Source organism: Citrifermentans bemidjiense Bem (assembly GCF_000020725.1).
In the GTDB taxonomy this organism is placed as follows: domain Bacteria; phylum Desulfobacterota; class Desulfuromonadia; order Geobacterales; family Geobacteraceae; genus Geomonas; species Geomonas bemidjiensis.
This window is the reverse complement of the sequence record NC_011146.1, coordinates 3,535,119-3,592,789: the sequence shown is the minus strand read 5'-3', so window position 1 is coordinate 3,592,789 and position 57,671 is coordinate 3,535,119. Positions and strand designations below refer to the sequence as shown.

Genomic DNA, 57,671 nt, shown 5'->3' with positions numbered 1-57,671 from the left:
CGACAACCCGGCAGGCGCCTCCAGACCCTTCGACAAGGGTAGGGACGGCTTCATCCTCTCCGAAGGGGCCGGCATTGTGGTGCTGGAGGAGTACGAGGCGGCCAAGGCACGCGGCGCCAAGATCTACGGCGAGGTGGTCGGCTACGGCCTTTCCGGCGACGCCTATCACCTGACCTCTCCCGCCCCCGGCGGCGAGGGTGCGGCGCGCTGCATGAAGATGGCGCTCAGGACCGCAGGCATCAACCCGGAGCAGGTCGACTACATCAACGCCCACGGCACTTCTACCCCGTACGGCGACGTCGGCGAGACCACGGCCATAAAGACCGTCTTCGGCGACCACGCCTTCAAGCTAATGGTATCTTCCACGAAGTCGATGACCGGCCACCTTCTCGGTGCCGCCGGCGGCATAGAGGCCTGCTTCTCGCTCATGGCGATGCAGAACTCCGTGGTGCCCCCGACCATCAACTACACGGATCCCGACCCCGAGTGCGACCTGGACTACGTCCCGAATACCGCGCGCGACGCCAAGGTGGAGTACGCCATGAGCAACTCCTTCGGCTTCGGCGGGACCAATGCGTCGCTGCTCTTTAAGAAGGTGTAGGCATGATAGTCCTCGGCAGCGATCACGGCGGCCTCGAGCTGAAGAACGAGATCAAGAACCTCCTAGACCAGAGGGGGATTCCCTGCGAAGACCTCGGCACCCATAACGGCGACTCCGTCGACTACCCCGATTTCGGGGTGGCCGTGTCGCGCCGCGTCTCGGAAGGGAGCGCGGAGAAGGGTATCCTGGTCTGCAGCACCGGAATCGGCATGTCCATCGTGGCCAACAAGTTCCCTGGAGTACGCGCGGCACTTGCCACGGACGTCTTCATGGCGACCATGGCCAAGGAGCACAACAACGCGAACATACTGGTGCTCGGCGGGCGCGTGCTGAAAACAGAACTCGCCCGCGAGATGGTGGCCGCCTGGCTGGACACCGCGTTCGCCGCGGGAAGGCACCAGGGGCGCCTGGACAAGATCGCCGCAGTCGAACGCCAACTGGGAACCAAGCTTTCCTGATTTATCGCCAACCAGCAGCATCCGTTACCAGCAACAACGGGACTCTCCGGAGTCCCGTTTTCTCATTTCAACACGCTTTTTAGGAGAAACAAAATGTCAGTACTGGAAACATTCGATCCGGCAGTCGCGGAGGTCATCAGGCAAGAGACCGAGCGTCAGGAGTACAACCTCGAACTGATCGCCTCGGAGAACTTCGTCTCCCCGGCGGTGCTCGAGGCGCAGGGCTCGGTCCTCACCAACAAGTACGCCGAAGGGTATCCCGGCAAGCGTTACTACGGCGGTTGCCATTGCGTCGACGTGGTGGAGAACCTCGCCATCGACCGCGCCAAGGAACTCTTCGGCGCCGATCACGTCAACGTGCAGCCGCACTCCGGTTCCCAGGCCAACATGGCTGTCTACTTCTCCGTGCTGAAGCCCGGCGACACCGTGCTCGGGATGAACCTGGCCCACGGCGGCCACCTGACCCACGGCAGCCCGGTCAACTTCTCCGGCAAGCTCTTCAACATCGTCCCCTACGGCGTGTCCAAAGAGACCCAGACCATCGACTACGAGGAGACCGAGCGCCTCGCCCTCGAGCACAAGCCGAAGATGATCGTCGTCGGCGCCTCCGCCTACCCGCGCATCATCGACTTCGAGGCCTTCCGCCGCATCGCCGACAAGGTGGGAGCCGTGGTCATGGTGGACATGGCGCACATCGCCGGCCTCGTCGCGGCAGGGCTGCACCCGAGCCCGGTTCCCTACGCCGAGTTCGTCACCACCACCACCCACAAGACCCTGCGCGGACCGCGCGGCGGCATGATCATGTGCCGCGAGGACTGGGCCAAGACCCTCAACTCCAACATCTTCCCGGGCATCCAGGGCGGCCCGCTCATGCACGTGATCGCAGCCAAGGCAGTCGCCTTCAAGGAGGCGCTGACCCCGGAGTTCAAGCAGTACCAGGGGCAGATCGTGAAGAACGCCAAGGCGCTAGCCGAAGGGCTCACCAAGCGCGGCTTCAAGCTCACCTCCGGCGGGACCGACAACCACCTGATGCTGGTGGACCTCTCCCAGACCGAGCTGACCGGCAAGGTAGCCGAAGAGGCGCTCGACCGCGCCGGGATCACCGTCAACAAGAACGGCATCCCCTTCGACACCCGCTCGCCGTTCATCACCTCCGGCATCCGCATCGGCACCCCGGCTGCGACCAGCCACGGGCTGAAAGAGGCCGAGATGGAGCAGGTGGCAGGGTTCATCGCCGAGGTCCTGGGCAACGTCAGCGACGAGGCCAAGCTCGCCGCAGTAAAGACCCAGGTCAACGCGCTGATGAAGCGTTTCCCCATGTACGCCAACCGCCTCGTCTAGAGACCGGCAACCAGAGTAGCAAAGGGAAGGGGGGCGAGCTTGTCGCCCCCCTTTTTCTATCTGCGCTACGGGCGGCTTACCCTGTAGAGGCAGGTGCCCTCGTCTTATTGTCATAGACTAAAGGCAGGCTGCGTCTTCATACTCTGTCATAAGGAGATAAAACCTGATTCTTCCTCCTCGTCTGACATATCCCTATCCCACAACCTTCTTGATACACAGAACTCCCAACCCCCTGTCTTTGTGCCGGTATCTTCCTGACAGTAATAGACATGAAAAATAATTTATGTCTTGCTGTTGCAATGAAAATTAATGGATGGTAATGTTGCTATGAGATCGCTTGAGGAGGTGGGCTATGCGTGCTCTTGTCATGTTCCTATTTATTGCCATTACTGTCCCCTGCCATGCCGAAGATCCATTGGAGTCCTTGAACACAGTAGAGGACACTATGAGAACCATGCAACGGACCCTGAGAGTGCGGGAGGAAAACCGCAGCGTGGAAGCAGCATTGGCTGAGGCCGCGATGCAGAGGCTTCCCGAGGACGACCATCTCTATTTCGTGGCAGACGAGGAGATCGGTTCCAACGGCTGGCTGGGGGTCCGCCCCTGCACGGAGGAGCTTGCCGCGACCGGGGAATCGGAAGCATCCCAAAGCTGTGTCAGGCAGCCAGACGGCACGGTCGTCATGGGATCCCACTACTGGAAAAGCCGCGCTGCATCCGCCGTCGATCTTCGTCCCGGCGCTTTGGTCGTGATCAGGGACGAAAGCGGGGACGGGTGGATTCTCGCCAGGATCACCGACCTGGCAGCGCTCCCCAAGGGGGAGGTCGGCGTCTCGGCACCCTTTACCGCGGCGCTCAAGGGGCTGCGCGTGGTGGAATAGCACTTTTTTCTGGAAACGGCGGGGGGTACTCCGGTATGGTGGGCGGGTCCGCAGCACCGGGACCATCACGGGATGGAGAGAACCTGCCATGTACTTCTTCAACTACGACGAGCCGCTCTTTCGCCCCCCCTCAGAGGCGGGGAGCCTGATCTTCCAGATCACCATCGGCTGCTCCCAGAACAGCTGCAAGTTCTGCGGGATGTACAAGATGAAGCGCTTCCGCATCCGCAGCCTCGACGAGGTGCGCACCGAGATCGGCTCCATCCCCCCGCGCTACCGCGCCCAAGTGAAGCGGGTATTTCTTGCCGACGGGGACGCGCTCATCTACCCGCAAAAGGGGTTGGAGTCGATCCTCGATTTGCTGGCAGAGACCTTTCCCGCGCTGACCCGGATTGGCGCCTATGCCTCACCGAACAGCCTCGGCACCAAAAGCGTCGAGGAGCTGGCCGCACTGCGCGGCAAGAAGTTGCGCATCCTCTACTTCGGGCTGGAAAGCGGGGACGCCGAGACGCTCAAGCTAGTGGACAAGGGGTTTGAGCCGGGGGAGATGCTGGAGCTGTGCCGCAAGGCGAAGAGCGCTGGGATCAAGCTGTCGGTGACGGCCATCCTGGGGCTTGCCGGCAGAAAACGTAGCGCCGAGCATGCCGCCGCCACGGCAAAGTGGGTGAGCGCGCTTTCCCCGGAGTACTTCTCGCTGCTCACCATGTTCCAGCGCCACAACGACGACTTCCTGAAGCTGATCGAGCCTTTGAGCCACGGAGAGATCCTGCTGGAAACATGCGCCCTTCTGGAAGGGCTGCACCCCCAGGGGACCATCCTGCGCTCGAACCACGTCTCCAACTTTTTAAACCTCGCCGGCAGCTACCCCAAGGACCGGGAGCGCCTGATCGAGACCGTGGATGCGGCCTTGCAACACGCAAAAAGGGACCCCCGCTGGTGCGCGGAGATCCCTTCTTATCAGGAAGAATACTATTAGGCGACGGAGGTTCCCGTCAGCGGGGAACGCCGCAGAGTTGCAGTTCCTTTTCGAGCTTCTCGCGGGAGATGCCGAGCACGCGGCAGGCTTTTTCCCGGTCGCTCTGGTAGCGCTCCATCACCATGAGCAGGAGGGCCTTTTTCAACGACGTCGACAGCTTGTCCATCACCCCTTGCCCTTGGGCGGCCGCCAGCGTAGAGATCAGCGGCTCCAGGTTTCTCTCGAACAGCGCCGCGCTTTCATCCACCCGCTGCTCGGCTGCCGGTTCCATGCGCTTGAGCCGCACCACGTTGCGCACGCAGTCGTCCATGTTGTCCTGGACGAAGCGCAGGGTGTCCCAGTGGCTGTCGACGGTCATTAACCGCAGATCGTCTTTCGTGCCGGCCGGAGCGTTCTTGTTCCTGAGCCGTACTTCCATGATGCAGTAGCCGTATGCTCCAGACCTGTCGTCAGTGCTGCGATCTCGGTATCCCATCGTGTCACCCCCGTATATGCCGTTTGTTTCTTCTTTTCAACCGCCATACCAAAACCGCAACAGTCGGTTGTTTTCCTGTAACCTGCTGTAATAGCGTCAGAATGTCGGCGGTGTCGACCGGGATTTTGATGCAGCTTTTGCAAGTGCCGCTGTGCTAAAGATGCACATGCGCGGTTCAGTCGGTGATCAATAGCTGTCAATTCAATGCTTTAGCTCAGTGGCGAACTGTGAACAGGGGCTGTCCAGCCGCAGGTTAGTTTGTGGGAAGGATCAACTGTAGATAAACCCCGGTGGTTGATCCTGCGCCGCAGACCCGCCTGCGGCCGCAATAAGGAAAAGAGGAGGCGCCCTCTGGAGAGACCCCTGCTGGTACCGCTTGCCTCCCTGGTCGCCGGCTTGGTCAGCGCCGATCTTCTCGATGCCCTCCCCCCGTTCTGGACCCTGATAGCGCTCCTCGCCATTACCTTTCCCGCCTGTTTCGTCCGAAGCCTCTTCCCCTTTAGGCTCTCGCTTTCCCTGCTGTTCTTCGTCTGGGGCGCCCTTTCTCTCTCTTTGTTTCTGCGCCCTGCCGACCGCCTTGCCGCGGTGGCCGGCGCTGGGCCGGTGCTGGTCGAGGGGGTCGTGGACCAGCGCCCGGAGGGTACGGTGACTGGAGGCGCGAAGCTGTATCTGCAGGTGGAGCGGCTTCGGACCGGAACCGTCGAGACTGAAGCACGGGGGCGTCTGCTCGTTTACGTCAGGGAGGGGAGGGTGCCCTTTTGCAGCGGCGACCGGATCCTCTTCCGCTCCAGGATTCGCAAGCCGCTCAACCTGGGGTTGCCGGGAGAGGTGGAGCAGGCGCGCCGCCTTGCCTATCAAGGCGTTTTCGCCACCGGCTTCGTACTAAAGGCAGAGGAGATTGTGCTGCTGCGTTCGGGGACGGGACTGGCTCACCGGATGGACCGGCTGGCAGCTTCGCTCGGGCGCTTCGTCATGAGGGAGGTTCCCGGCAGCGATGGGGGCGTGCTGAAGGCGCTGCTTCTCGGGGACAAGGGGGATGTGCCGGAGCAGTTGCAGGATGCCTACGCCAGAAGCGGGGTGAACCACATCCTCTCCATATCCGGCTTTCATATAGGGATCATCTTCCTGGCGTTGTTTCAGCTGCTGTTCTTCGCGGCGCGCCGCTGCGAGCCCTTGGCCCTGCGCCTGAACCTGAGGCAGGTGCTTCCGCTTTTGGTGCTGCCGGTGCTGGTCTTTTACCTGTTCCTGTCCGGGGCGGCACCGGCTACGCTGAGAAGCGTGCTGATGATCTGCGCGATGGTGGCGGCGCTATATCTAAGGCGCGAGATGGATCCGGTCAATACCGTCATGCTGGCCGCCTGCGCCATCTTGTTCCTCGCCCCTCAGGACTTGTTCGACGTGTCGTTCCAACTATCCTTCCTGGCCATCTGGGGACTGGTCGTCCTCGCTCCCCCTCTGGCGGCGCCCGTCACCAAACTCCCTGCGCTGCTGCGCTGGCTGTGGCTTTTGGCGGCAGCCTCGCTGGCTGCGGTCTTGGCGACCCTGGTCCCGGTGGCGTATTACTTTCAGCGGGTGAGCCTGGTCGGGCTGGTCGCGAACCTGCTGGTGGTGCCGCTCATGGGGTACGGCTCGGTCGTCGCCGGCTTCGCCTCGCTTTCCTTGAGCCGTCTCGCCGAACCGGCCGCGCAGGCGCTGCTGCAGCTCGCAGCCCTGCTGGTCCGTATGTCGGACTGGGTGATCGAATACCTCTCCCGGGCCCCGGTTTTGACCGGATACGCACCGGGGAAGCTGGACCTGCTGCTCGCCTGCCTGGCACTTTGCGCGGTCACCTTCCCGGACTCGAAGGTCAAGCGGCTCGCGGCGCTCTCCCCCCTGCTCCTGGCGCTGGTTTGGCGTGCCATCCCGGCAGGCGGCGCCGGCGATGGGCTGTTGCACCTGTACTTTCTGAGCGTGGGGCAGGGGGACGCGACGCTGGCCCATTTGCCGGACGGGAAGTGGATGCTGGTGGACGGCGGGGGGAATGCCAATGATGCGTCGGCCAAGGTCGGGCCGCGCCTGCTGCTGCCGGCGCTGAACGCCTTGGGGGTGCGGCGCATCGACTACCTGGTGCTCACCCACGAGCACCCTGACCACCTGCAGGGGGTCTCCTATCTTGCCGCCAGGTTCGAGGTGGGGGAGTTCTGGGAAAGCGGCGTTCCGTCTGCCTCCTACGAGTACGGACAGCTCAAGTGGATCCTGGCCGCGCGCGGGGTCCCGGTGCGCAGGGTTAACGGCGCGCTGGGGGAGTTCAGCGCCGGCGGCGCGACCGTGCAGCCGTTATGGCCGTCGTCGACGGACCCGCCTGCTTCCGGAGACGCCAACGACTCCTCGCTGGTGTTCAGGTTGAGCCACGGGGCGGCGTCGGTGTTTCTTGCCGCAGACCTGGGGGAAAAAGGGGAACGGGAACTCCTGGCGCGGGGGACGCTCTCGCGCTCTTCCCTCTTAAAGGTGGCGCATCATGGCAGCAGGTACTCGACCTGCGACCCATTTCTAGCCGCGCTGGCTCCGAAAGACGCTGTGATTTCAGCTGGATATGGGAATGTCTTCCGCCTTCCCGCTCCCGCTACCATCGCCCGGCTGCAAAGGCGCGGTGTCCGAGTCTACCGCACCGACCATGAAGGCACAGTAGAGGCGGTACTGGCACAAGAAGGTACCGTTATTGTATCAATGCCTTGGGGGCATTTTAATTGACACTTCTAACATCAATCTGATAGTTTAGGCGAGAATTGTCCAGAATATACCCGGCATTCCTGGAGATCCGTTGTATGGAAAGGATTCTTTTAGTCGAAGACGACAGCTTCTTCAGAGAGATCTTCACAGACCTTCTCAAAGAAGATGGCTACAGCGTCGAGGTGGCCGTCTCCGGTGAAGAGGCATTGGAGATGATCGGAAAGGGCGGGTATCACCTGGTTGTCACCGACCTGGTGATGCGCGACGTCAGCGGACTGGACATCCTATCGACGGTAAAGAGGCTGGACCCTGCCACGGCGGTCATCATGGTGACCGGGCACGCCAATGTGGAAACCGCCATATACGCGCTGAAAAACGGGGCAACCGACTACCTCATCAAGCCCATCAACCACGACGAATTCCGGCATATCGTCGCGCACTGCCTGGAGCAGCGCAGGCTCCTGGACGAGAACCTTGAGCTGAAGGGGCTGGTCAACCTGTTCCAGGTAAGCCAGAACATAGCCAACTGCCTGGAACTGGAGCGCATCTATCCTCTTTTGATGGAGGCGCTGTCCAAGGAGATCGGCGCCAACCGGGGGTTGGGCTACTTCAGCGAGGGTGGGCAGCTGGTGCTGCACGAAATGAAGGGGATCGACGAGCAGAGCGCTCCCCTGCTGGGTCAGGCGGTGATCGCCGAGTGCGACCTGCATGACGACGGCGTCAGCAACCTGGTCATGCTCAGGGATTTTCTTCCGGAAGGGGCGGGATTCGGCGAGATAAGGGAGGCGATCTGCCTCTACATCCGCCAGAAAAGCACGCTGGAAGGGGTCATCATCCTGGTCAACGACCCCGACTCCACGCTCCCCAGGGAGGTGAACCGCAAGCACGTCACCTTCCTCCTCGATCAAGCCTCGCTGGCTCTCGACAACGCCGCACGTTACAACTTCGCCAAGGACCTGCTCTACATCGACGAGTTGACCGGCCTTTACAACTACCGCTACCTCGACGTGGTGCTGGAGCGGGAGCTGAAGCGCTCGGAGCGCTACGGTTCCAACCTCTCCGTGCTCTTTCTGGACATCGACCTCTTCAAGTCGGTGAACGACACCTTCGGGCACCTGATCGGCAGCCGGGTGCTGCGGGAGATCGGCAGCCTGCTCAGAAAGAGCGTCCGCGACGTGGATGCCGTGATCCGCTACGGCGGCGACGAGTACACCATCGTGCTGGTCGAGACCGGCCTGGACGGCGCGGCGATAGTCGCCGAGCGTATCAGGAAGATGGTTGAGGCACATACATTCTCCAAGGCCGACGGGCTCTCCATCAAGCTCACCGTCAGCCTCGGCTACGCCTGCTCCCCGGACGACGCCTCCACGAAGACGGAACTCCTCGAGATGGCGGATCAGGCGATGTACCGCGGCAAGGCCGCCGGCAAGAACAAGGCCTTCCACGCCCAGCGGCTGACCACCCCTCCCTGATCAGAGCAAGCCGTTTCCCCCCAAACGAATCAGGTCTTGGAGCCTCCCGGCTCTTTTGTTTTTTATAATCTGCACAAGGAGAGTTACTGACGTGGCCATAACAGGTATCAAGGGTTTCAACGACATTCTCCCGGGCGAAGTCGAGAAGTGGCAGTACATCGAGGCGACTGCGCGGCGGGTTTTCGAACTTTACGGGCTCTCCGAGATCAGGATTCCCATCCTCGAGAAGACCGAGCTTTTCTGCCGCTCCATTGGCGACGCGACCGACATCGTGGAAAAGGAGATGTACTCCTTCGTGGACAAGGGCGAGAACAAGGTGACCATGCGCCCGGAGGGGACCGCGTCGGTGATGCGGGCTTACGTCGAGCACAAGATGCACGCGCTCGACCCGGTGGCGCGCCTTTACTACATGGGGCCGATGTTCCGTTACGAGCGTCCCCAAAAGGGGCGCTACCGCCAGTTCCACCAGATCGGCGCCGAGATCACCGGGGTGGCGGCCCCGAGCGTCGACGCCCAGGTGCTCACAATGCTGACCCACTTCTTCAACGAACTGGGATTGACCGAGCCTAGCCTGCAGATCAACTCGCTGGGGTGCCCCTGCTGCCGTCCGCTCTACCGCGACGCGCTCAAGAAGTTTCTCCTGGACCGGATCGACAGCCTGTGCGAGGACTGCAAGCGCCGCTACGAGTCGAACCCGCTGCGCGCCTTGGACTGCAAGTCCGCAGGCTGCCAGGAGGCGACCCAGGGCGCTCCCTCCATGCTCGACTACCTTTGCGGCGAGTGCAGCGCCCACTTCGACCAGACCAGGAAATACCTGGAGCTCGCCGACACCCCCTACGCCATCAACAAGAGGATGGTGCGCGGCCTCGACTACTACACCCGGACCACCTTCGAGATGGTGACCACCCTTTTGGGCGCGCAGAGCGCAGTGGCTGCGGGGGGGCGCTACGACGGCCTCATCGCCGAGATCGGCGGGCCGCAGATCCCGGGTATAGGCTTCGCCATGGGGGTCGAGCGGGTTGCGCTCCTTTTGGCCGAGAAGGAGTTCTCTCGCCGTCCCGACCTCTTCATCGCGGCCATGGGGGAGGAGGCGCACGCCGAGGCGTTCCGTCTCATGTCGGCACTGCAGCGCGGCGGCGCGGCCGTGGAGATCGACTATGAAGGGAAGAGCCTGAAGAGCCAGATGAGGCGTGCCGACAAGTTCAACTCGCGCTTCACGCTGATCATAGGCGGCGACGAGCTCTCCCGCGGCACCGCTCCCCTGAAGAACATGGACGGCGGCACCCAGTCCGAAGTGCCGCTCGATGCGGAGAGCATCAGAGCCGGGATGAACGGCAAATAGCTTAAAGGCGATCTACAGGGATGAAGGGGATGGAAGGGATAAAGACAAAAACTTGATTGAAGGTTTTGAATATCCCATTTATCCCCTTCATCCCTGTTAAACGTCTTTCAGCCTTTGAAGCAAAAAAACGCGGCAGGAGCGCCGCCCCGCCCGGTTCAGACCTTGGTGGAGCGGCATCCCTGCCGCGTTCTTTTTTAGCAGCTTTTTCTTATGTTACGGCAGATCGAAAAGCAGCACCTCGCTTTTTTGCCTTGCCGTCAGGCGCACCAGGTCCTCACCGCTTACCGCCGCGCCGTCTCCTGCTTCGAGCAGGTGGCCGTTGACGGTGACGCTGCCGCGTGCCGCTTGAACCCACGCGTGGCGCCCCCGCGCCAGGTGGTGCACCACTTCCTGACCGCCATCGATAACGGTCGCGTACATCTTCGCGTCCTGGTTGATGATGATTGAACCCTCGGCGCCGTCTGCCGAGGCGATGAGCCGCAAGGCTCCTCTTTTTTCCTGCTCCGGAAAGAGCTTCTGCTCGTAACTCGGCGCGATCCCCTCGCTTTGCGGCAGAATCCAGATCTGGAAGAAGTGAAGGCCCTCTTCTTTGGAATGGTTGAACTCGCTGTGGGTGATGCCGGTGCCGGCGCTCATCCTTTGCACTTCCCCCTGCCGTATCACGGAACCGTTTCCCATGCTGTCGCGATGCTCCAGTGCCCCTTCGAGAACGTAGGAGATGATCTCCATGTCCCGGTGCGGGTGGGTGGGGAATCCCTCTCCCGGCTGCACCCGGTCTTCGTTTATGACCCGGAGGTTGCTGAAACCCATGTGCCGCGGGTCGTAGTATCCGGCGAAGGAAAAGCTGTGATAGGTGTTGAGCCAGCCGTGATCGGCATGTCCTCTGTCTTCAGATTTTCTGATCGTGATCATGATGTCTCCTTTCCGACCCTACTCGCGGGCCGGCATTTTCTTCGGAGCTAAACCCAGAACGGCGAAGAGAGCAAAGGGGACGATGAAGAACCCGAAAAAGATCCCCCACAGTAAGCCCGCGCTGGTCAGAACGGACCATTCGATCCAAGCCGCGTATGCCAGGGCTGCCAGCAGCAGTATGCAATGTACTGATTTCAACATTTGTTCAACCTCGCGTTTTCTGCACCGGCAACCCTGGCGCTTCGACGTTCTATCTACCCCTTCTGACAGCTGCCGTCGCAGTAGGGCGCGTTGGCGGTTTTTCCGCAGTTGCACAGGTACACCTGCTGCTTTTCCTTGACCTCGAACGCCAGCGGCGCTTTGTCGCTCCCTGCGTGGGCGCCGTCGCAAAATGGTGTAGCCGACTTGCCGCAGGTACAGCGGTAGTAGGTGCCGGGCTCGAGATCGACAACAATGGGTCCCTGGGTGGTGGTGCTCTGGTTCATGTGTTTGCTCCTCCTGTTCTTGGATTTTCGGTTTAAAATTAACCGGTTTAATGTCAAACTATATTCAGGGAATAAATCCCGAGCTGTTCGGGAAAGGCGGGCTCGGGTTAGCACTGGATCTAGTTTGATTTCTTATAGCTCGATATTAAACTTGTTTGCCGTCCCAAGTCAAGAAATTTCTGAGCCACCCTTCTTTGCCCTGTGATGCCCCCCAAGCCCGACGGCGATCTGCCGGGAAAATTAGGAGAGCCGCCACCTGTGTCTCATTGACATAGCGGCTCCATTCGTGGCATATTTAGCGGCAATTTTTACGCCGTTACAGATACAGGAGCCGCCTAAGGCGATGGCTCCTTTTATTGTTTCGATTCAGTCAGTTCCCGCCGTTTCTTTGCCAGGACGTTCACCTTATGGATTCAACAAATTTCGTTCACCTCCATCTCCACTCCCAGTACTCGCTCCTCGACGGGGCGATCCGCATCGGTGACCTCCTGAAGAAGGTGAAGGAGTGCCACATGCCGGCCGTGGCCATGACCGACCACGGCAACATGTTCGGCACCCTTGAGTTCTATTTGAAGTGCAAGGACAAAGGGGTCAAGCCGATCCTGGGGAGCGAGGTGTACATAGCGCCTCAGGACAGGTTCTTGAAGCAGGCTCCCTCCAGCCCCGGCCAGGCCTCCAGCTACCACCTGATCCTTTTGTGCGAAAACATGACCGGCTTCAAGAACCTCTCCTATCTGGTATCCGCAGGATACAAGGAAGGGTTCTACCGCCGCCCCCGCATCGACAAGGAGCTCCTTCTGAAGCACAAGGAGGGGCTCATCGTCCTCTCCGCCTGCCTGCAGGGGGAGGTGGCGTACCTTGCCGGCAGGAACAAGATGGACGAGGCGCGCGCAGCGGCCTCCTGGTACGCCGAGAATTTCCCCGGTAGCTATTACATCGAGCTGCAGGAGAACAAGCTCCCGGAGCAGGACATCGCCAACCGCAGGCTCATGGAGATCGCGCGTGAGATGGACCTGCCGCTCGTCGCCACCAACGACTGCCATTACCTGAACCGCGAAGACGCGAGGGCCCACGAGATCCTCCTCTGCATCCAGACCGGCAAGACCATGAGCGACCCGACCCACATGGCGTTCTCCGTGGACGAGTTCTATGTGAAGACGCCGCAGGAGATGGCGCAGGCGTTTCATTACGCCCCGGAGGCGATTGAGAACACGGTCAAGATCGCCGAGCGCTGCAACCTCGAATTCGACTTCAAGACCTACTACTTCCCCGCCTACGAGGCCCCTGAAGGGGAGACGCTGGACCAGCAGCTGGAGCGCGAGGCGACCGTCGGCCTCGTCGAGCGGCTGAAAAAGATCCGCATCAAGTACAACTTGACCGAAGAGCAGGAACAGGCCTACCACGCCCGTCTGCGCATCGAGCTGGACTGCATCAAGCAGATGGGGTTCCCGGGCTACTTCCTGATCGTCGCCGACTTCATCAACTGGGCCAAAGACCACGGCATCCCCGTCGGCCCGGGCAGGGGTTCCGCGGCGGGCTCTCTCGTCGCCTTCTGCATCAGGATCACCGACATCGATCCCATGCCGTACAACCTCCTCTTCGAGCGCTTCCTGAACCCGGAACGTATCTCCATGCCTGATATCGACGTCGACTTCTGCCAGGATCGCCGCGAAGAGGTGATCCAGTACATGGTCGAGAAGTACGGCCGGGAGAAGGTCTGCCAGATCATCACCTTCGGTACCATGGCGGCGCGCGGCGTCATCCGCGACGTCGGGCGCGCGCTCGACCTTACCTTCGGCGAGGTGGACCGGATCGCGAAGCTGGTCCCCGAGGTGCTCGGCATCACGCTGGATAAGGCGCTGGAGCAGGAGCCGAAGCTGAAGGAGCTGATGGCGGCCGACCCGAAGGTGAAGGAGGTCATGACCGTCGCGCTCAGGCTGGAGGGGCTTGCCCGCCATGCCTCTACGCATGCGGCCGGCCTCGTGGTGGCACCCAGGCAGATGGAGGAATTCTGCCCGGTCTACAAGGACCAGAAGACCGGCTCCTTGACCACGCAGTACTCGATGAAGTACGTGGAGAAGATCGGCCTGGTGAAGTTCGACTTCCTCGGGCTCAAGAACCTGACCGTTATCGACAACGCCTGCAAGCACATCAGAAACGGCAAGGACCCCAACTTCGACATCACGCTTTTGCGCGACGACGACGAGGAATCCTACAAGCTCCTGCAGGCCGGCAACACGACAGGCGTGTTCCAGCTGGAGTCCAGCGGCATGAAGGAGCTCCTGGTCAAGTTGAAGCCCTCCTGCTTCGAGGACATCATCGCGGTCTGCGCCCTCTACCGTCCGGGCCCCTTGGGCAGCGGCATGGTGGACGACTTCATCGAAAGAAAGCACGGCCGCAAGCAGACCGTCTACGACCTGCCGCAGCTTGAGCCGGTCCTGAAAGACACCTACGGCGTCATCGTCTACCAGGAACAGGTCATGCAGATCTCCCGATCGCTCGCCGGCTACTCGCTTGGGGGCGCGGACCTCCTGCGCCGCGCCATGGGTAAGAAGGACGCCGAGCAGATGGCGAAGGAGCGCGACAAGTTCCTGGAGGGGTCCGAGAAGCTCGGCCTGGACGGGAAGAAGTGCGCCGCCATCTTCGACCTGATGGCGAAGTTCGCCGAGTACGGCTTCAACAAGTCGCACTCGGCCGCCTACGCCCTGGTCGCCTACCAGACCGCGTTCCTCAAGGCCCACTACCCGGTCGAGTTCATGGCTGCCCTCTTGACCGAGGACATGGGGAACACCGACAAGGTCATTAAGAGCATCGGCGACTGCCGCGAGATGGGGATCGAGGTGCTCCCCCCCGACATCAACGAGTCGGACCGTTCCTTCCGCGTGCTGGACAAGGCGATGCGCTTCGGTCTGGGCGCCGTGAAGAACGTGGGCGAAGGCGCCATCGAGGCGATCATCGAGGCGCGCGGCGACGAGCCTTTCAAGGACCTCTTCGATTTCTGCGAGCGCGTCGACCTGCGCCGGGTCAACAAAAGGGTGATAGAGGCGCTCATCAAGTGCGGCGCCTTCGACTGCACCGGGGCCAAACGCTCCCAGCTCATGGCGGGGCTGGAGGATGCCGCGTCCGCCGGGCAGAGGGTGCAGCAGGAGCGAGAGAGCGCTCAGGCGTCGCTTTTCGGCGCGGCCGAGATCGTGCGCGGCGCCAACGGCGGCGGCAACCGGCTTCCCGAGATACCCGAGTGGGACGAGAAGTACCGGCTGGGGTGCGAGAAGGAGGCGATCGGCTTCTTCATCACCGGGCATCCGCTGGACCGCTACGTCGCCGACATGAGGCGCTTCTCCAGCGTGGACTGCTCCACCATCCTGGACGCCAAGGAAAAGAGCGAGGTGAGGATATGCGGCGTGCCGGCCAGCGTCAAGGAGCTGATCACCAAGAAAGGGGACCGGATGGCCTTCCTCGCGCTGGAGGACCTGGTGGGCTCGGTCGAGGTGGTGGTCTTTCCGGAAACCTACGCCAAGTGCTCCGAGGTGCTCAGGGGGGACGATCCCATCCACGTCACCGGCACCGTTGAGCTGAGTGAGAAGGGGGCCAAGGTGATGGCGAGCGACATCGTCCTTCTGCGCGACCTGGTTGAGCGTGAAACGAGGAAGGTCAATTTCACCATAGACGCCAAAGAGGTCGACGAAGGAAAGCTCAAAACGCTCAAAGACATCATCTCCCGCTATCAGGGAATCTGTCGCAGCTTCCTGCACCTTGACATAGAGAACAGCTCCAGAGTCACCATCAAGCTTCCCGATGTATACAAAGTCTCGGCAAGTGAAGAATTAACAGTGGAAGTGAGCAACCTCTTCGGCTATAATGCCGTGTCTTTCGAGTGACCTCTATTCTATTCCCGGCATAGGTCCGTAAAAAATATGAGTTTTGTATGTAGGAGCGGCATTCCAGCCGTGATACTGCCACAGCAGTCGCGTCAGGAATGCCGCTTCTGCGAGTTAATCTGAAATCAAGGAGATGAAAATATATGGCACTGCAACAAAGCTATCTGGACTTTGAGAAGCCGCTGGCCGAACTGGACAAGAAGATACAGGAACTGCATGGGTTTTCGACGCAAGGGGTGGACCTCTCGGCCGAGATCGCCAAGCTGGAGCAAAAATCCGAAAAGATGCGCGAGGAGATGTTCGCCAACCTTTCCCGCTGGCAGACGGCCCAGGTGGCGCGCCACATCAACCGTCCCTTCACCCTCGATTACCTGGAGCTGGTCTTCACCGAGTTCGTGGAACTGCACGGCGACCGCAACTTCGGCGACGACCACGCCATCGTCGGCGGTCTGGCTAGGCTGGACGGCGAGCCGGTGATGGTGATCGGCCATCAGAAGGGGCGCGACACCAAGGAGAAGGTGTTCCGCAACTTCGGCATGCCGAACCCCGAAGGGTACCGCAAGGCGCTGCGTCTCATGGAGATGGCCGAGCGCTTCAAGCTTCCCATCATCACCTTCGTCGACACCCCGGGCGCCTTCCCCGGTATTGGTGCCGAGGAGCGCGGCCAGGCCGAGGCGATCGCCCGCAACCTGCGCGAGATGTCGCGCCTCACCGTGCCCATCATCGTCGTCATCACCGGTGAGGGTGGCTCCGGCGGCGCGCTGGCCATCGCCGTGGGCGACAGGATCCTCATGCTGCAGCATTCCGTCTACGCCGTCATCTCCCCCGAGGGTTGCGCCGCGATCCTGTGGTCCGACGGCACCAAGGGCGCCCAGGCTGCCGAGGCGCTGAAGCTGACCGCCAAGGACATCAAGGCGCTCGAAGTCATCGACGAGATCGTTCCGGAGCCGGCCGGCGGCGCGCACCGCGACCACGAGGCCATGGCCAAGAACCTGCACAAAGCCCTCTCCAAGAACCTGAAGGAACTCAAAGCGATTCCCGCAGAGGATCTGATCGAGCAGCGTTACCAGAAGTTCCGCAAGATGAGTCGCTTCGCCGAGTAACAAAAGAACAGAAAATAGAAAAAGGGGACAGGCTACTTTTTGAAATGAAAAAGTAGCCTGTCCCCCTTTATTTTCAAGGTGCTGAAGGGAATCCCGGTAAATGGGCTAACTGCTCAGCATTATTATATAAACTCTACAAAAAGAGCAGCTTCACCGAGGAAGAAAAAAGAAAAGGGGACAGGCTGGTTTTCGAAACGAAAAAGTAGCCTGTCCCCTTTTTACCTTTTCATCCTATGAGCAGCGACACCGCGTGCAGCAAAAGGCCGATCATGCCGCCGACGAGCGTGCCGTTCATCCTGATGAACTGCAGGTCGCTTCCGATGCTGAGCTCGATCTCCTCGATGAACTCCTCTTCCTTCCACTCTTTCACGGTACCGGCGATGTGACGGGAGAACCCGGCTCTCAGGTTGTCGGCGTACTTTCTTACCACGCGCTCCAGGTGCTCGTTGACGGAATCGGCCAAGTCGGAATTCTCGGACAGGGTGTTGCCAAGGGCAACCGCGGCGTCGGCTATCTTCGCGCGGATGCTGGATAACGGCCGGTCCAGGTCATCTGCCATCCATTGCTTCAGGTCGGCCACGAGGTTCTTGGCGTAATGCGAGAGCTGTTCGTTATCGAGCACCTCCCGCTTCAGCTCGGCCACCTTCTCCCTGGTACCGGAGTCGTGTTTCAGCTTCGCGATGAAGTCGCCCACGGCCCGGTCGAACTCCTGGCGCAGCTCGTGGTCCGGGTCGGCGTTGACCAGGTTCAGGAAGCCGCTCACCTTATCTATGATTTTTTCGCCGGCGTTCCTGGAGAACTGCGGACGGTTCGGGATGAACTTGCTCAGGAGCGGGTATTCGGTGTCGACCCAGTTGTCCAGCGCTATGGCAATCTTCTCCTGCGACTCGGGGGTCCCAAGCCAGGCGCCCAGCCGCCTCAGGATCTCGTCCAGAACGGCCTGATGGCGATCGTCCTTTCTCAGGGATTCGAGGAGGCTCGCCGCGGAACCGGCCAGGTCGAATTTACCGATCCGGTCGTGCATTGCGGCCATGACTATCCTGCTCACCCGCTCGTCCTCCAGGAAACCGATCGATTCGGAGAGGATACGCGCCAACCCCCTTGCCAGCCCTTCCGCGTTTTCCCGCGAGGTGAGATAACGGCAAAGCTGCCGCGCGGGGTCGAATTCCCTCATCTTTTCTACCAGCACCTCGGTGGTCAGGAACTTCTCCTGGATAAAGCGGGCCAGGTTGTCGGCGATGGTTTCCCTCTTGTCGGCGATGATGGCGGTGTGCGGTATGGGAAGTCCCAGCGGGTGCCTGAACAGGGCCACCACGGCGAACCAGTCGGCAAGGGCGCCGACCATGGCGGCCTCGGCGAACGCGGCCACCCATTCCCAGCCGCCGCTTCCCCGCTGCAGGCGGGCCACGACGAATAGGACGGCGGCGCCTGCCATGAGGGCTACGGCGATCATCTTGTTCTTTTTCAGTGCAGTTCTTCTCTCATCCAACATCAGCGTCTACTCCTTACCTTCTAGTTTTCTGCCTGTGCCTTGACTGATCCGGGCGAGCCCTTCTTTTTATCAGTTTGTGACCTACAAGGCAATACGTCAGCGTCAATGACAAAGGGTAACAGGCACCTGTCTCATCGTTTTCGGACTGAGTCCGCTTCGGCCGTTAAAGGTTGCGGCAACTGTGGATGCTATGGTAAGACTGAACGTCTATCAGTAGTCACCGGGGAGAACCCAGGTAAGGAGAAAATAATGCTGGAACGTTTACAGAAGATACTCTCGCAGGCAGGGGTTGCTTCCCGACGCGAGTCGGAAGGGATAATCGCCGCGGGGAGGGTGGCCGTTAACGGCACGGTGGTAACGGAGTTGGGGACGAAGGCGGATCCCGACACCGACACCATAACCCTGGACGGCAAGCCGATCACCATCGAAGAGAAGCGGGTCTACATCCTGCTCTATAAACCGGTCGGCTACATGACCACCATGAAGGACCCGGAAGGGCGCCCGATCGTGAGCGATCTTCTCAATGGGGTGAAGGAGCGGGTGTACCCCATCGGCCGCCTGGACTACAACACAGAGGGGCTGCTCCTTTTGACCAACGACGGGGCGCTCGCCAACTCGCTGATGCACCCAAGCCACGAGGTGGACAAGGGGTACCTGGTAAGGGTGAGCGGGCAGGTATCTCCTCTCCAGATCAAGAAGCTCTCCGAGGGGGTGAAACTGGAGGACGGCATGACCGCTCCCGCCAAGGTGCTCCCGGTGAGCGAGAGCGAGAACAACTCCTGGATCTCGATTACCATCCATGAGGGGCGCTACCGTCAGGTGCGGCGCATGTGCGAGGCTGTGGGGCTGAACGTGGTGCGCCTGAAGCGGGCCCGGTACGACTTTCTTGAGATAGGCGACATGAAGCCCGGGGAGTACAGGCACCTGGCGCCTGAAGAAGTGACCCGGCTCAACAGGAAGATGGCCCCGGTAGGCACAGGGCGCGGTCCACGCAAGACCGGAGTGGTAGCGCGGCGAGGTTCGACAGGCACAGGAAGGCGGACACGCTGACAAAGCGAAGGACCAGACACAGTAAACCGGACACAAGAAAAAGCCACCCTTTGGGGCGGCTTTTTTTATATGAGTGCAATGCCTGCTTTCTCACTCGGGGAGACAGGGCAGGGGCAGTTAGTCAGTGTGGTTGAACTGCGGCTCAGGAAGGCGAGGGGAGGCGGCGCCGATAACTTCAGGCGTCATGCGCTCATCTGCTGCTTCTGCTTCGGTACCCGCGGCGTCTTGGGGGGCTTTTTCTCGGCTGGACCCCCCTTGGCGGCAAGTTTGGCCGCCCGTACTGCACGGGCCTTGGCCAGGTTGTCCGCGAGCCCCTTCTCCTGCGCCATCCTTCTGCGCGCCTCGGAGAAGTTGCGCGCGGTCAGCGCCTGTCCGCTGGGGATGCCGAACAGTTTCCTGTATTCGCCAGGCTTCATGCCGTGGACCTGGGCCAAGTGGCGGGCGAGCGTTTTCATGCCGCTCTTGCCGCAGAGCATGCAGCTTACCTGGTCCGGCTGGAAAGCCTTCTTCAGGGAGATGGCCGGCCCTCTAGCATCGGCCTTCTCCGCTCCTTCACCAGCCTCCACTTCCAGCTTCTGAAGTGCGACATGCACCTTCTGCAGCTCAAGAAGCAGATCTTCACCGGACATCTCTGTAACCGAGGCATGTGAAGAGACAATATTGGCCGTCAATTCGAGCAGTGATGATGCCATCTTTTCGCTCCTCCTTTCATAGTTTTGAGGTGAAAATATTAGCCGAGTATTATTAAACTACATACACATTTAAAATCAAGCCTTAAATGTTAAACGTAAACAAAAAAGTTGACTGCCAAGTTAAATTTCTGCTAGGTTTCCACGGCTGATTGCATGGGCGGAAAGCTGCCGCCGGACTATGAGGGTGACTTAGAATGGGACGAATTGTAATAGACGAATTGAGATGCAAAGGATGCGGTATCTGCACTATTGCTTGCCCAAAAAAGCTGATCAGGCTGTGTGAGAAGGTCAATATCCAGGGATACGCACCTGCAGAGTCTCCCAATCAGGAACTCTGTACCGGGTGTGCTCTCTGCGCCGAAATTTGTCCTGACGTAGCCATAACTGTCTTCAAATAATTTTTTACTTCCACAGTGAGATTCATTGATCCTAACTGAGCAACCGCGAGCGCGGTTTGAGCGTGCGGCGGAGCTGTCCGTGCACCCGGCCCAGCAGGATCCCCTGGAGGGACACTTGTCAAAACGTCTGTTTGTAAAGGGGAATGAGGCCGCCGCCATGGGTGCCGTGGCCGCCGGGTGCCGCTACTACTTCGGGTATCCCATCACCCCGCAAAGCGACATTCCCGAATACCTCTCGCGGGAGCTCCCCAAGCTGAACGGCGAGTTCATCCAGGCGGAGAGCGAGATCGGCGCGATCAACATGCTTCTGGGCGCCTCCGCCACGGGAGTCCGCGCCATGACTTCCTCCTCCAGCCCGGGCATCTCGCTGAAGCAGGAGGGGATCTCCTACATGGCGGGTGCGGAGCTTCCCGGCGTCATCATCAACATCTCCCGTTCCGGCCCGGGCCTGGGCGGCATCGATGCCTCGCAGTCGGACTACTTTCAGGCCGTTAAGGGCGGGGGGCACGGCGGCTACCACATCCCGGTGCTGGCACCTAACTCGGTGCAGGAGATGTACGACCTGACCTTGCACGCCTTCGACCTGGCGGACCTCTACCGCACCCCGGTGATGCTCTTGGGGGATTCGGTGGTCGGCCAGATGAAGGAGGCCCTCGTTCCCAATCCGCGCCCGGTACGCGAGCTGCCCGAGAAGGAATGGGCGGTCCGCGGCAAGGGGAGCGCCGAGCAGAGGGTGGTGAAGTCCCTTTTCCTTGGGGACGGCGAGCTGGAGGCGCATAACTGGCGCCTGCACGCGAAGTACCAGGTGATGAAAGAGAAGGAGTGCATCTCCGAGGAATTCGAGACCGCGGACGCGAAACTGATCGTGACCGGTTTCGGCTCCGTCTCCAGGATCGCCCAGACCGCGGTCGCCATGGCGCGCGAAGAAGGGCTCAAGGTGGGGCTGTTCCGCCCGGTTACGCTCTTCCCCTTCCCGGAGAAGGCGCTGGCCGAGGCTGCCGGCCGCGCCGGCCGCGTGCTGGTGATCGAGCTCAACACCGGACAGATGGTTGAAGACGTCCGCCTGAGCGTAGGGGCGGCGGCAAAGGTTTCCTTCTACGGCAGGCCGCCGGGGGCAGGGTCGCTTCCGTCGCCGGAAGAACTCCTCGACGTCATCAGGAAGAACTACGACCAGGCGCCGCAGTAGGCACAAGAGGTATATCCACATGCAACAGGTTTTTAAGAGACCGCAAAGCTTGAAGGACGTGCAGACCCATTTCTGCCCCGGGTGCCATCACGGCACCATCCACCGCCTGGTGGCGGACGCCATGGACCTCCACGGCGTGCAGGAAAGGACCATCGGGGTGGCGTCGGTCGGCTGTTCCGTCTTTCTCTACGGCTACTTCGACATCGACGTCGTCGAGGCTCCCCACGGGCGCGCTCCCGCGGTAGCGACCGGCGTCAAGCGCGCGAAGCCGGACAACTTCGTCTTCACCTACCAGGGGGACGGCGACCTTGCCGCCATCGGGACCGCGGAGATCATCCATGCCGCCAACCGGGGCGAGGACATCACCGTCATCTTCGTCAACAACACGACCTACGGCATGACCGGCGGCCAGATGGCCCCGACCACCCTGGTCGGTCAGAAGACCTCCACCTCCCCGTACGGCAGGGACAAGTCCAAGGACGGCTCCCCGATCAGGATGGCGGAACTGATGGCGCAGCTGGGCGGGGTGGCCTACTCGGCCCGCGTGGCGGTGGATTCTCCCAAGCACGTCCTGGAGGCGAAGAAGGTGATCCGCGAGGCGTTCGGCTATCAGGTTCAGGGGAGGGGGTTCTCCTTCGTGGAAGTGCTCTCCGCCTGCCCGACCAACTGGGGGATGAACCCGCTCAAGGCGAACGCGCGGGTCGGCGAGGAGATGATCCCTTACTTCCAGTTGGGGGTCTTCAAGAAGGAAGAGGCGTAGGCGGCCGCCGGCTTAAGGGGTGGTTTAACTATGAATGCAGGACACGGACGGCAAGCGTTCGTGTTTGGAGGTTCGATGCGTAAAGATGTGTTGATAGCAGGCTTCGGCGGGCAGGGTGTGCTCTTGGCCGGGAATCTGCTCTCCTATGCCGCGATAGAAGAAGGAAAGAACGTCAGTTATTTTCCCGCCTACGGGGTTGAAAAGCGCGGCGGTTCGGCCACCTGCACCGTGGTCATTGCCGACGGCGCCGTCGGTTCCCCGGTGGTCGGGCAGCCCTCGACGCTAGTGGTGCTGAACCAGGCGTCGTTGGAGCGCTTCGGCGCCCGTGTCCGTCCCGGCGGCATCTGCATCGTCAACACGTCGCTCGTCGACGTCTCCGCCCTGGGGAGGGACGACATAAAGATCATCCCGGTCCCGATGAACGAGATTGCCACGGACCTCGGCGACTTGAGGATGGTCAACATGGTAGCACTGGGCGCCTACGCCGCCGTTTCGGGAGCGGTCCAACTGGCGACCCTGGCGGGCGCGCTCAAAGAGGCGCTGCCGGAGCGAAATCACAAGTACATTCCGGCCAACGTCAAGGCGATTGAAACAGGCGCACAGATCGCACTGGAAAAAACAGCTTGACTTCCGAAAGTGGAATCTGGTATTAAACTGGTCTCCTTCGATGGGGTGTCGCCAAGCGGTAAGGCAACGGACTCTGACTCCGTCATCCGAGGTTCGAATCCTCGCACCCCAGCCAACTCTTTTTACGAGCTAGCGATGCCGCAAGCCGAACATATTTGGTCCCATCGTCTAGTGGTTAGGACACCGGCCTTTCACGTCGGTAACAGGGGTTCAAGTCCCCTTGGGATCACCATTTAAAGACAGCGCCTTGAAGCAGGGCGCTGTCTTTTTTTTATCTGAACTCTTCGTAAGTAACTCTGAATCCATGGTCGGAGCTTTGCTATGACAGTAGGCATCTCTCGTAGGACCTCTTATTGCTCTCCAGCTACTGCATGCGCAGCTGCCTTTGTCGGAGCAATCCCTGCCCGGTTGATCCTTCTTCTCTTCCTGATGCTTTGTTGCAGCACTCTCTTCCCGTCACAGCTTCATGCGGGGGAGAACCTGTTCAACAGCGGGGCAGCCATCAAGGAGGAACTGGGGCGCCTGGGCTCGGAGGGAAAGCTTTTCCTAAAGGCCCCCGTCGACCCTTACCTGGTGCAGACCGGAGCCGCGGCGGGTCTCATTGCCGTCGCCTATATCTTCGATAAACAGCTCAGCTCGAACGGTTCGCGCCACGGCGTCCTCAGGGGGATCACGGACGCCGGCAGCGACGCCAGCAACCCCTTTCTCCACCTGGGCATCGCCGCGACCGTCTACACCGCCGGGGCCGCTTCGGGGAACGCCGGCGTGATGGATCTCGGTGAGGAAATGGGGGAGGCACTAGTCCTGGCGGATAGCGCCACCTTTGTGCTCAAGGGCGCTGTCGGCCGGGGGCGTCCCTACCAGACGGAGAGCAAGTCGAGCTTCCGCCCCTTCCATTTCGAGGGAGGGTACGACTCGCTCCCTTCGATGCACACGGCGAGCTCTTTTGCTTTGGCCCACGTGGCCGCCTCTCACAGTGAAAGCTGGTCTTCGAAGTTCGCCTGTTACGCCGCAGCCGGCCTGGCCGGCTTCTCCAGGGTCTACCAAGGGAAACACTGGGCGAGCGACGTGCTGATCGGGGCCGCTATCGGCGAACTCGCCGGGGATGCGGTGACGAGGTACCGCGCCCTGCAGCCGGGCAAGGTGAGCGTCGCCCCCACGGCGATAGGGGGCACCCCGGCGCTGGCGCTGGTCGGCAAATTCTAGCAAGACGATAAAGGAGCTTTGGATGCTTAACGCAGTCATCTTCGACTTTGACGGCGTCATCGTGGACACCGAACCGCTGCACTACAAGGCCTTCCAGGAACTGCTGGTGCCGCTTGGGCTTGGCTATTCCTGGGAAGAGTACCTGGACCGCTACATCGGTTTCGACGACCGGGATGCCTTCCGCGAGGCCTTCGCTGTAGCCGGGCGTGCCCTCTCCGACGGCGGGTTGAAGGAGCTGATCCACGGCAAGGCGCAGGCGTTTCTGCGCATCGTCTCTGTTGGTGTCGCCCCATATGCCGGGGTGGTGGAGCTGATCCGCTCCATCTCCGGCAACCTGCCGCTTGCCCTATGCAGCGGCGCCCTGCGCAGCGACATAGACCCCATTCTGGCGCAGCTGGGCCTTTCCGACGCCTTTGACGTCATGGTGACCGCCGACGAGGTGGCGGCCAGCAAGCCGGACCCGGAAAGCTATCGGCTAGCGGTCACGAGGCTTCAGGAGGCATTCCCCGGCAAGGTCGACGCTTCTGCCTCGATCGCCATCGAGGACACCCCGGCGGGAATCGCCTCGGCGTCCGGCGCAGGTCTCAAGGTGCTCGCCGTGACCAACAGCTATCCCAGGGAGCGGCTGACCGGCGCCTGCCGGGTGCTCAATTCCCTGTCCGGAGTCGATCTCGAAGGGCTTCGCCTCCTCGTCTGACGCCGCCATGCTTAAACCCGCCACCATCGATGCCGTTCTCCCGCAACTGGCCGAGGCGCTGGAGCTGCGCAACGTAGCCGTGCTCCAGGCCCCCCCGGGCGCCGGGAAGACGACGCGCGTCCCCCTGGCCCTGATGGACGCCCCCTTTCTCCAAGGTGGAAAGATCATCATGCTCGAGCCGCGCCGGCTGGCCGCAGTCAACGCCGCCCGCTACATGGCCCAGTGTCTGGGCGAAGAGGTGGGGAGGCGCGTAGGCTATGGCATCAGGTTCGAGCGCAAGGTATCCTCCGCCACCCGCATCGAGGTGGTCACCGAGGGGATCCTGGCCCGGAGGCTGCAAAGCGACCCGCTGCTGGAAGGGGTGTCGGCGGTGATCTTCGACGAGTTCCACGAGCGGAGCCTTACCTGCGACCTTTCGCTCGCGCTTTGCCGGGACGTGCAGTTGGGGCTGCGCGAGGACCTTCGGCTCCTGGTCATGTCGGCTACGCTCGATGCCGAGCCGGTGGCGCAGCTTCTCGGCGGCGCGCCGCTGATAACCACCGAGGGGCGACAGTACCCGGTGGAAATCAGGTACCTGAAGAGCGAGCCTTCGGGGCGGCTGGCGGAAACCACCTGCGCCTCGGTCCTGCGCGCTCTTTCCGAGACTAAAGGCGACATCCTCGTTTTCCTCCCCGGCGCCGGCGACATCAGGCGCTGCGAAACCTTGCTGCAGCAAAAGCTCGGGTCCGACGTCATGGTTGCGGTCCTCTACGGAGATCTCCCCTTTGCCGCGCAGGAGCGCGCCATCCTGCCGGCGGATCGCCGCAAGGTGGTGCTCGCCACCAACATCGCCGAGACGAGCCTCACCATCGAGGGGGTCCGTGTGGTGGTGGATTCCGGCTTCTCGCGGCAGCTCCGCTTCGATCCCTCGACCGGCCTGAACCGCCTGGACACCATGCGGATATCGGCTGCCTCCGCCCAGCAGCGCGCCGGCCGTGCCGGCAGGGTGGCCCCCGGCGTCTGCTACCGCCTTTGGACCGAGCACGCTCAAACGACCCTCCTCCCGTTCACCCCCCCAGAGATCAAGGTATCCGACCTTGCGCCACTCGCCCTCGACCTGGCGCAGTGGGGTGTGGCCGATCCCGCTTCGCTGAGCTTTCTCGACCTGCCGCCGGCAGCCCATCTCGCCGAGGGGAGGGCGCTATTGCAATCCCTGGGGGCACTGGATCGGCGCGGGAACATCACCCCCCTGGGAAAGAAGATGGCGGCGCTCCCCATGCACCCGCGCCTATCCGCCATGCTGGCCGGTTCGCTGGCGACCGGTCAAGGGGGGCTTGCCTGCACGCTGGCAGCCATCCTCTCCGAACGCGACCTCCTGCCGCGCGGGGGCGGAACGGTTTCCGACAGCGATCTTCTCGACCGGCTGGACGCCTTGGCCGAGCGCCGGGACCCGCAGGCGTCCCGCACCGTGGAAAGGCTTGCGACTTATTTCAGGAACGCCCTTGGGGTGCAGGGGGGGCATGTGCAGGGGGACGCCTCGGTGGTGGGAGAACTCCTCCTGATGGCGTATCCCGACCGGGTGGCGCGGGAGCGAACCCCCGGCTCCGGCCGCTACCTCATGGCCAACGGCAGCGGCGCGCGCCTGTCGCGCAGAAGCAACCTGAGATCGCAGCCGTTCATCGTGGCGGTCGAGGTCGAGGGGGGCGGGGCCGAAGGCGAGATACACATGGCGAGCGCCGTCACACTCGACGCGGTGCGCTCCGGGTGCGCCGGCGCCATTACCCGCGAGCGGCGGGTCTTTTGGGATGAGCGAGAGGGAAGGGTGGTGGCTCGCGAAGAGGAGCGCCTCGGGGCCATCGTTCTTTCTGAGCGTGCCGCGACTCCGGACAAGCGGGAGATCGGCGCAGCCCTTTTGGGGGGAATCTTGTCAGGCCCCGGCCTTTCCGGGCTTAACTGGAGCGATGAGGCGCGGCAGTTTCAAAACCGTGTGAATTTCCTGCGCCGCGTGCTGCCGGAGGAGGAGCTGCCGGACCTCTCGGACCGGGCGCTGACGGAAAACCTGGAGCGCTGGCTCCTTCCCTACCTAGATGGGGTGAGGTCGCTCGCCCACCTGGCGCGGGTGGACCTTCGGGAGCCTTTGAAGGGGATACTTGAGTGGCGGCAGCAAAAGCTCGTCGACGAGGAGGCTCCGACCCATCTCAAGGTCCCCAGCGGCTCCCGCATATCCCTGGAATACTCGGCCGAGGGGGATCCCTTTCTAGCCGTCAAACTGCAGGAGATGTTCGGACTTGCCGAGACGCCGCGGGTAGCAAAGGGGAGGGTACCGGTAGTGATCCACCTGCTGTCGCCTGCCCGGCGTCCCATTCAGGTGACCTCGGACTTGAAGAGCTTCTGGAACGGGGCCTACCGCGAGGTGTGCAAGGAGTTGAAGGGTCGCTACCCGAAGCACCCCTGGCCGGACGACCCGTGGAATGCACCAGCTACCAGACATGTGAAGAAGAGGATGTCGTAGAGGCAATTGACAATTGACAATTGACAATTGACAATGGAACAACCTAATACCCAGCTTTTAAATTGTAGGTATGTAAGACCTGGACTGTTGTTGGAATGTGTGTTGTGAGTTGAAAATGAAGGGAGCAGTTGTTAGTTGCCAACTGTCTAGTTGCCAATTAACAATTGGTTCTGGCTTGTTGATTGTGAGTTGGATGAGTTGGGCGCTGTAAATGAATGGAGTAGTGGTTTAGTTGTCAATCGTCAATCGTCAATTGTCAATTGTCAATTGTCAATTGCTTTTGGTTTTGGTTCACCTCATGTTAGTGAATACCAGCGAGCCATCCTTCGACAGATAGCTCCTGATACTTTCCGCAACCTCCGGAATTCCCATCCCGTTCTCCAGGTAGGCCTGCGTCACATTTACCCCGTCCTTCCAGAGCTCGAAGTGCAGGTGCGGTCCTGTGGATCTCCCGGTGGAGCCGGAGAGCGCGACCGTCTGCCCCGCCTCTACCCTGTCCCCGATCTTGACCTCCAGTTGTGCGTTGTGCCCGTACAGGGAAACCATTCCTCCTTCATGCTCGATGGTTACCAGGTTGCCATATCCGCCGCGCGCAGCACTCTCGACTACCCTGCCGGCCGCGATCGCTCTAACCCTGGTACCGGTCGGGACCGCTATGTCGACTCCGTTATGATGTTTCATGCCGTCGTCGATCGGGTCGTGGCGCAGCCCGACCTTGGAGGTGACGATCCCCTGGACCGGCATCCGGGAGTCTTTCTCGGTAAAACCCGGCTCGCTCTTGAGCGCCTCCGGTTGGATCTTCGCCGTCTTCTTGGGCTTACCCTCGCGCAGAACCCTGACCGCGCCCCCGCTGGTCGGGGTGTTGGTGAAGGTTTCCACCCCGTCCTCCCCTGTGTAGCGGAAAAAGTCGGCCCGCGCCGGCGAGACGGAGAGCGCACAAAGCACTGCTGCAGGCAGGAGTGTACGTGCGAGCTGTGATGCTTCCTTCCACCGTAGTGCGATTTCCAGTTTCTTCACCATCAATCCTTCGCCCAAAGTCCGGGGCTCCCTGATCCCTAAAGCCGCCCGTACTATAGTATGACGGCCGGCGCTTGGCAAGAGGCGACTGGGGGGGCGGCTCGCTGCTCACTTACCTAGCAGGCGCCGCTCTTAAACATAAGGGGGACAGTATTAAGGGGGACAGGCACCTGCGGAGCCAGTCACCGGCTATTCTGCATCAAGGGGGACAGGCACCTGCGGAGCCAGTACCCCAGGCATTGACTGCGCCGGCGGTCGCGCAGAGGGCTGTTCTCAGCGTGGAACAGTGTGGAAAGATTAATCGGCTGGGTGCTGTACTGGGCATTTCTCTTGCTACATATTGGATGCTTAACGCAATGATCCTGTAAATACTTGGAACCCCGTTGCTTCGACAAGCATAGTGCTTATTTTTTAGACACCGCTGCATAAAAAGGAGGCTGTACCGTGGAGATGTTTGGGCAAAACGTATTTAACCAGTCCGTTATGAGAGATAGGTTGCCGAAAAGTGTTTTCAAGAACCTCAAGAAAACCATTGACGAAGGTCTGCCGCTTGATCCCTCTATTGCAGATGTTGTCGCATCGGCAATGAAAGAGTGGGCCGTTGAAAGAGGCGCAACGCACTTCACCCATTGGTTCCAGCCGATGACCGGCATTACCGCGGAGAAACATGACTCTTTTATTTCGCCGACGGATGGCGGGGTACTGCTTGAATTCTCCGGTAAAGAACTGGTCAAGGGTGAGCCGGATGCGTCCTCTTTCCCCAGCGGCGGCCTGAGGGCAACCTTCGAAGCCAGGGGATACACCGCCTGGGACTGCACCTCGCCTGCCTTCCTGAGAGAAGAGGCTGACGTCATCACTCTCTGCATCCCTACCGCCTTCTGCTCCTACACCGGTGAGGCGCTGGACAAGAAGGTTCCTCTGCTTCGTTCCATGGAAGCGCTTTCCACGCAGGCCGTTCGCGTTCTCAAGCTGTTCGGAAACACCAGTGTCACCAGGGTAACCTCGACTGTCGGAGCCGAGCAGGAATACTTCCTGGTGGACAAGTCTTTCTACCTGAAAAGACCCGACCTGATGATGGCAGGCAGAACCCTTTTCGGCGCCATGTCCACAAAAGGGCAGGAAATGGAAGACCACTACTTCGGCAGTATCAAGGAAAGAGTGCTGTCGTACATGAAGGAAGTGAACGAGGAACTGTGGAAACTGGGCGTTACCGCCAAGACCCAGCACAACGAAGTAGCACCCGGACAGTTTGAACTTGCTCCGATCTTCGAAAACACCAACATCGCCACCGACCACAACCAGATGGTCATGGAAGTTCTCAAGCGGGTCGCCCTCAGGCACGACATGGTCTGCCTGCTGCACGAGAAACCCTTTGCCGGCGTCAATGGTTCCGGAAAGCACAACAACTGGTCCATGAGTTCCAACGACGGCCAGAACCTGCTGGAGCCCGGCCACACCCCCCATGAAAATGCCCAGTTCCTGACCTTCCTCATGGCGACCATCAAGGCTGTGGACACCTATGCCGGGCTGCTGCGCTGCTCCTGCGCCAACGCCGGCAATGACCATCGCCTGGGCGCCAATGAAGCACCTCCGGCGATCATTTCGGTTTTCCTCGGCGAGCAGCTTGCCGACATCATCGACCAGATCGTTGCGGGCGTAGCAAAATCGTCCTCCATGAGCGGTCACATGGACATCGGCGTAAATACCCTTCCCTCGCTGCCCAAGGACGCCACCGACAGGAACAGGACCTCCCCGTTCGCCTTTACCGGCAACAAGTTCGAATTCAGGATGCTCGGTTCTTCCTTCTCCATTTCGGGCCCCAACATCATCATCAACACCATCATTGCCGAGGCGCTGAAGGAGTTTGCCGACGTGCTGGAGAAATCCACCAACTTCGACGCCGACCTCGACAAGCTGCTTCAGAAAACCGCGAAAAAACACCAGCGTGTGATCTTTAACGGCAACAACTACTCCGACGAGTGGGTTCAGGAAGCAGCGAAACGTGGCCTGCCGAACATTCCCAACACTCCTGACGCACTCAAGGAGCTGGTCTCCAAGGAAGCGGTCAAGGTGTTCGCTGCTCACAATGTCTTCAACGAAAAGGAAGTTCATGCACGTTACGAAATCATGGTCGAGCAGTACATCAAGACCCTGAACATCGAAGCGCTGACCATGATAGACATGGCCAACCACAGCATAATCCCCACCGCCATTGAGTATGCGACAGCAGTGGCAAACTCTGTCAATGCGGTCGCCGCTGTATCCAGCAAGCTGGACGTCTCGACACAGAAGGAATTGCTGGATGAACTCTGCGAGAAACTGGCTTCGATGAGCGCCAATACCAAAGCGCTGGAGCAGGCGCTTGAGAACGCGCTGAACATCGCCGATGCCGAGAAGCAGGCCGCCGCATTCAGGGAAAACGTGTTTACCAAAATGTTTGAACTGCGTGCCACTGGCGATGCGCTGGAAAAAATCATAGGTGCCAAGTACTGGCCTCTGCCGACCTACAGGGAGATGCTTTTCGTTCTGTAATCCCTGGATCTTTATGTGCCCAAATAGGAGCCCCCTGCCGGGGGCTCCTATTTATAGCCACGCCACAGTCAAGGCACGATCAGTCCGGGATTGTTTTAATATAAGTTGACCAACAAGAGTTCGGCAACCTGCTGCTGAGCAAACCATCAGTCCGGGATTTATAACCTTGCAAATCAATGGCAAGCTATTTATAATTCGCGGCGCACTGAACAACAAGCGGAGGATACCTGCCTTGAAAAAAGTCGAAGCAATCATAAAACCTTTCAAGCTTGATGAAGTGAAAGAAGCCCTCAATGAGATCGGCATCCAGGGGATCACCATTGGTGAAGTGAAAGGTTTCGGTCGCCAGAAAGGGCACACCGAGCTTTACCGCGGCGCTGAGTACGTGGTCGATTTCATTCCCAAAATCAAGATGGAAATCATCGTATCTGACGAAGTTGTCGGCAAGGTCGTCGACGCCATCGAGCAGGCTGCCAAGACCGGCCGGATCGGCGACGGCAAGATTTTCGTGACTCCAGTGGAGGAAGTAGTTCGGATCAGGACCGGTGAGAGGGGCGAGGACGCTCTCTAATTGGCCCTGGTTTTTACTTAATTTGAAAGGAGATTGTAGATGACACCTAAACAAGTAGTGGAGTTTGCCAAAGAAAACGGCGTACTTATGGTCGATTTCAAATTCATGGACTTCGTCGGCATCTGGCAGCACTTCACCGTGCCGATGAGCGAGTTCGGCGAGGACACCTTCGAGGAAGGGCAGGGCTTTGACGGCTCCTCCATCCGTGGGTGGCAGCCGATTCACGCCTCCGACATGATCATCATTCCGGACCCGAAGACCGCGAAGATGGACCCGTTCACCGCGATTCCCACTCTTTCGCTTATCTGCGACATCTTCGACCCGATCACCAAAGAAGACTACACCCGCGACCCGCGTAACATCGCCAAGAAAGCCGAGAACTACCTGAAGTCGACCGGCCTTGCCGACACCGCATACTTCGGGCCGGAAGCTGAATTCTTCATCTTCGACGACGTCCGTTACGACTCCACCGCCAACTCCTCCTTCTACGCCGTCGACTCCGTCGAAGGCGCATGGAACAGCGGCCGCGAAGAGTTCCCGAACCTCGGCTACAAGCCGCGCCACAAGGAAGGCTACTTCCCGGTTGCCCCGACCGACTCACAGAACGACCTCCGCAATGAGATGGTCCTGGAACTGCAGAAAGTCGGCATCCGCGTCGAGTGCCAGCACCACGAGGTCGCTACCGGCGGCCAGGCCGAGATCGACATGCGCTTCTCCTCCCTGGTCGACATGGCTGACCAACTCCAGTGGTTCAAGTACGTCATCAAGAACGTGGCCAACAGGAACGGCAAGACCGTAACCTTCATGCCCAAGCCGCTTTACGGCGACAACGGCTCCGGTATGCACTGCCACATGTCCCTCTGGAAAGAAGGCACCAACCTCTTCGCCGGCGACAAATACGGCGGGCTTTCCCAGATGGCTCTCTGGTACATCGGCGGCATCATCAAGCACGCCCGTGCCCTCTGCGCCTTCACCAACCCGACCACCAACTCCTACAAGCGTCTGGTGCCGGGCTTCGAGGCTCCGGTGAACATGGCTTACTCCAGCCGTAACCGTTCCGCTTCGCTCCGTATCCCGATGTTCTCCTCGAACCCCAAGGCGAAGAGGATCGAATACCGCACTCCGGACCCGTCCTGCAACGGCTACCTCGCCTTCGCAGCCCTGCTGATGGCTGGCCTCGACGGCATCGAGAACAAGATCGATCCGGGCCAGCCGCTGGACAAGGACATCTACGGCCTGTCCCCGGAAGAACTCGCCACCATCCCGTCCGCACCGGGCTCCCTCGAGGAGGCTCTCAAGGCGCTGCAGGAAGACAACGAGTTCCTCTACAAAGGTGACGTCTTCACTCCGGACGTCGTCGAGAAGTGGATCGAGTACAAGACCGAAGCCGAAGTCAACCCGGTCCGTATGCGTCCGGTACCGCTCGAGTTCGCACTGTACTTCGACATTTAAGAGCTTCAGGCATAAAGGCAGCATGGAAAGGCGGGGGAAACCCCGCCTTTTCCTATTTGTGGCCCACGATAGGCGCTATCGAGGTGCGGCACCGGGACGCGTGGAAAGAATTGACTCGATAATTACAATAGCTTAATTTGTAGGTACGTATCGGGGACCATTGGAGCGGTTTGGGAATTCCGCTCGCGGCTTACTCATCAGGAGGTAGCTCAGTTCGGGAGGTGTCTCATGGCTAAACGATTCCTTGCTGCACTCGCGTTCAGTTCCTTTTTCACTCTTTCATCCATCCCATGTCAGGCCACCGTTGTAATCGACCCTGCCTTGGGATGGAGCGGTGAGTTTTCCTGGTTTGACGGCATCGGACCGATCGGTTTTATCACCACGCCCAACGAAGACGAGTGGTGGAGTTCCGATTGGAGCATCTCAACGAGCAGCGACTGCGTCATGCCCCTCGTTACTGCGTTCGATGAGTATGCTGTAGGAGATGAATTCGCTTTCTACTTCGATAACGTCCTTACCCGGTGGACTTCGACCTTCCACGACGGTTCCGGCTATTTCCACGGGGTGTTCGATGATCTGGCCCTTACAGCGGGGCCCCATACCTTTACCTTCTTCGTGACCGCTAATGCCCCTGGTCTCACGGAAGGGTCCGCCAAGGCCGATTTTTCCGCGGTAGTGCCTGCTGCGGTTCCTGAGCCCTCCACTTTGTTTCTGCTGGGCGCAGGTTTCGGCACCATCGGTCTGTACCGGTGGAAGCATCGTAGCTGACCCGTAGGCAGCCGGAATTATGGTAGGAGAAAATGGCCGCGAGCAATCGCGGTTTTTTTGTTCATTGGGGACTTCGCCCTTGGCGACTTACCTTTGTTGTGTACCGCCACAACAAGTGTCCTCACTCATTTAGGTTGAAGGGGTTCCCAAAAACTGCTAAGGTGCGAAATTTCCAGGCTCACAACGGGGGCAGGAGCAAAGTGCGAGGAGGCAGCAGGTGCTGCGAGAAGCGAAAGCCGCCAAACTTATCGAATGGTTCTGCAAAGCCGCGATCAGGCATGCCGAAGCCATGGAAAATCTGCAGGAAGAGGTCTCCGCTGCGCAGGTGGAGGATCTGGACAGGTTTTACGCTGCAGTGCTGCGCGAAGGGGCCTTGGACCTTTTTCTCACGCTGCTGGATAACGAAGACGTCAGGGTTGCCGGCATGGCTGCCGTGTACGCCATACGCGAAGAGCCCGACCGCTGCCGGGAGGTGCTGATGCGGCTCTCCACTACGCTTCCCGGGCTGACAGGATTCAGGGCGCAGGCTGCGTTGGAGCGGTGGGACTCCGGGGATTGGAACAAGTAGGACTTTAATCAAAATCAGGAGGTGTGCAGTGTCCGAATTCAACAACGTAAGTGTGGTAAAAGAGGCCAACATCTATTTCGAGGGCAAGGTGACCAGCCGCACCGTCATATTCCCTGACGGGTCGCGCAAGACCTTGGGGCTGATGCTCCCGGGTGAATACACCTTCAACACCGGCTCCGCGGAGCTCATGGAGATCCTTTCCGGCGAGATGACGGTGGTTTTGCCCGGCTCTCCCGACCCGGTCGCCATCAAGGGTGGAGAGGCGTTCGAAGTGCCCGAAAACTCGAGCTTCAAGGTCAACGTCACCGCCGTTTCCGATTACATCTGCTCCTTCCTCTAAACCCGGAAGGCAAACCTGCGCCACGGAGAGAATCTGAGAACTCCGGGTTAGCCCACGATTCTTCAGAAGTTCTCCGTGGCCAAAGGTTTTCATCAGTATGAGAAACAGTGCATCCGAAAATATCCCGGTCGTTGGGCGTTTCGCGCCGTCTCCCACCGGGCCGCTGCATGTCGGCTCGCTGGTCGCTGCAGTGGGAAGCTACATCCTGGCGAGACAAGCGGGGGGGCTGTGGTTCCTCCGCATGGAGGACCTGGACCTGCCGCGGGTGGTTCCCTGTATTGCCGACGACATGCTGTCGACGCTGGAAACGCTCGGCTTCCAGTGGGACGGCGAGGTCCTCTACCAAAGCAGGCGCACCGATTATTACCGCGAGGCCGCCGATGAACTGGTGCGGCGGAGGCTGGCATATCCCTGCGGCTGTACCAGGAGCGAGATAGCCCAAATGGCCTCCGCGCCGCATGAGGACGGGCTGGTTTATCCGGGGCTATGCCGCGAGGGGTTGCCGCCCGAAAAGGTGGAGAGGGCGCTCAGGGTGAAGGTGTACGACGAGGTTATATCCTTCCAGGACGGAATCATGGGGCTCTACGGCCAGCATCTGACCGCTTCTTGCGGCGACTTCGTCATTTATCGCGCCGACGGCCCTTACGCCTACCATTTGGCTGTTGTAGTCGATGATGCGGCCGCCGGGGTGAATCAGGTGGTGCGAGGTGCGGACCTTCTCAGTTCGACGCCGCGCCAGATCTACCTGCAGAGGCTCTTCAATTACTCGACACCCAGCTACTGGCATCTGCCGCTGGTGACCGGCCCCGACGGTGCGAAACTGAGCAAGCGGGACCACGCCGTTTCCCTCGCGCACGGTCGCGACCTGTCGAAAGAGGGGGGGGAGCTTTTGGCCAGTGCGCTCAGGTTCCTGGGGCAGTCCCCCCCGGTCGCCTTGGAAAAAGCCCCCCCGGCGGAAGTGCTGCAGTGGGGGGTAACTCACCTGGACGTTGCCTCCATCCCGAAAAAGCCCGGTCCTTTCCCGCTCTGACCATTTCAAAGATAGAAGCTGTTGAGAGACAAGGGTGGGTTCGTGGGAGGAGTTGCAGGAGCTAGCCCAGGTCAAGAAGAGGCGGTGCAGGTTCCTTCGGCAGTTTCGCGGCAGGAGCCTTTTGTCGACGTTCCAGCCCCTCCCTGATCTGGTCACCGACTTCGCGGCTTACCCCGTGATCGATGTACATCTGCCGCACCAGCGTATCGTTCAGCGATTCGCACCCCGCCAGTAAGGCGAGCGCGCAAAGCAGTAAGAGCCTCCGAGTCACGCACCCTTTCTCCTCTTCTCTACTTCCCGCCATTTCTCGATCTCCTCCTCGGTCACCGGTTGCCATTGCGGCACCGGGGAGGTGTGCCAGTTCTCGTCGACTGCCACCATGGTGAAAAGGCCGCTCGCGGCGCGGCGCGTGGAGCCGTCGGTGACGTTTTCCACTTCCACTTCCAGTTCGACCTCCATCGAAGATCGCCCGACATGGATGATGGTCGCTCTCGAATAGACCACTTCCCCGACGTTTATCGGGGTGTGGAAGTCGATGCGGTGGGCGCAGGCGGTGACGACCCTCTTCCTGGCGTAGCGCCAGCAGACGACCCCAGCCGTTTTGTCCATGATGCTCATGATGACGCCGCCGAAGATGTTGCCGTAGGAGTTGGTGTCTTTGGGGAGCAGCGTCTCGATCAGTTCTGCCTTGCGGTTTTCCATTATCACTCCTCTTCGCCCAGCGACTGGGCGATGATCTTTTTCAGCCGGAAGGCGCCGGCCCGTTCCATCGGTCTTCCGGTGATGCTGCTTACGGTGCGGTTGCGCCGCTCATCTGCGGGGTAGACGGAGCACTCTATCACTACCCCGTCGTCTTCAAGGTAGATGTGGGTGTAATCCTTGATGATGCCATGCTTCCTGACCGGTATCGTCTCGGTCTGGAATGCGATGCCACGCTCCTTAAGGAGGATTTCGACAGTCTCTATGTAATCGGTGAAGAGGTGGATGTCGATGTCGCTTCTGCTGGTCACGGCTCCCGACAGGACCGACCCCACCAGGTAAGGCGAGAAGTCGGCGAACAGGTCGAGGTAGGAGAGGGCTGTCTGCCTCAGGCGCAGCAGGCGTTCCGGAAGGACGTCCTCCTCGTTGGCGGCGATGAGCCTGGCCAGCTCCTCGTGGATCTCCGCGTTCGTCGGCAGGTGCGATCCGAGGGAAAGCGCCTTTTCCGGCCCGAAGCGCTTGGCCGCCTTCCTCTTGGCATCGCGGTACTCCCTCACCCCGTCCTCGTACATGAGCCTCGCGGCCTCGCACGCTATTTGACTGCGTAGTTTGTCCGTTTTTCTCATGATAGAGAGTATAGCCAATAGTGCGCGATATGATACGACATTTGGCGCTGGTGCGGGCCGGAAATTTTCTCTGTCATTAAAAAAAAGAGGTTGACTGCGGGAGGCGTCTTTGCTATAAACAGGATCTCCATTGAGCGGGAATAACTCAGTGGTAGAGTGCAACCTTGCCAAGGTTGAAGTCGCGGGTTCGAATCCCGTTTCCCGCTCCAAATAATACTAAATGGTTCCAGTAGTTAGAACGGAACTTCCAAGACTGTCCCCGGTACTGTCCCTAAACGGAACCGGGGATTTCTTTTTCCGGGGTAGCACGAAGTCGCGCCCGAAGTAATCAAGCATTTCCTCCGCGTCGTCCTCCAGGCCTTCAACGTAATTCCCGTACACCTCATAGACCATCTGTTTGCTGGCATGTCCCATCAGGTTTACCAGCCTCAGCGGATTAACGCCGATAATGAGGCTCCAGGCAGCGAAGGAGTGACGGGCAGAGTAGGATGTGACATACGGTATTCCCGCCGTTAATACGGCCTTCTGCCAGAGTTTGCTGAAGCGGCTGCTGTTGAATCTCTTCCCGTCCTCCATGATGAAGACGTAGGGGGAAGAGGAACGGTCAAGGATGATCTGTAGCCGTTCCCTGATGGCTTGGGTGATGAAGATTTGCCTCTTCCTAAAAGCGGTCTTGAGGCTCTTCTTTTCTTCCCCGAGGACATAGGAGCTTCTGACGTTGATGTAGTCTCCTTCAATGTCTTCCCGCTTCAGGCCTCCCAGCTCGGAAGGGATCATCCCGGTAAGGATCATCATTTCCGCAATGGGTCGGTAATGGTCTTCAAGGTTATCAAGGAACTTGAGCCAGTCATGAAGCCTTATGACGGTGTGCTCTTTCTTCTCAGTCTTCGGCAGCTTCTTTTTCAGGTTGTCGAAGGGGCTTTTCAGTACCCAGCGGTAATGATCGCAGGCATCGTTCCAGATGGCCCGGAAGGGTATCAGCAGATTAACCTTTCGAGCCGTTGAAAGCGGCTTCCCTTTGTCCTTCCCTTTTTGCCTTACCAGCGACTCAGTGAATTTGAAAAGCTCCATGCTGGTGAGCTGGTAAAAGGTGAAGTTCTTGAAGTGGGGCAGGATACGCGATTCAAGAGCTTCCTTGTAATCGTTCCGCTTGGTCGGTGAGCCGAAAGTGGGGTAAATGGTCAGCATCCACTCTTTGGCGTAGTCGCCGAATAACACCTGATGCGGTTCAGGTCGGTACTCCCTGCCTTCCTTTTGGGTGAAATATGCCTTTTCCTGATCTGAGGAGCCGGGGAACGCTTCGGCAAATTTGAAGGTTCCGTTCTCGATCCGCTCCGTGATCCTGTTGAGGAAGGCGCGAACCTTCCTTTCATTGGCTGGGGTGTCGTCAAGTTCCGTTGATCGGGTGATCCGGTGGCCGAAGTAGTAGAAATCGACGTAGAGCTTTTTAGAGCCTTTACGCCTCTTGATGGCTCCGGTTTCCTTGGCTGGTGTCTCGATGGCCAGATTGCCTTTCTTCATTCTCATGTTATGTCCTCATGTCGTTACCCTCCCTTCAGTGTGTCTAAGTCCGGTGCGGAGAATAGCGGCATTTCATTTCATAATCAATAGTCAAGGTTGATAGCCGGGGCTGCGCCCCTACCGACAGTCAACCCCGGGCCTGGGACCGAGGCTGCGCCTCGCTGTGAATCTTGCTCACTTCGCGGCAACGGTGGTTGAGATGTTTGGCATTCATCCTCCAAAGGCTGCTTCTGCTGGCTGTTGAAGAAGAGGCCTTCCCGCCAGCAGAAGCGGAGGATTCTGCCAATTCGGAAGTAATGCACCCCTTCACTGAGAACCCCACTTTTCAGCCATCCGAATACCGTTGTTCTGGATACCTTCATCCGTTTGGCAAATTCCTCCACGGTCAGCAGTTCAGGATCACCCCTCATATTCTGCCCCTCCCAACTCACCGCGATAACCGAGCTTTATCGCCTTCTTCTTGTACTCGCTTCGGAATTTTTCTTCATCCATCCGTTGGTAGATAAGTTCCTCCAGGTGCAGAATGGCTTTCATCCTATCCTTAATGCCTTCTTGCGCAGCTATGGAAACGAGCCGTCCGCAGATATGAGCAAGTGTCTTCTGAATAGGCTCTACCGTGTCAGTGGTGTATGTGCGTCTTACCTCGCTCATCCCCCCGAATCGCTCACTGCATTCCTGGACTAATAACCACCAGGGATGAATGGTTCGCCGTTCTGCCTTCTCGTTGTCGGGGAGTCTCAATGAGAACCATTCCGCAGTCAGGTACTCCCATATGGTCCCGATCTTGCCCCACAGGTCTTCTATGGTCTTGATCCTGTATTGGTGGAGAAATGTACGCCGCAATTGGAATTCAACTCGCCAAACGCCTTCAGGCGTATCTACTCCCCAAATGGGAAGGAACCATTGTTTGTTGGTTTTCAGGATTTCCTTGCCCTTGTCATAGATGCGGATTTGAACCGGTGAGGATGGCGAGCCAGAATAGAATGTTTCCAGGGTCTCGCCGCTCAGGTAGGGGCGTATCATGGTGCTACGCGACACCCGATGCTGTTGTATGAATTGCAATGTGGGTGGCGGATTGATTCTGAAGTCCGCGCACAAGTCAACCCTGCTAGGTTGGATGCGCTCGATTGTTCCGCCGAAGCTGTCGAGGTCGAACTCCAAGAGTTCAAGTATTGTAGGGAACTCAACGTGCCAGAGGGTTTCTGCCTTTATGGTGACATAGACATTAGGGGATTTGCCGGGCTTGTCGGAAATGGCGATGTATACGCGATATTCAGGGAAGTGCAGTTGATAGCGGTAATTAGGAGCCTTGCCGCTCGGATGATGCAGAAATTCTCTTCCTATGTCTGTCTGGTCGAGAAGTTCGGTCGTCTGTTGTGCAGCAGACTTTTTATCCTCAAGGCCTGCCTTTGTGGAGTTCCATCTGGTGTCCCAGGAGACATACAGCCCAAGGTCGAGCGTGTCGATACCGCAGGAGAGAAAGAGAGATTCTGATATAGGTGGGTTTTGCGCATGGCGTGTTACAGACTCTGCCATGCTAGTTGGGATTTGGTAAGGTGGAAGCGTCGACATAAACAACTCCTTCTGTGCATAAGCACATGGAAATTGCCAATGGCTTGCTTCACCCATAGAGGGAATGGCTAGCTACAAGGCGTGAGTAGGTGATGGGGCCACCCAGCACCCCCGAGGGGCCACCGGGTGGTTATTATTTGCCGTCAGTTACTAGTTGCAAGTATGGTTCTTCTATACCGATAAGGCATGCTGCAAGTTTGCGGGAAGAAGATTTTAAAATGTAACTCTTTGTCTTAGCGTTGCCCTGTATCTTGACCACCAGGGGAAGCTGTCGGAAATCGATTTCAAGCACTTTCATCGGTATCACCTCCTTTTGCAGGGTTTATAGTTAATAACAATCTTGATTTGTAACATATGGCATTGGGTCAGTTACTCCGGCATCCTTTTCAATTTCGCGAAGATGCTTTTCGGTTAGGCGACGGAATGAAGTTCCTATACCTACATCTTCGTATATGGTTTCACCGGTCTCGGGGTGATCGAAAAGAGGTCGGCCCTGTTCCGTAGGAAAGTCACGCTCCAACTGATATAGGGCAGTTGTAAGGAGATCGCCAATTATCTCTGTCTTGGTCTTCTTCGGGAACATTTCGCATAGAGCGGAAATCTTGGCTGAGACCAGCATTGGTAAGCGGATCGAAAACTGCTTCGGTGCAAGGCGGGGTGGCTCAGGAGCCCCCCAAATTGTGATTAGGTCTTTTGTTTTCATCGAGTACCTCCCGATAAAACTTATACAAAACCTAAACGGGTGTTGTCAAGTTTTATATAAAATTTTTGACAATTGCCGAGGAGGGCTTTATGGTGCCTTCTAATAAAGAACCCGGCGCAGGCAGGAGAATTGGTAGCCTTGGCGGTATATATTCACCAATGTCTCGGGTCAAAAAAACGAGGGAATTTTGATGGCATCCTTTTTGGATTTTTTGGTTAAACTGGTGGGGTTCGTTGCAAATCTAGCTGAGATATTTGCTGGCGGTATTGCTATCTACCTTTTTTTTATGAAAAGACATGATATTATGTCCATTTTTAACTGGTTAAAGAATTACAGTTTTAAAATGACATTAGGTGAACTGAATTCCAAGATTGCGAAAATACAGGATCTAAAAGCGGGAGTAAAGTTAGAGCATAACGAGATAGTAAACATCTTTCATGACATAGTCGGGCAGCTACAGGGTAATCCACATTTGTGTGAACCTTGTAAGGCTATAACCGATAAAATAACTGAGACTATAACTACACCAAAACAACTGACTGAGGGTATGAAAAGAGGCTTGACAAGCGAATTGAAAGAAACATTGAAAAATTTAGATCTTGATAGTTACGATAATTTTACAAAGGGGGAAAGATGAGCAAAATATATCAAGTTATTTTGAAGATGATAGAAAATACTGATAAAATAAGTAACGCTGTTGAAGGCGATAGCGACGAAGTATTTTTCTTGTATAATGCCAAGTATTGTTGGAGCGTGTTAAGACAATCAGGTAGTGGTAAATACGCGATTTATTATTATCCTGAAAATTCTCCTGGAGAGTTAACCAATGTTATTGATTGGGAAGATGTAAAGCTGGTTGCTTATACTGAAAAAGAAATTCCTGAAGAGGACGCACAGAGAAAGCTACATCAGCTTTATAAGATACTTAGGGATAAAGTTGCATCAGAGGCAGATGTGATCCTCGATGAAATCTTGGCTGATGATTAACAGCACCTTAAGTGGTGTGTGAGCCTGAACTGTTGCTATGCTCAAAGTGCCGGTTCGAATTTCATTGTACCGTAATGGACTTTAGACACACTGAAGGTTTAGGTAACTATTTGTAATAAGCTGATATTGTGTTTAAATTTAGATGTTGGGCTTTGCCCCTGGAGGCCTTCGAATCCCGTTTCCCGCTCCAAACTAACAACAAGGAATCCTTCGGGATTCCTTTTTTTTTGCCCCGGCTTTCGCAGGAACTTTCGCAGGTGGTCGAACTGCGACCGCTATTTCCCCCGCTTGAAGTCCCTCCCGAAGTAGGCGAGGATCTTTAGGCGGTCCTGCTCCAGCCCCTCCACGTAGCGGCCATAAACTTCGAAAATCATTTGCTTGCTGGCGTGCCCCATTAGGTTCACCAGCCGGTTCTGGTCCGTCCTGATCGCCAGAGCCCACGCCGCGAATGTGTGCCTGGTCGTGTAGGGCTTCCGGTACTTTATGCCAGCTTTTTTCAATGCCTTAACCCATACCCGCCGCTGAAACCTCTCAGCGGTGAAGGTCATCCCGTTTTCCATAGTGAAGAGGTACTCGCCTGAGGCCTTAGACGCGGCCTCATCAAGGATTTCCGTTAAAGCTTTCGTCAGAAGTATCCGCCGCTCCCGGTGCACGGTTTTGAGTTCGTCGGATTCTTCCCCCTTTACGATGGATTGATGCACGTACAAGTAGCCGTCACGTACATGCGACTTCTTAAGCGCCGCTATTTCCGAGGCGATCATGCCCGTGATGACCATCAGCTTCGCCACCGGCCGGTAGTACGCCTCCATCGCCTCAATGATCGCCACCCACTCGGCGAAACGGAATACCTCCACGACTTTCTTCTTTTTCTTCGGGAGGTGCCTCTTCAACGACCTGCACGGGTCGGGGAGATTCCAGCGGTGCTCCTCAATGGCATCGTTCCAGATGGTCTTGAAGACCTGGAGAACGTTGAGAATCCGTGCACGCGACAGGGGCTGTCCTTTTGTTGGGCCGCTTCGGTGCTTCAGTGAAGCGATGAACTTCTGCATTTCGACGCCGGTGATGTGGAAGATGTGAATCGGCTTTGAATTTTGACCCAGTATCGGCTTCCAAGGGTGACCCACCCCTTTCGAAATATTGAGGCCTTACAGATTGAGGGGTGGGTCTCAAGATGCCGATGATGGGTCAAAATTGGAAGCCGATCGACATTAAAGTTGGACGCCGATTGACACCCACCAAATCATAATTTCCAAAGGCCCCTTGGTGTATGCCAAGGGGCCTTTGTTTCAGACACTTCGTTGGATGTTTTACTGGTAGGGGACTAATTGTAGCAGCTGCGCTACGAGGCCCGAAAGTCAGCAGTCCACCCAAAGGTTTCTTCCGCTTTCCTACTTGAGACCCTCTCGTCCGGGTCGGTGACGTTGTAGATGCCGCGGGTTCCATTGGTTATAGCAAGGCGTGCCGCGTGGGCTGCAGCGTCGACATGCACTGTTGCCGCGATCTCGGTCAGCGGGCTGTCGAATCCGGTTCCTGGCCCGTAGATAAGCCCGTAACGCAATACCAACCCGTCGAGCGGCGCGTCCATGACTTGCTGTTCGAGGTTTGCCACCGCCCTGGACGTCGGGCCGTAGCCAGGATCCTCAAAGTTCAGCAGAGGAGACTCTTCTGTGAACGGGGTCGGGCCAGGCTCGAATACAAAGGCAATGCTTTGGGCGATCAGGCGTTTTGCTCCAGCAGCGCAGGCGGCTGCAACCAGGTTTCGGGTGCCGACCTCTCTCAGGATTGCATTGCGGACCAAAGCTGCTTCCATTAGCTCGGGATCGAGTCCATACGGCAGGTCGGTGAGTTGATGGATAACGACCTCAGGTTGGGCCTCACGCACCGCCTGTGCCAGCTTATTTTCATCGAACACGTCCACAATGACGGGTTCAACACCTAGTTCTTTCATCATGGCCGTTTTACCGGCGGTTCTGGTAGTTCCTACAACCCGCCATCCGTCATTAACCAAAATTTTAGACAGTTGTCTCCCGATTGCTCCACTTGCGCCTGCAATGAATACCGTTTTTTGCTCACACATTACCTATTCTCCTTGTTGTGGTGTTTGACCAAACGTCACACGGACGTTCTTGGCCTCTTGAAAAACCCTAGAGCCACTCCCGTGCCAAACCCGTTTCTCACCTCCTGAGAAGGGATTAGCCCAAACGACATCTTTTATAATTATGGACAAGAATTATCCGTGATATCCACAATAGCCGGAGCAGCCGGGGAAGTCAAGCCAATTTTCCCAGCACTCTCATAACCCGCTCACTGCCGGTTGCGCGAACGCGGAAATTCCGCATGTTGTCATGGTTCTGGAATCATAGGTCAGGGGGCAGGCGGACTGCGTGGGAATTTACTTTACATTGGCAGGCTCTTCGGCAAAGATATGGCGTGGTTCAGGTTCCAAGTTAACCGATTAGTTCAGCAAGGAGTTTCGGTATGCAGTTTAGCGTTGGAGTCGAATATGCCCTGCATTCCCTGTTTTACCTGGTTAATGTCCCCGAGGGGAAAACGGTAGGGATAAGGCACTTGGCGGAATTGCATGGGAGCACTGACAGTTACTTGTCCAAGATTTTTGCTAAGTTAAGGAAAACCGGCATCGTCCGATCAGTCTCTGGAGTAAAAGGCGGATATGAACTTGCCAGGCTGCCGGAAGCCATCTCTTTTTGGGATATCATCGAAGCTGTAGAAGGGCCGTCCTATTTCTTCCAATGCAATGAGATGAGGAAAAAGAATATTTTCGTTTCCGACCCCTCCATCTTTACCGACAGATGCCCCTGCCTTATCAAAGTGGTCATACAGGACGCCGAGAATGTATTTCGAAACGAACTACGTAACAAGTCCTTACGTTGGCTGTGGGATCAGGCGCAAAAGGATTTTTCAGAGGAAAGAAAGCTCGCGATCCGCACATGGACAGCCAATCTGTAACACAAAACTGCTTTGGGGTGCCAACCCCGTCCCACTCCAAAAGAATAAACTAAGGGCCAAGGTAAACGCTTGGCCCTTAGTCATTATTGGCAATGTGGATAGGCTTCAAATTTTAACCCAGTATTGACGTCCAAAGGTCAGTCCTCCCCTATGGAATATAGAGCTTTACAGATTGAAGGTGGGGCCTAAAATGCCGATGGTACCGATTGATGCCTCCTACAAAACCTCAACAGATCTGGGAGAGTAAGGTAATGCCTTGCTCAATTTCATTACCGGTAAGTCCACCGAAACCGAGCATCAGCGTCACGTTTTCGCAATTGCCGGTGGCGTGGAAATCGGAAAACCGGACCAGCCCGATCCCCTTTTGCCGGCCCTTAGCAATGATCTCAGCTTCGCTGAGCGGCGTCACGTGCAACCTTATGACAACATGCAGGCCGGCACCCTGACCGATTACCACAGCCCGTTTGCCAAACGAGGCTTCCACGCACCGCAGCAGGATGTCGTGCTTCTTTTTGTAGACCGTGCGCATCCGCCGGATATGTCGCTCCCAATGCCCCTGCTCCATGAAACACGCCATGGCTCGTTGCTCAACGAGTGACACTGAACAGTTGTAGCTTCCGTATCGCTGGCGGTAGGCACCCAGTAAAGAGTAAGGGAGAACCAGATAGCTCAGGCGGAGTGCCGGGGAGAGGATCTTGGAGAAGGTTCCAGAGTAGATGATGTTTCCAGTTGGACGAATCCCCTGCAAGGAGGGGATCGGGTTACCTTGGTAGCGAAGCTCGCTGTCGTAGTCGTCTTCGATAATGAAATTGCCACCGGATTCGGCCCACTCTAGCAATGCCAGCCGATTGGCCACCGGCATCACATAACCCAGTGGCAGCTGATGGGACGGAGTGACGTAGACGATAGTCGCGTCACCAGCCTTGAGTTGGTTGAGCTCGATTCCACTTTGTCCGACGGGGACAGGTCTAATGGTATAGGCATGGTTTTCAAAGACAGCACGAGGAAGGTGATAGCCAGGGTCCTCGACCCCTACCACTGAGTGGTCGTCTTTTAGCAGTTGCGCGACGATTTCGAGGCCTTGGTGGAGCCCAGAAGAGACCACAATCTGCTCGGGATCGCACATGACGCCACGTGATTTTTCCAGGTAACTTTGAATGGAGCAGCGCAATCGCCAATCGCCCTGGAGGTCGCCATAGTGGCTCAGCTCTTTACTGTTGCCGCGCAGACCTTCGATCAGACATTTACGCCAGAGAGCCGCGGGGAAGCTCTCCTGATCGAGGCGGGCAGGGTGGAAATTATAGGCAAAGCGGGCTGGGGGAGGCGGCAGGAAGTCGTTTCGGCCCAACTTTGCCGAGGTAGTAGCGTGTGGTGCCATCTCCTGGTCCAGTGCCGACACGAAATACCCGCTGCGCGGCCTGCTGTAAATGTACCCCTCTGCATAAAGCTCCTGATAGGCGCCGTCCACCGTGTTGCAACTGGCAGAGAGTTCGTTGGCCAGATGCCTCACCGACGGAAGCTTGGAATCGGCAGGTAGTTTGCCTGACAGTATGAGGTCCCTGATCTGGTTGTAGAGCTGCTTGTACAATGGAACAGTATCGCTACTACTCAGGATGAACATGGAGCCCCCCGCTCGCCCCCGCGTGGTTTTGTTTTTTCGAAGCTAGATGCGCAGCCCAACGCTCCATCCTCCCTTACACGTTCACATAGTACTAAATTTGACACCATAAAAAAAACAAAAACTGCCACTGTGAATGGTTGCAGTAGTGGCATAGGCTAGCGTCACTGATGTCAGTCCGGCACAACGCGCAACCGGGAAAAAAACACAAAAGCATTGAAAGGGTAACCAATGAAAAGAAGTCAGAGACTTATGGGCGCAGTTTTTACTATGCTTATGTCGATTACATCCATCGCACTTGCAGGAACGGTCACGTTTCCCAAGGGTGCTGCAACCCCGTCGGAGACCTGTGGAGAGTGTCACCAGACTCTGTATCTCGAATATGCGTTAGGCGTTGGCAGTGATAACCATTCCGCCAACCGTTCGATACCTGCGGCAGTTTCGTCGGCAGCGACAGCACATGCCACCTCGAAATTTACCCCGCTTGCCTCTGGCGGAGATATCGAATGGTGCCGCTCCTGTCATTTTGCTGGGGCATTCAACATCCCCGGCAAGGACACCCTGGGAAAGCAACTGCCTAACGTGGTTAATGCCGGAGAGATCTCAATCACCTGTGCTACCTGCCACCTGACCCCCGAAGGGAAAGTCAGGAGCGTCCACAAGACGAAAAACGCACCCCATGAATCTGTGGTCGAGCCGGCTCTGCAGACTGCTGCCGTCTGCGCTCACTGTCATGTTGACATCACGGAAAAAAGAATCGTGGGGGGGCAGTACCAGACTTTTCTCGAATGGCGTGATGACTTCAAAAAGCCGGGCTTGGGGACACAGCAGTGCCAGGACTGCCACATGCCCCGTACCGTGCGCAAAACTGCCGAGGACTCGGATGCTGCTCCTGTCGCCGTTGGGCGGCATCTTTGGACTGGTGGTCACTCCAGCCAGCGTCTGGGGGGGGCACTGAGCCTCTCAATCATTCAGCGCGATAAGGAGAAGGCAATCCTCTCGTTCAGTGTGACCAATATCGGCGCCGGACATTCTGTCCCGACCGGCCCCAATGCCCGCGGCGTATATCTTACCGTAGACATACTCGACCGACAGGGAGTGAGTCGCGCCCGGAAGGAATGGCTATTTGCCCCCAACTTCAGTGCCCGTCCCGACGACAACGCGTTTTTGGAAGAGGATAAAAAGCTCTCAGGGTACGAGGGGTATGCCCAGACGCGGGCAGACGCTCAGGGGACGCATGAGCCACCGGTCCGGGCCGGTGAAGAACGGTTGCTGAACTGGGAACCGGCTTTGGCCTCCGGTTTGTACACCGTCAAAGCCAAATTGAGATATACGACCGACCGTTTCAAAGCATCGCTGGCTGTTGACGAAAAAGAGATGGGAAGTTCGGCACTGCTTATAACGAACAAGTAATTGAAGGAACGGGAACAGGCCAGGGGGGGACAGGTATCCTGAGTCTGTTCCCGCCTCGTTCTTGATCAGTCCCAAGCAAAAAGCCGCCATGGATAGTGTCCCAAAGGTAAAGTCGGTATGGAGAACTAGCATCAGGACCGGTGCCAAAAATAAATTCGAGGACGAAATTAAAGCCTATCAGGGGGTGGCTGGCGAGGTCTCATCAGCTAGTGCTGAGCTTAAACACAAGATCTTTATGCGATGTGTTGCTGATCACATTAGCGGAATGACAGATGCCTTTGCAAATAAGCAGTTACATAAATTGTACATTCCTGGTGTTTGACGCCCCCCGAAGTGACCTCCTCCCAGAAACTGGTCCGGCTAAAAGTGGAGATTTCCGGCGAAGGAATCGGGGGGGGGAAGGCATGGGGCTGTACACTAAACGTTACACCAAAATTTGATAAACATGGTAAGAATGATTGACATGGTAGGCTAGCTAGTGTTACTTAACTTCCTAATATAACTGTAAGTTGCTAAATTTGTACAGGGTAGGGGAGGTCGGCGAATAGCCCTCATAACCCGAAGGTCAAGGTTGAAGCCGCACTTTCGCAGGTTGTGCTGGATTCTGATGGAACTACCTGTATTTCGTTGGACGGAAACCACAAGGAAGCTCAGTGTTATCTTGTTGATTTTATAAGAGTTTTGCCTGCTGTTACGGGGAGTCGATATAGAGGCCAGCTGGATTCGAATCCCGTTTCCCGCTCCAAATAAACTGCCAGAGAATTCCACTCGATTCTTTATTGTTTACCCCGATCTGCCGAAGCCTTTGCTTCAGTAGGTCTGGGTTTTCTCGTTTCTACCCTTTAAAACATCCCCGAGGTAAAACCAGAGGCTACCCCCCGTGTCAAAATAGTTGTCGCCTCGCCTTATCTGTAAGCGCACGGCCTGTACCACGAGATAACTTTCCTTTGCGTCAGCGTCGTATTCCCCAATGCCACACTCCTTAGCCGAGCTTCCTCCCTTCCGCATCTGTTTTCATTCTTACCCTTTGCACAAGACATCTCCTGGCATTTGCTTCTCCGGTTCCTGCCTGCTTGCGAACGGATCCTGCCGTTGCGCGCTGACGTTATTTCACCGCCTACCTGTGTTAAAGCCGTTTAATTGGTTTTTATTTAGTTTTAAGACGGTTTCAGCTTGGTAACGTTTTAATTTGAAAGCCTCTGCTGCTCTCGCTGAAGCTGTAAGAAAGTTTTACCTCCCAGGTAACTCTCCTTTTCACCAATATTCGAAAACTCCAATAGATGGAACATTAGAACCAAAGGGGTATGGTTTCAATTAAAAAGTATTAAAATAATTTCATATAAAAAAACTAATTCTGGAACAGCATGAGCATTAGCTACCGCTGAACTTTGGTCGGCGGCTCCGCTGCGTCTCGATTTCCCGGAGGCGAGCCTGCGCCGATCTCTCGGTCAACCGCCTGATCCGTCCATGGCTGACGTGCAGTTTTTACCTTGTACCAAGGAGGAGTTATCATGCTGATTTCTTTGCAGAAAAAAGTTGGGTGTGCCGCAATGCTGCTGGCCATGCTCGCTTCGTTTTCGCCCACGACAACCGCGATGGCCGGGACGGTACCGGTGACGACTGTGCTGACACCGCCCATGTACGAAAACTTGGCTTCCCCGGTCTCCATTGCGATGGATCCGCGTGGCTTCTACTACGTGGCTGACACTCGCAAGGGTGGCGTCTCCAAGTTCAATCTTTCGGGGAAGTTGCTCCAGTTGTTCCGGACCGCATCACCCGCGCGTGCGGTGGCCCTGGATAACAGCGGCAACTTGTTGGTGAGCATGGGGACCTCGGTAGCACTGCTCGATCAGCAGGGTGCCCAGAAGCTGCTCCTCGGCTCGGGGCTTGGGCAGTTCAAATACGCCATAGGCGTTGCGGTCGATGCCCGGGGCTATATCTGGGTCGCCGACAACGAAGCCCACAACGTAACCCTTTTCACCTCGGCCGGAACTCTGGTGAAGACCATCGGGGGGCTGGGTACCGCCTCCGGGCAGTTCGACTTCCCGGTCGGGGTCTCCTACGAGAAGGTTGCCGACCAGGTGGTGGTGGCCGATGCAGGCAACCACCGTCTGCAGTTTTTCGACGCCGGCAGCAACAACGCCTTCGTCAAGTCCATCGGGACTTACGGCACCGGCCCGCTCCAATTCCAATATCCCGTAGGCGCGGCTTTCGAGTACGACCCGGTCGGCCAGTTGAACCGGATGTACGTGACGGACCTCCATATGAGCAAGGTGCAGGTGCTCGACCCGGCTGGAATCGGCACCTTCCTGAAGTTCATCGGGTTCAGCGGGCTGGTGAGCGGCACCTTCATGGATCCCATGGCGCTTGCCTTCGATCCGCTCAACAAGCGCCTCATCGTCGCGAACGGGAACGGGCGTCTGCACCTGTTCGGCATCGACGGAGGGGTGAACCCGGGTCTGCCGCAGGGGCTCGTGATCGATCCAGTACTTACCGAGGTCAAGAGTCCCAGCTTGACCATGACCGGAACCTTTCCCCTTAACACCACCGTGGAGGTGCAGATCAACGGCGTCGCCGGGCCCGCGGTCTCCTACACCTCAGCTACCACCTGGAGTGTCACCGTTCCGAATCTCGTTTTGGGCAGCAACATTCTGACGGCGATTGCCCGGGATGCCCGCGGTTACTTGTTCACAAAACAAGCCATCGGCATCCTCTACTCCCCGTAGCAAAGAGGGATTGTTCACAAAGAACGACATTTACTTCAAAACTTATTAGGAGCTTTGATCATGAAAAGATTCATAGCAGCGTTTTGGTTAATACTGCTGACGATCTCGACTGCCTCTGCAATCGAGTCGCCGCACATATCCAATATGTCCTGCTCGGGGACCCTGGGGTGTCATACCATAGCGCTCATCGACGGCGTCTACGTAGCGACGCTCGTCGACGCCTACGGCGTCAACAACCTTTGCCTTAAGTGCCACAACCCGCAGACGATGGCGCGCGGGTTCTCGGCCAGCGACATAGCGAACCCGTTCGGGTCAACCGACACGGGGCTCTTTCCGTCCGAGCAGTTGCAGACCTCCCACAACTGGGCCGGACCGGTCAATATGCCGGCCGCAGGAGCCCAAATCTCGACAGATCCTGCGATACTGGCGCTTCGGCCCACGAAGGCTGGAGTCATCGGTTGCACAAGCTGCCACAATCACCACTCCTTCACCGGAGACCTGCTGCTGAGACGCCCCGGTGACACCCTTTGTCTCGACTGCCACCGCCAGCGCAACCAGCGCGATGTCCAAACCGGCACCCATCCGGTCAACTTCAACTACACGAGTGCCACCTCCAAGGTAAAGCTGACACCGGCGAAATTCTTCAAAGACCCAGTCAACGCCAATCCGGCGAACTCGACTTCCGCCATGCTGTTCCCGAGTGGGAAGCTCGTCTGCACCACCTGCCACGCCCCTCACTACGCCGACTCCAACGCACGCACATTCGACAACGCTTCCTCGTCGACCTTCGGACTTCTTTCTTCATCACGAGGACGGCTTTTGCGCACAGACGTGAGGGGGGGGAGCGCCAATGAGGTGAACATCTGTACCAACTGCCACGCCGGGAAGCGGGCGCATAACGGCAAGGGACAGAACATCCAGTGCGCCGACTGCCACGCCGCCCACGTAGACCCCCTGGACGGCACCGCGCCTAACGTCTGGCTGGTGCGCCGCTACATGAACCCGCTGACCACCAACACGAAGGTCCTCAACCAGTACAAGGACGCAGGGAGCAACTGGGCCGGCCCCGACGGCGTCTGCGTCGCCTGCCACGCCATCCCGGCTCCGGGAGGGAACTATCCCCCCGAACACACAAGCACCGACCCCAACGTCTGCCGCAGCTGCCATGTCCACGACAGCGCCGACGGCTCCTTCGCGGCCGGGTGCAACTCCTGCCACGGGAACCCGCCGCAGATAAACGCTGCCGGCCCGAGCGGCTACGCCAGCAGCGGGAGCTCCAACTACGCTACCAGCGGCGTCTTCAAGGACGAGTCGCTCACCCCGCACCTGGCCCACACCAGCAGGGGATTAACCTGCGCTGCCTGCCACTCCGGGAACCAGCACGCCAGCGGCGATTTCCAGCAGGTGTTCAGGACTCGTTCCGGCACGGCGGCCTACTACGGCGCCACTCCGAGCTACGATCCGACCGGCTCGGGGAGCTGCCTCACCAACTACTGCCACAGTAACGGCGCTCCTTCGAGTGTCCCCCCGGTTTACAAGACCGCGACCTGGGCACTCGGCAAGAACAGCATCGTCGGCACCCCCGGGGAGTGCTCGGCATGCCACGACGCGGCCCCCGGTACCAACGCCCACACGGCTCACCTTTCGCGCGGCTACAGCTGCACGCTCTGCCATGCCGCGACTGCAGCCTCCAACAGCAGCATCAAGGACGCCTCAAAGCACGTGAACGGGATCAAGGAAATGTCCTTCTCCGGCGCCGCACTAGGTACCGAGATCGACGTCTCCGACACCTGCACCACGAGCTACTGCCACTCAAACGGTAGAGGGGTCTACTCCTCCCCCAACTGGACCATGAAGGCTACCGGCGCGTGCGGCACCTGCCATGACACGGCCACCGGTCTCGGCAGCCCGCTCATCGCAAGCGGCGCCCATTTCGCGCACTTCAGCACCTCGGCTGCCGCCTACGGGCCGATGCTGACCACGCAAAACTCGACCGGCTGCCAGGCCTGCCACAACGTGAGCAGCGCCAACCACGTCAACCAGAGCATCGATCTCAACGGCACGCTCGGCTACCAGCGCAACGGCACCGGCACCTGCACCCCCTGCCACGCGACGCAGGTGAACTGGAACATCGGAGCGGTAACCTGCGAGAGCTGCCACACCGGAACCCTGTCGGTGATAAACGGGGTCCCGGCACCCAACAAGAGCCTGGCGGCAACGCTCGGCCACGGCGCCCCGGCGATAGGGAAGGGGTGCACCGCCTGCCACGAGCGCAACGCGCGGCACATAAACGGCGGTAGCCGCCTTCAGGCGCAACTGAGCGGCAGCCTCAACGCCGACTGCAGATACTGCCACGACAACTCCTCGGTGGTGGTTGCCGAAGGCTTCCGCAACATGAGCACCCACTTCCTGGCCAAGGGGGGGAGCCAGGCCATGGCCTGCGCCCAGTGCCACGATCCGCACGGCTCGACCAACCTGCACATGATCAAAACCGTCATCAACGGCAAGACCATCGTCTTCAACGATGCGATGACGGGGCTGGTGAATACCTCGACCAACCAGGGCCTTTGCCAGGTCTGCCACACCCAGACCAGCCACTACCGCGCCGGCGTGCCGGAGACCGCACACCCGACGACAAACTGCCTCTCCTGCCACGACCACCGCGCAACCGGAGGCGCCTTCAAGCCCACCGGGACCTGTGACGCCTGCCACGGCTACCCGCCTGCACCCAAGGCGACCATCACGCCGCAGCTCTTCGGCGTGCAGGGAAGCTGGTCCTCGGCGCGCTACGAGGATTACTCCGGCGGTGGCGGCGCCCACCTGGTGGCCGCTCACGTGTCGCCCAACGCCAAACCGAGCGAGGGGTGGAGCAACTGCGCCATCTGCCACAACGGCGGTTTCACGGACTCCCGTAACCATAAGATGACGATGCCGCTGAAAGGGAACATCGAGAACGTCGATGTCGTCGTCGATCCCAAGTACCGCTTCTCCACCGGTTTCATCATTTACACCGGGGCTAAAAGGGTGAGCGCCCCGGCTGAAAACGTGACCGGGAGCTGCTACAACGCGAGCTGCCACATCACCAAGTCCCGGCGCTGGAGTATCGAAAGGTAACCAAGAATGTAGAACCGCTGCAAAGCGACAAGCTGAAAATGGATTGGAATCTCTGCCGGAGCTGGGCTCCGGCAGAGGTGGCGCCTGCAATCAAAGGAGGGATTTGTGTGTCACCTGGGGATGCGGCTGATTCCGCAACGGTGCCGCTGCGGGTAGGGGAACATCGACTCGCCAGCGGCATCGAGCCGGAAGCTGCCGCATCCTCCGGGTAGATCTGCCAAAGGAGGTGATGCCGAAAACGACTTTGAACGAAAGAGCAAAGGGTATTTAAGGCTTATCATTCTCATTTCACATCTAACAAGGAGAAAACATGCAAAAGAAAATGATTAAACTGCTGGCAGCGGCCGCCGCCGTGCTCGTGAGCGCTTCTCTGGCCGTCGCCGCCACCCCCCCTCCGGCTCCTCAGGGTATTTACATCAAGGATACGGTCTACAAGAACTTCTCTGGTTCGAACTACAAGCTCTGCCGCGACTGCCACACCCCCGGTTGGGTAACGGCGACCGACAGCGACCTGAAATTGAAGGACAAGCACCATGCGTTGATCAACCAGCCCGGCGGCGTGGTGGTCAGCTGCAACAACGCCTCGGGCACCCTTCCGGCCAACCTGGCTACCGGTTGCCATTACATCACCACTGACCCGGTCAGCGGTGTCACTGCAGTCCAGAATCCGAGGCCCTGCTTCAACTGCCATACCAAAGGTCCGCACCACCTGACCGATCAGGCTGCAGCCCAGAACTGCAAACACTGCCACGGCTCCGCCATCGACAACCCGAAAGACGGCCACTGGATCCCGACCAGCACCGACTACGCGATGGACACATCCTTCAACGGCATGACCCCGGCTCCGGTAGGCCGCAGTGTAGTTGACCCGACCGACCCGACCAAGACCGTGATCGTCCAGGGTTGCGAGGCCTGCCACCAGGCCGACGCCACCCTTCAGATATTCGCCAACAAAGACACCCACCACAGCACCGGTATCGGTCAGGACCTCAGCCCGGTCGGTAACTGCACCTGGTGCCATGCCTCAACCGGCACCGAAAACAACTTCACCATCCGCGCTTGCGAGGCCTGCCACGGCATCGCTTCCCTGCACAACATCCAGGCCGACTCCCCGAATGCCGCGAACCTGGGGGGCATCGTTGCCAGCAACGAGGATCCGGGCTTTGGTCACGTCGGTAACAACTGGGATTGCGTGGGCTGCCACTACTCCTGGACCGGCACCGCCGCCAGCGATACCACCGCTACCGCTCCGTTTGTTAACGAGATCAGCGCCATCACCCTGCCGGCAGGCGTCGCCAACACCCTTACCCTCACCGGTATGGGCTTCACCAACCTGGATGCTGTCGGGAACAGCTACATCCCGACCGTTGTCCTGACCCGCGGCACCGAAACCTTCACCCTGATTCCGTTCTCCACCTCGGTGAGCGAAGTCAAGGTTGCCCTCCCGGCGACCCTGGTTGCCGGCGTGTACGAAGTCCGCATCAACAAAGGCGGCGAGACCGTAAGTAACCTGAAAACCCTCACTCTCACGCCGAAACTGACCGCCACCAACGCGCTCCTGACCTCCACCACCCTTACCATCACCGGTATCGGGTTCGGCACCGCTCCGGCCGCCGAATACCAGGAGCTTTTGGGTGTCTTCGTCGATGGCGTCCAAGCCAACGTCGTTTCCTGGAGCAACACCAAGATCGTCGTTACCGGCACCAACTTCGCCGCCGGCAAGCTTGCCGTCGTGAAGGCAGTGTACGGTGAGGTCTCCAAGCCGATCGTGGTGCCCATTAAGAAGTAACGCAATTTGAGCGGTAATCGCAGCAATAGATATGGGAGCGCGCCCAGCGCTCCCATATTTTCATCTTTAGGGGTATACCCAAAATAACGTATCTATGAGGTGAAAAATGGTAAGAACTTTAATGTGTTATGCGCTCGTAGCCCTTGTTTTGATCCCTGGCCTGGCCCAGGGGGCAGAGAAGAAGGTGATCATCGGCTTTCGCAAAACCGCACCCCTTACCGAACTGGAAAAGCAGGACAGAGTGCATCGAGCCGGCGGCCGGGTGGAGCGTTCCCACGCGGTCGCTAACGCTTTAACGGCAGACCTTCCCGAAGAGGCGATCGGCTCGCTTAAGCAAGACCCCGATGTCTCCTACGTGGAGGAGGACCGGGAGTTCTCGGCGGAACCGGCTTTTCCCGAGCCCGAACTCACACCGGAATACCTCCTCTCCTGGGGGGTGACTCGCATAGCCGCCAATCGGTCGGCCTGGAACGGCATCAGGGGCGCCGGCATCAAGGTCGCCATCCTCGATACGGGGATCGACTACAACCATCCCGAACTCAAGGAGAACTACCGCGGCGGCTACAACTTCGTCACCAACACCGCAGATCCGTTCGACGACTCCCGCCGGGGGCACGGTACCCATCTCGCCGGGATCATCGGCGCCAAGGACAACGGAACTGGCGTCGTGGGCGTTGCCCCGGACGCCTCGCTCTACGCGGTGAAGATCCTGGACCGGAACATGTTCGGCAGCACTTCCAGGGTCCTGGCCGGCTTGGAGTGGGCCATCAGCAACAAAGTCGATGTCATCAACATCAGCTTCAGCATGCCCAACTCCCCCCTGTATTTCTCCCAGGCCGTGAAGGACGCCTGCGACGAGGCGTACGCGGCCGGGATCGTCATCGTTGCCGCGGCCGGCAACTCGGGGCAGCCTGTCGTGGACTACCCGGCGGATTTCGCCTCGGTGATAGCCGTGGCAGCCACCGCGGCGGACAACACCCGCGCCTTCTTCTCCAATTACGGCGCGAAGATCGAATTCTCCGCCCCCGGGGTGGGGATCACCTCGACCCTCCCCGGAGGGAGGTACGGTTTGCTAAGCGGGACCTCCCAGGCTGCCCCGCACGTAGCCGGGGCGGTGGCGCTCTTGCTTTCGGCCGGCATGGTTGACGATTCCGCTCAGGATGCGGGGAAAGTGGAAGCGGTGCGCAGCTGGCTTGGCGCCGGAGCGCTCGACCTGGGCGAGCCGGGCAGGGATGCCACCTTCGGCTACGGCCTGGTGCAGGCGCCTGCCTACTGGACCGTGCGCCGGACCCCCGGCCCCACCTGGGAAAACGCCCTGACCTTGCCGGTAAAGGCGGGCAAGTACCGCATCAACGTGGTGAACCACGGGTTGAGGCGGCTGGTGATCGCATCTCCCCAGGGGGTCCAGGACGTGAAGCATCTTCAGGAAGGGAACTGGGCTCACGAGGAGACCTACTTCAGCTTTGAGTACGAATCCGCGACCGACGACCAGATCACTTTTTACCCCTTTGGAAGCGTCGGCAGTTCCGCCGAAATCGGCATTGCCGCGAATTTATAACCTGATTACCGGGAGGAGAATCTGATGCAGGTAATGAAAACGATCATCTGTCTACTTACAGCGTGCGCGCTGTCCTTGGCCGGAAACCAGCCGGCATGGGCGGAGCCGATAGCGGAGGAAAAGGGTCTCCAGATCGCGGCCCGGGTGAATGATCGCCCCATCTACTACCACCAGATCAAGGCCAACGTGGAGCGGACCCTCGCCAAATACAAGCGATTGGGAGCCGCGAAAGTCTCAGACGATGTGCGGAAGCAGGTACAGAAGGACGAGATCAACAGGCAAGTCGATATGGAACTGCTGGTTCAGGCAGGCGAGAAGCTGAAGCAGACCGACCTCGAGAAGAAAATGGAAGCGCTATTGAGCCTGAAGAGCCCGCAAGGCTCGACCAGCGCCAAGAAGGACGAGTCCAAGGAGAAGGAAATGCGGGAGCAGTTGCGGCGCAACCTGCTCGCGGAGTCGTACCTGATTCAGCGCGGCATCCAGGATGTCCGTGTTCCCGAGGAGGACCTCAAGCGGTTCTACAAGGACAACTCAGCTAAATTCACGGTGCCCGAAGCGGTGAAGGCGAGCCATATCATGATCACCGTCAACAAGAAGGCGACCCCGGAAGAGATCGCCCAAGCCAACGCCAAAATTGTGAAGGTCAGGGAGGAGGTGCTGCAGGGCAAGAAAAGCTTCGAAGAGCTGGCCAAGGAGCACTCCAGCGGTGACAGCGCCAGCAAGGGTGGCGATCTCGGTTACATCAATCCGCAGTTCATGCCCCCCGAATTCGACAAGGTCGCCTTCCAGCTGAAGGTAGGCGAGGTAAGCGACGTGGTGAAGACCAAGTTCGGTTTCCACGTCATAAAAGTTTTCGACAAGAAGCCTAG

The 57,671-nt window shown here is 58.4% G+C and carries 51 protein-coding genes and 3 tRNA genes (2 of these 54 cut by a window edge); 37 read left to right on the top strand and 17 right to left on the bottom strand.

The window, feature by feature from the left end; genetic code table 11:
- The 5 genes from fabF to GBEM_RS15490 all read left to right on the top strand — a co-directional run.
- Positions 1–601, top strand: the 3' end of a protein-coding gene (gene fabF, locus GBEM_RS15510; RefSeq protein WP_012531539.1) for a beta-ketoacyl-ACP synthase II. Its footprint begins 632 nt before the window's first position; 601 of the gene's 1,233 nt are visible here — the last part of the coding sequence; its start codon lies beyond the left edge, outside the window; it ends in the stop codon at positions 599–601.
- A gap of 2 nt (positions 602–603) precedes the next feature.
- Complete coding sequence (gene rpiB, locus GBEM_RS15505; RefSeq protein ID WP_012531538.1) at positions 604–1,059, top strand: ribose 5-phosphate isomerase B; 456 nt, start codon at positions 604–606, stop codon at positions 1,057–1,059.
- A gap of 93 nt (positions 1,060–1,152) precedes the next feature.
- On the top strand, positions 1,153–2,400 hold the full coding sequence (gene glyA / locus GBEM_RS15500) for a serine hydroxymethyltransferase (RefSeq protein ID WP_012531537.1): 1,248 nt from the start codon (positions 1,153–1,155) through the stop codon (positions 2,398–2,400).
- 445 nt (positions 2,401–2,845) lie between these two features.
- Positions 2,846–3,280 (top strand): hypothetical protein, encoded by a 435-nt coding sequence (locus GBEM_RS15495; protein ID WP_226373873.1) that lies wholly within the window; start codon positions 2,846–2,848, stop codon positions 3,278–3,280.
- 88 nt (positions 3,281–3,368) lie between these two features.
- A complete protein-coding gene (locus GBEM_RS15490; protein WP_012531535.1) occupies positions 3,369–4,256 on the top strand; it encodes a radical SAM protein in 888 nt (295 codons plus the stop codon).
- Positions 4,257–4,272: 16 nt separating this feature from the next.
- Here the strand turns inward: GBEM_RS15490 and GBEM_RS15485 are convergent, their stop codons facing one another.
- Complete coding sequence (locus GBEM_RS15485; RefSeq protein ID WP_012531534.1) at positions 4,273–4,731, bottom strand: hypothetical protein; 459 nt, start codon at positions 4,729–4,731, stop codon at positions 4,273–4,275.
- Positions 4,732–5,127: 396 nt separating this feature from the next.
- On the opposite strand from GBEM_RS15485, the gene GBEM_RS15480 reads away from it, so the two are divergent.
- The 3 genes from GBEM_RS15480 (at position 5,128) to hisS (ending at position 10,254) form a co-directional block, all read left to right on the top strand.
- A complete protein-coding gene (locus tag GBEM_RS15480; protein ID WP_049762735.1) occupies positions 5,128–7,461 on the top strand; it encodes a DNA internalization-related competence protein ComEC/Rec2 in 2,334 nt (777 codons plus the stop codon).
- Positions 7,462–7,535: 74 nt separating this feature from the next.
- The gene (locus tag GBEM_RS15475; protein WP_012531532.1) at positions 7,536–8,912 is read left to right on the top strand and encodes a GGDEF domain-containing response regulator; all 1,377 of its coding nucleotides are present in this window, start codon (positions 7,536–7,538) and stop codon (positions 8,910–8,912) included.
- Positions 8,913–9,003: 91 nt separating this feature from the next.
- Complete coding sequence (hisS, locus tag GBEM_RS15470) at positions 9,004–10,254, top strand: histidine--tRNA ligase (RefSeq protein ID WP_012531531.1); 1,251 nt, start codon at positions 9,004–9,006, stop codon at positions 10,252–10,254.
- Positions 10,255–10,467: 213 nt separating this feature from the next.
- On the opposite strand, the gene GBEM_RS15465 is transcribed toward hisS, so the two are convergent.
- Genes GBEM_RS15465 through GBEM_RS15455 form a run of 3 tightly spaced genes read right to left on the bottom strand, consistent with a single transcriptional unit; the run spans position 10,468 to position 11,651 of the window.
- A complete protein-coding gene (locus tag GBEM_RS15465; protein WP_012531530.1) occupies positions 10,468–11,166 on the bottom strand; it encodes a pirin family protein in 699 nt (232 codons plus the stop codon).
- A gap of 18 nt (positions 11,167–11,184) precedes the next feature.
- Positions 11,185–11,367: a hypothetical protein gene (locus GBEM_RS15460; protein ID WP_012531529.1), complete on the bottom strand. Its 183-nt coding sequence runs from the start codon at positions 11,365–11,367 to the stop codon at positions 11,185–11,187.
- 53 nt (positions 11,368–11,420) lie between these two features.
- Entirely contained in the window at positions 11,421–11,651 is a 231-nt protein-coding gene (locus GBEM_RS15455; protein WP_012531528.1) for a CDGSH iron-sulfur domain-containing protein, read from the bottom strand.
- Positions 11,652–12,058: 407 nt separating this feature from the next.
- Here GBEM_RS15455 and dnaE point away from each other — a divergent pair, with 407 nt between their 5' ends.
- Together dnaE and GBEM_RS15445 are read left to right on the top strand one after the other, a co-directional pair.
- Positions 12,059–15,529 carry a DNA polymerase III subunit alpha gene (dnaE, locus tag GBEM_RS15450; RefSeq protein ID WP_012531527.1) on the top strand — a complete coding sequence of 1,157 codons (3,471 nt, stop codon included), beginning with the start codon at positions 12,059–12,061 and terminating at the stop codon, positions 15,527–15,529.
- A gap of 143 nt (positions 15,530–15,672) precedes the next feature.
- Positions 15,673–16,632, top strand: coding sequence for an acetyl-CoA carboxylase carboxyltransferase subunit alpha (locus tag GBEM_RS15445; protein WP_012531526.1), 960 nt, complete (start codon positions 15,673–15,675; stop codon positions 16,630–16,632).
- 226 nt (positions 16,633–16,858) lie between these two features.
- On the opposite strand, the gene GBEM_RS15440 is transcribed toward GBEM_RS15445, so the two are convergent.
- On the bottom strand, positions 16,859–18,124 hold the full coding sequence (locus tag GBEM_RS15440) for a DUF445 domain-containing protein (protein ID WP_012531525.1): 1,266 nt from the start codon (positions 18,122–18,124) through the stop codon (positions 16,859–16,861).
- Between the two features lie 249 nt (positions 18,125–18,373).
- Here GBEM_RS15440 and GBEM_RS15435 point away from each other — a divergent pair, with 249 nt between their 5' ends.
- A complete protein-coding gene (locus GBEM_RS15435) occupies positions 18,374–19,174 on the top strand; it encodes a pseudouridine synthase (RefSeq protein WP_012531524.1) in 801 nt (266 codons plus the stop codon).
- 182 nt (positions 19,175–19,356) lie between these two features.
- Here the strand turns inward: GBEM_RS15435 and GBEM_RS15430 are convergent, their stop codons facing one another.
- The gene (locus GBEM_RS15430; protein ID WP_012531523.1) at positions 19,357–19,866 is read right to left on the bottom strand and encodes a MucR family transcriptional regulator; all 510 of its coding nucleotides are present in this window, start codon (positions 19,864–19,866) and stop codon (positions 19,357–19,359) included.
- A gap of 194 nt (positions 19,867–20,060) precedes the next feature.
- On the opposite strand from GBEM_RS15430, the gene GBEM_RS20930 reads away from it, so the two are divergent.
- The 9 genes from GBEM_RS20930 to hrpB all read left to right on the top strand — a co-directional run bounded on the left by GBEM_RS20930 (position 20,061) and on the right by hrpB (position 27,231).
- Positions 20,061–20,264 (top strand): indolepyruvate ferredoxin oxidoreductase subunit alpha, encoded by a 204-nt coding sequence (locus GBEM_RS20930; RefSeq protein ID WP_012531522.1) that lies wholly within the window; start codon positions 20,061–20,063, stop codon positions 20,262–20,264.
- A gap of 115 nt (positions 20,265–20,379) precedes the next feature.
- Positions 20,380–21,450, top strand: a complete 1,071-nt coding sequence (locus GBEM_RS15425) for a 3-methyl-2-oxobutanoate dehydrogenase subunit VorB (protein ID WP_041262819.1) — start codon at positions 20,380–20,382, stop codon at positions 21,448–21,450.
- Between the two features lie 19 nt (positions 21,451–21,469).
- Positions 21,470–22,210 carry a thiamine pyrophosphate-dependent enzyme gene (locus GBEM_RS15420; RefSeq protein ID WP_012531520.1) on the top strand — a complete coding sequence of 247 codons (741 nt, stop codon included), beginning with the start codon at positions 21,470–21,472 and terminating at the stop codon, positions 22,208–22,210.
- A gap of 75 nt (positions 22,211–22,285) precedes the next feature.
- Positions 22,286–22,837, top strand: coding sequence for a 2-oxoacid:acceptor oxidoreductase family protein (locus GBEM_RS15415; RefSeq protein WP_012531519.1), 552 nt, complete (start codon positions 22,286–22,288; stop codon positions 22,835–22,837).
- Positions 22,838–22,878: 41 nt separating this feature from the next.
- Positions 22,879–22,952, top strand: a tRNA-Gln gene (locus GBEM_RS15410).
- Between the two features lie 42 nt (positions 22,953–22,994).
- Positions 22,995–23,069: transfer RNA gene (locus tag GBEM_RS15405), tRNA-Glu, on the top strand.
- A gap of 176 nt (positions 23,070–23,245) precedes the next feature.
- Positions 23,246–24,043 carry a phosphatase PAP2 family protein gene (locus GBEM_RS15400; RefSeq protein WP_226373872.1) on the top strand — a complete coding sequence of 266 codons (798 nt, stop codon included), beginning with the start codon at positions 23,246–23,248 and terminating at the stop codon, positions 24,041–24,043.
- 22 nt (positions 24,044–24,065) lie between these two features.
- Positions 24,066–24,740 (top strand): HAD family hydrolase, encoded by a 675-nt coding sequence (locus GBEM_RS15395; protein WP_012531517.1) that lies wholly within the window; start codon positions 24,066–24,068, stop codon positions 24,738–24,740.
- A gap of 7 nt (positions 24,741–24,747) precedes the next feature.
- On the top strand, positions 24,748–27,231 hold the full coding sequence (gene hrpB / locus GBEM_RS15390) for an ATP-dependent helicase HrpB (RefSeq protein WP_012531516.1): 2,484 nt from the start codon (positions 24,748–24,750) through the stop codon (positions 27,229–27,231).
- A gap of 291 nt (positions 27,232–27,522) precedes the next feature.
- Here hrpB and GBEM_RS15385 read toward each other — a convergent pair whose 3' ends face one another.
- Positions 27,523–28,266 (bottom strand): M23 family metallopeptidase, encoded by a 744-nt coding sequence (locus GBEM_RS15385; protein ID WP_226373871.1) that lies wholly within the window; start codon positions 28,264–28,266, stop codon positions 27,523–27,525.
- Between the two features lie 432 nt (positions 28,267–28,698).
- On the opposite strand from GBEM_RS15385, the gene GBEM_RS15380 reads away from it, so the two are divergent.
- From GBEM_RS15380 to gluQRS, 7 genes are all read left to right on the top strand, one after another.
- Positions 28,699–30,780, top strand: coding sequence for a glutamine synthetase III family protein (locus GBEM_RS15380; RefSeq protein ID WP_226373976.1), 2,082 nt, complete (start codon positions 28,699–28,701; stop codon positions 30,778–30,780).
- A gap of 232 nt (positions 30,781–31,012) precedes the next feature.
- Positions 31,013–31,351, top strand: a complete 339-nt coding sequence (locus tag GBEM_RS15375; protein ID WP_012531513.1) for a P-II family nitrogen regulator — start codon at positions 31,013–31,015, stop codon at positions 31,349–31,351.
- A gap of 39 nt (positions 31,352–31,390) precedes the next feature.
- Positions 31,391–32,803 (top strand): type I glutamate--ammonia ligase, encoded by a 1,413-nt coding sequence (gene glnA, locus GBEM_RS15370; RefSeq protein ID WP_012531512.1) that lies wholly within the window; start codon positions 31,391–31,393, stop codon positions 32,801–32,803.
- Between the two features lie 228 nt (positions 32,804–33,031).
- Positions 33,032–33,571 (top strand): PEP-CTERM sorting domain-containing protein, encoded by a 540-nt coding sequence (locus GBEM_RS15365; protein ID WP_012531511.1) that lies wholly within the window; start codon positions 33,032–33,034, stop codon positions 33,569–33,571.
- 217 nt (positions 33,572–33,788) lie between these two features.
- Entirely contained in the window at positions 33,789–34,139 is a 351-nt protein-coding gene (locus tag GBEM_RS15360; RefSeq protein ID WP_012531510.1) for a hypothetical protein, read from the top strand.
- 28 nt (positions 34,140–34,167) lie between these two features.
- Positions 34,168–34,479 carry a pyrimidine/purine nucleoside phosphorylase gene (gene ppnP, locus GBEM_RS15355; RefSeq protein WP_012531509.1) on the top strand — a complete coding sequence of 104 codons (312 nt, stop codon included), beginning with the start codon at positions 34,168–34,170 and terminating at the stop codon, positions 34,477–34,479.
- Positions 34,480–34,576: 97 nt separating this feature from the next.
- A complete protein-coding gene (gluQRS, locus tag GBEM_RS15350; protein ID WP_012531508.1) occupies positions 34,577–35,509 on the top strand; it encodes a tRNA glutamyl-Q(34) synthetase GluQRS in 933 nt (310 codons plus the stop codon).
- A 61-nt stretch (positions 35,510–35,570) separates the two neighbouring features.
- On the opposite strand, the gene GBEM_RS15345 is transcribed toward gluQRS, so the two are convergent.
- From GBEM_RS15345 to GBEM_RS15335, 3 genes are read right to left on the bottom strand one after another with little or no spacing between them, the layout of a single operon-like run.
- A complete protein-coding gene (locus tag GBEM_RS15345) occupies positions 35,571–35,780 on the bottom strand; it encodes a hypothetical protein (protein WP_012531507.1) in 210 nt (69 codons plus the stop codon).
- A complete protein-coding gene (locus tag GBEM_RS15340; RefSeq protein ID WP_012531506.1) occupies positions 35,777–36,211 on the bottom strand; it encodes an acyl-CoA thioesterase in 435 nt (144 codons plus the stop codon). Before GBEM_RS15340 ends, GBEM_RS15345 begins: the two co-directional genes overlap by 4 nt.
- A 2-nt stretch (positions 36,212–36,213) precedes the next feature.
- Positions 36,214–36,834 carry a hypothetical protein gene (locus GBEM_RS15335; RefSeq protein WP_012531505.1) on the bottom strand — a complete coding sequence of 207 codons (621 nt, stop codon included), beginning with the start codon at positions 36,832–36,834 and terminating at the stop codon, positions 36,214–36,216.
- A gap of 134 nt (positions 36,835–36,968) precedes the next feature.
- Here GBEM_RS15335 and GBEM_RS15330 point away from each other — a divergent pair.
- Positions 36,969–37,043, top strand: a tRNA-Gly gene (locus GBEM_RS15330).
- Positions 37,044–37,050: 7 nt separating this feature from the next.
- Here the strand turns inward: GBEM_RS15330 and GBEM_RS15325 are convergent.
- The 4 genes from GBEM_RS15325 to GBEM_RS15310 form a co-directional block, all read right to left on the bottom strand.
- Positions 37,051–38,361: an Arm DNA-binding domain-containing protein gene (locus GBEM_RS15325; protein WP_012531504.1), complete on the bottom strand. Its 1,311-nt coding sequence runs from the start codon at positions 38,359–38,361 to the stop codon at positions 37,051–37,053.
- Positions 38,362–38,754: 393 nt separating this feature from the next.
- On the bottom strand, positions 38,755–39,927 hold the full coding sequence (locus GBEM_RS15315; protein WP_012531502.1) for a plasmid replication initiation factor: 1,173 nt from the start codon (positions 39,925–39,927) through the stop codon (positions 38,755–38,757).
- Positions 39,928–40,060: 133 nt separating this feature from the next.
- Positions 40,061–40,225: a hypothetical protein gene (locus tag GBEM_RS21525; RefSeq protein WP_012531501.1), complete on the bottom strand. Its 165-nt coding sequence runs from the start codon at positions 40,223–40,225 to the stop codon at positions 40,061–40,063.
- A 30-nt stretch (positions 40,226–40,255) separates the two neighbouring features.
- Positions 40,256–40,630: a hypothetical protein gene (locus tag GBEM_RS15310; RefSeq protein WP_012531500.1), complete on the bottom strand. Its 375-nt coding sequence runs from the start codon at positions 40,628–40,630 to the stop codon at positions 40,256–40,258.
- A gap of 190 nt (positions 40,631–40,820) precedes the next feature.
- Here GBEM_RS15310 and GBEM_RS15305 point away from each other — a divergent pair, with 190 nt between their 5' ends.
- Positions 40,821–41,267: a hypothetical protein gene (locus tag GBEM_RS15305; RefSeq protein WP_012531499.1), complete on the top strand. Its 447-nt coding sequence runs from the start codon at positions 40,821–40,823 to the stop codon at positions 41,265–41,267.
- Positions 41,264–41,617, top strand: a complete 354-nt coding sequence (locus GBEM_RS15300) for a hypothetical protein (RefSeq protein ID WP_012531498.1) — start codon at positions 41,264–41,266, stop codon at positions 41,615–41,617. Before GBEM_RS15305 ends, GBEM_RS15300 begins: the two co-directional genes overlap by 4 nt.
- Before the next feature lie 275 nt (positions 41,618–41,892).
- Here the strand turns inward: GBEM_RS15300 and GBEM_RS15295 are convergent, their stop codons facing one another.
- Positions 41,893–42,666: a site-specific integrase gene (locus GBEM_RS15295; protein WP_049762685.1), complete on the bottom strand. Its 774-nt coding sequence runs from the start codon at positions 42,664–42,666 to the stop codon at positions 41,893–41,895.
- 290 nt (positions 42,667–42,956) lie between these two features.
- A complete protein-coding gene (locus tag GBEM_RS15290) occupies positions 42,957–43,694 on the bottom strand; it encodes an NAD-dependent epimerase/dehydratase family protein (protein WP_012531497.1) in 738 nt (245 codons plus the stop codon).
- Positions 43,695–44,095: 401 nt separating this feature from the next.
- On the opposite strand from GBEM_RS15290, the gene GBEM_RS15285 reads away from it, so the two are divergent.
- Positions 44,096–44,584: an RrF2 family transcriptional regulator gene (locus tag GBEM_RS15285; RefSeq protein ID WP_012531496.1), complete on the top strand. Its 489-nt coding sequence runs from the start codon at positions 44,096–44,098 to the stop codon at positions 44,582–44,584.
- Between the two features lie 226 nt (positions 44,585–44,810).
- Here GBEM_RS15285 and pdxR read toward each other — a convergent pair whose 3' ends face one another.
- Positions 44,811–46,205, bottom strand: coding sequence for a MocR-like pyridoxine biosynthesis transcription factor PdxR (gene pdxR, locus GBEM_RS15280; RefSeq protein ID WP_012531495.1), 1,395 nt, complete (start codon positions 46,203–46,205; stop codon positions 44,811–44,813).
- 228 nt (positions 46,206–46,433) lie between these two features.
- Between pdxR and GBEM_RS15275 the strand changes: the two genes are divergently transcribed.
- The 6 genes from GBEM_RS15275 to GBEM_RS15240 form a co-directional block, all read left to right on the top strand.
- Entirely contained in the window at positions 46,434–47,615 is a 1,182-nt protein-coding gene (locus tag GBEM_RS15275; protein ID WP_012531494.1) for a cytochrome c, read from the top strand.
- Positions 47,616–49,126: 1,511 nt separating this feature from the next.
- The gene (locus tag GBEM_RS15260; protein WP_012531491.1) at positions 49,127–50,341 is read left to right on the top strand and encodes an NHL repeat-containing protein; all 1,215 of its coding nucleotides are present in this window, start codon (positions 49,127–49,129) and stop codon (positions 50,339–50,341) included.
- 60 nt (positions 50,342–50,401) lie between these two features.
- On the top strand, positions 50,402–53,455 hold the full coding sequence (locus GBEM_RS15255; RefSeq protein ID WP_012531490.1) for a cytochrome c3 family protein: 3,054 nt from the start codon (positions 50,402–50,404) through the stop codon (positions 53,453–53,455).
- A gap of 310 nt (positions 53,456–53,765) precedes the next feature.
- On the top strand, positions 53,766–55,244 hold the full coding sequence (locus GBEM_RS15250; RefSeq protein WP_012531489.1) for a cytochrome c: 1,479 nt from the start codon (positions 53,766–53,768) through the stop codon (positions 55,242–55,244).
- A 106-nt stretch (positions 55,245–55,350) separates the two neighbouring features.
- A complete protein-coding gene (locus GBEM_RS15245; RefSeq protein WP_012531488.1) occupies positions 55,351–56,802 on the top strand; it encodes a S8 family peptidase in 1,452 nt (483 codons plus the stop codon).
- 24 nt (positions 56,803–56,826) lie between these two features.
- Positions 56,827–57,671, top strand: partial view of a peptidylprolyl isomerase gene (locus GBEM_RS15240; protein ID WP_012531487.1) — the 5' portion only. Its footprint extends 133 nt past the window's final position; 845 of the gene's 978 nt are visible here — the first part of the coding sequence; its start codon is at positions 56,827–56,829; the stop codon falls past the right edge of the window.

Bases quoted from the DNA above. Each gene is read 5' to 3' on its own strand.
- dnaE (WP_012531527.1), top strand. From the start codon at position 12,059: ATGGATTCAACAAATTTCGTTCACCTCCATCTCCACTCCCAGTACTCG.
- GBEM_RS15420 (WP_012531520.1), top strand. From the start codon at position 21,470: ATGCAACAGGTTTTTAAGAGACCGCAAAGCTTGAAGGACGTGCAGACC.
- GBEM_RS15245 (WP_012531488.1), top strand. From the start codon at position 55,351: ATGGTAAGAACTTTAATGTGTTATGCGCTCGTAGCCCTTGTTTTGATC.
- GBEM_RS15415 (WP_012531519.1), top strand. From the start codon at position 22,286: ATGCGTAAAGATGTGTTGATAGCAGGCTTCGGCGGGCAGGGTGTGCTC.
- GBEM_RS15285 (WP_012531496.1), top strand. From the start codon at position 44,096: ATGCAGTTTAGCGTTGGAGTCGAATATGCCCTGCATTCCCTGTTTTAC.
- GBEM_RS15365 (WP_012531511.1), top strand. From the start codon at position 33,032: ATGGCTAAACGATTCCTTGCTGCACTCGCGTTCAGTTCCTTTTTCACT.
- GBEM_RS15250 (WP_012531489.1), top strand. From the start codon at position 53,766: ATGCAAAAGAAAATGATTAAACTGCTGGCAGCGGCCGCCGCCGTGCTC.
- GBEM_RS15315 (WP_012531502.1), bottom strand. From the start codon at position 39,927: ATGTCGACGCTTCCACCTTACCAAATCCCAACTAGCATGGCAGAGTCT.
- hrpB (WP_012531516.1), top strand. From the start codon at position 24,748: ATGCTTAAACCCGCCACCATCGATGCCGTTCTCCCGCAACTGGCCGAG.
- gluQRS (WP_012531508.1), top strand. From the start codon at position 34,577: ATGAGAAACAGTGCATCCGAAAATATCCCGGTCGTTGGGCGTTTCGCG.
- GBEM_RS15300 (WP_012531498.1), top strand. From the start codon at position 41,264: ATGAGCAAAATATATCAAGTTATTTTGAAGATGATAGAAAATACTGAT.
- GBEM_RS15435 (WP_012531524.1), top strand. From the start codon at position 18,374: ATGCTGGAACGTTTACAGAAGATACTCTCGCAGGCAGGGGTTGCTTCC.
- GBEM_RS15460 (WP_012531529.1), bottom strand. From the start codon at position 11,367: ATGTTGAAATCAGTACATTGCATACTGCTGCTGGCAGCCCTGGCATAC.
- GBEM_RS15305 (WP_012531499.1), top strand. From the start codon at position 40,821: ATGGCATCCTTTTTGGATTTTTTGGTTAAACTGGTGGGGTTCGTTGCA.
- GBEM_RS15455 (WP_012531528.1), bottom strand. From the start codon at position 11,651: ATGAACCAGAGCACCACCACCCAGGGACCCATTGTTGTCGATCTCGAG.
- rpiB (WP_012531538.1), top strand. From the start codon at position 604: ATGATAGTCCTCGGCAGCGATCACGGCGGCCTCGAGCTGAAGAACGAG.
- glnA (WP_012531512.1), top strand. From the start codon at position 31,391: ATGACACCTAAACAAGTAGTGGAGTTTGCCAAAGAAAACGGCGTACTT.
- GBEM_RS15380 (WP_226373976.1), top strand. From the start codon at position 28,699: ATGTTTGGGCAAAACGTATTTAACCAGTCCGTTATGAGAGATAGGTTG.
- GBEM_RS15490 (WP_012531535.1), top strand. From the start codon at position 3,369: ATGTACTTCTTCAACTACGACGAGCCGCTCTTTCGCCCCCCCTCAGAG.
- pdxR (WP_012531495.1), bottom strand. From the start codon at position 46,205: ATGTTCATCCTGAGTAGTAGCGATACTGTTCCATTGTACAAGCAGCTC.
- GBEM_RS15290 (WP_012531497.1), bottom strand. From the start codon at position 43,694: ATGTGTGAGCAAAAAACGGTATTCATTGCAGGCGCAAGTGGAGCAATC.
- GBEM_RS15475 (WP_012531532.1), top strand. From the start codon at position 7,536: ATGGAAAGGATTCTTTTAGTCGAAGACGACAGCTTCTTCAGAGAGATC.
- GBEM_RS15260 (WP_012531491.1), top strand. From the start codon at position 49,127: ATGCTGATTTCTTTGCAGAAAAAAGTTGGGTGTGCCGCAATGCTGCTG.
- GBEM_RS15485 (WP_012531534.1), bottom strand. From the start codon at position 4,731: ATGGGATACCGAGATCGCAGCACTGACGACAGGTCTGGAGCATACGGC.
- GBEM_RS15440 (WP_012531525.1), bottom strand. From the start codon at position 18,124: ATGTTGGATGAGAGAAGAACTGCACTGAAAAAGAACAAGATGATCGCC.
- glyA (WP_012531537.1), top strand. From the start codon at position 1,153: ATGTCAGTACTGGAAACATTCGATCCGGCAGTCGCGGAGGTCATCAGG.
- GBEM_RS15495 (WP_226373873.1), top strand. From the start codon at position 2,846: ATGAGAACCATGCAACGGACCCTGAGAGTGCGGGAGGAAAACCGCAGC.
- GBEM_RS15295 (WP_049762685.1), bottom strand. From the start codon at position 42,666: ATGCAGAAGTTCATCGCTTCACTGAAGCACCGAAGCGGCCCAACAAAA.
- GBEM_RS15340 (WP_012531506.1), bottom strand. From the start codon at position 36,211: ATGGAAAACCGCAAGGCAGAACTGATCGAGACGCTGCTCCCCAAAGAC.
- GBEM_RS15255 (WP_012531490.1), top strand. From the start codon at position 50,402: ATGAAAAGATTCATAGCAGCGTTTTGGTTAATACTGCTGACGATCTCG.
- GBEM_RS15275 (WP_012531494.1), top strand. From the start codon at position 46,434: ATGAAAAGAAGTCAGAGACTTATGGGCGCAGTTTTTACTATGCTTATG.
- GBEM_RS20930 (WP_012531522.1), top strand. From the start codon at position 20,061: ATGGGACGAATTGTAATAGACGAATTGAGATGCAAAGGATGCGGTATC.
- GBEM_RS15465 (WP_012531530.1), bottom strand. From the start codon at position 11,166: ATGATCACGATCAGAAAATCTGAAGACAGAGGACATGCCGATCACGGC.
- GBEM_RS15395 (WP_012531517.1), top strand. From the start codon at position 24,066: ATGCTTAACGCAGTCATCTTCGACTTTGACGGCGTCATCGTGGACACC.
- GBEM_RS15430 (WP_012531523.1), bottom strand. From the start codon at position 19,866: ATGGCATCATCACTGCTCGAATTGACGGCCAATATTGTCTCTTCACAT.
- GBEM_RS15335 (WP_012531505.1), bottom strand. From the start codon at position 36,834: ATGAGAAAAACGGACAAACTACGCAGTCAAATAGCGTGCGAGGCCGCG.
- GBEM_RS15325 (WP_012531504.1), bottom strand. From the start codon at position 38,361: ATGAGAATGAAGAAAGGCAATCTGGCCATCGAGACACCAGCCAAGGAA.
- GBEM_RS15445 (WP_012531526.1), top strand. From the start codon at position 15,673: ATGGCACTGCAACAAAGCTATCTGGACTTTGAGAAGCCGCTGGCCGAA.
- GBEM_RS21525 (WP_012531501.1), bottom strand. From the start codon at position 40,225: ATGAAAGTGCTTGAAATCGATTTCCGACAGCTTCCCCTGGTGGTCAAG.
- GBEM_RS15310 (WP_012531500.1), bottom strand. From the start codon at position 40,630: ATGAAAACAAAAGACCTAATCACAATTTGGGGGGCTCCTGAGCCACCC.